50 protein-coding genes, 2 tRNA genes, 1 other RNA gene and 1 pseudogene (1 of these 54 running past the window's edge) are annotated in these 57,671 nt (G+C 56.5%); 14 read left to right on the top strand and 40 right to left on the bottom strand.

Annotated elements, in window-relative coordinates:
* The 5 genes from EII23_RS02910 to EII23_RS02890 form a co-directional block, all read right to left on the bottom strand.
* A protein-coding gene (locus tag EII23_RS02910) for a YraN family protein (protein ID WP_124791890.1) crosses the window boundary here: on the bottom strand, positions 1-335 show its 5' portion. It extends 88 nt beyond the left edge of the window; 335 of the gene's 423 nt are visible here — the first part of the coding sequence; it begins with the start codon at positions 333-335; its stop codon lies off the left edge, out of view.
* Entirely contained in the window at positions 332-1,006 is a 675-nt protein-coding gene (locus EII23_RS02905; RefSeq protein ID WP_124791889.1) for a ribonuclease HII, read from the bottom strand. Before EII23_RS02905 ends, EII23_RS02910 begins: the two co-directional genes overlap by 4 nt.
* A gap of 130 nt (positions 1,007-1,136) precedes the next feature.
* A complete protein-coding gene (rplS, locus tag EII23_RS02900; protein WP_124791888.1) occupies positions 1,137-1,484 on the bottom strand; it encodes a 50S ribosomal protein L19 in 348 nt (115 codons plus the stop codon).
* A 75-nt stretch (positions 1,485-1,559) separates the two neighbouring features.
* A complete protein-coding gene (gene trmD, locus EII23_RS02895) occupies positions 1,560-2,864 on the bottom strand; it encodes a tRNA (guanosine(37)-N1)-methyltransferase TrmD (protein WP_185702284.1) in 1,305 nt (434 codons plus the stop codon).
* A 107-nt stretch (positions 2,865-2,971) separates the two neighbouring features.
* Positions 2,972-5,035 carry an elongation factor G gene (locus EII23_RS02890; protein ID WP_124791887.1) on the bottom strand — a complete coding sequence of 688 codons (2,064 nt, stop codon included), beginning with the start codon at positions 5,033-5,035 and terminating at the stop codon, positions 2,972-2,974.
* Between the two features lie 254 nt (positions 5,036-5,289).
* Between EII23_RS02890 and EII23_RS02885 the strand changes: the two genes are divergently transcribed.
* Entirely contained in the window at positions 5,290-5,988 is a 699-nt protein-coding gene (locus tag EII23_RS02885) for a hypothetical protein (RefSeq protein WP_124791886.1), read from the top strand.
* A 3-nt stretch (positions 5,989-5,991) separates the two neighbouring features.
* On the opposite strand, the gene EII23_RS02880 is transcribed toward EII23_RS02885, so the two are convergent.
* Positions 5,992-6,411, bottom strand: coding sequence for a thioesterase family protein (locus EII23_RS02880; protein ID WP_124791885.1), 420 nt, complete (start codon positions 6,409-6,411; stop codon positions 5,992-5,994).
* 33 nt (positions 6,412-6,444) lie between these two features.
* On the opposite strand from EII23_RS02880, the gene EII23_RS02875 reads away from it, so the two are divergent.
* Positions 6,445-7,584, top strand: a complete 1,140-nt coding sequence (locus tag EII23_RS02875) for a murein transglycosylase A (protein WP_260424567.1) — start codon at positions 6,445-6,447, stop codon at positions 7,582-7,584.
* 51 nt (positions 7,585-7,635) lie between these two features.
* Here EII23_RS02875 and EII23_RS02870 read toward each other — a convergent pair whose 3' ends face one another.
* From EII23_RS02870 to EII23_RS02860, 3 genes are all read right to left on the bottom strand, one after another.
* Positions 7,636-7,884 (bottom strand): hypothetical protein, encoded by a 249-nt coding sequence (locus EII23_RS02870; RefSeq protein WP_260424566.1) that lies wholly within the window; start codon positions 7,882-7,884, stop codon positions 7,636-7,638.
* A gap of 36 nt (positions 7,885-7,920) precedes the next feature.
* A complete protein-coding gene (locus tag EII23_RS02865) occupies positions 7,921-10,593 on the bottom strand; it encodes a TIGR03960 family B12-binding radical SAM protein (RefSeq protein WP_124791882.1) in 2,673 nt (890 codons plus the stop codon).
* Positions 10,594-10,739: 146 nt separating this feature from the next.
* On the bottom strand, positions 10,740-11,078 hold the full coding sequence (locus tag EII23_RS02860) for a hypothetical protein (RefSeq protein ID WP_124791881.1): 339 nt from the start codon (positions 11,076-11,078) through the stop codon (positions 10,740-10,742).
* Positions 11,079-11,216: 138 nt separating this feature from the next.
* Here EII23_RS02860 and rnc point away from each other — a divergent pair, with 138 nt between their 5' ends.
* Positions 11,217-11,906, top strand: a complete 690-nt coding sequence (gene rnc / locus EII23_RS02855) for a ribonuclease III (protein ID WP_260424565.1) — start codon at positions 11,217-11,219, stop codon at positions 11,904-11,906.
* A gap of 112 nt (positions 11,907-12,018) precedes the next feature.
* Here rnc and EII23_RS02850 read toward each other — a convergent pair whose 3' ends face one another.
* From EII23_RS02850 to EII23_RS02780, 15 genes are all read right to left on the bottom strand, one after another.
* Positions 12,019-12,912 (bottom strand): flagellin, encoded by an 894-nt coding sequence (locus EII23_RS02850; protein WP_124791880.1) that lies wholly within the window; start codon positions 12,910-12,912, stop codon positions 12,019-12,021.
* A gap of 300 nt (positions 12,913-13,212) precedes the next feature.
* Complete coding sequence (locus EII23_RS02845) at positions 13,213-14,985, bottom strand: flagellar hook protein FlgE (RefSeq protein ID WP_124791879.1); 1,773 nt, start codon at positions 14,983-14,985, stop codon at positions 13,213-13,215.
* Positions 14,986-15,074: 89 nt separating this feature from the next.
* A complete protein-coding gene (locus EII23_RS02840; RefSeq protein WP_124791878.1) occupies positions 15,075-15,815 on the bottom strand; it encodes a flagellar hook assembly protein FlgD in 741 nt (246 codons plus the stop codon).
* 17 nt (positions 15,816-15,832) lie between these two features.
* On the bottom strand, positions 15,833-17,665 hold the full coding sequence (locus tag EII23_RS02835) for a flagellar hook-length control protein FliK (RefSeq protein ID WP_124791877.1): 1,833 nt from the start codon (positions 17,663-17,665) through the stop codon (positions 15,833-15,835).
* 101 nt (positions 17,666-17,766) lie between these two features.
* Positions 17,767-19,173: a glycosyltransferase family 9 protein gene (locus EII23_RS02830; protein WP_124791876.1), complete on the bottom strand. Its 1,407-nt coding sequence runs from the start codon at positions 19,171-19,173 to the stop codon at positions 17,767-17,769.
* A 103-nt stretch (positions 19,174-19,276) separates the two neighbouring features.
* The gene (locus EII23_RS02825; protein ID WP_260424564.1) at positions 19,277-21,028 is read right to left on the bottom strand and encodes a DUF3880 domain-containing protein; all 1,752 of its coding nucleotides are present in this window, start codon (positions 21,026-21,028) and stop codon (positions 19,277-19,279) included.
* Positions 21,025-22,161: a FapA family protein gene (locus EII23_RS02820; protein WP_124791875.1), complete on the bottom strand. Its 1,137-nt coding sequence runs from the start codon at positions 22,159-22,161 to the stop codon at positions 21,025-21,027. The genes EII23_RS02825 and EII23_RS02820 overlap by 4 nt, the downstream gene beginning before the upstream one ends.
* Before the next feature lie 33 nt (positions 22,162-22,194).
* The gene (locus EII23_RS02815; protein WP_124791874.1) at positions 22,195-22,548 is read right to left on the bottom strand and encodes an STAS domain-containing protein; all 354 of its coding nucleotides are present in this window, start codon (positions 22,546-22,548) and stop codon (positions 22,195-22,197) included.
* Positions 22,549-22,581: 33 nt separating this feature from the next.
* The gene (gene dtd, locus EII23_RS02810) at positions 22,582-23,061 is read right to left on the bottom strand and encodes a D-aminoacyl-tRNA deacylase (protein ID WP_124791873.1); all 480 of its coding nucleotides are present in this window, start codon (positions 23,059-23,061) and stop codon (positions 22,582-22,584) included.
* Positions 23,061-24,806, bottom strand: a complete 1,746-nt coding sequence (locus EII23_RS02805) for a long-chain fatty acid--CoA ligase (protein WP_124791872.1) — start codon at positions 24,804-24,806, stop codon at positions 23,061-23,063. Before EII23_RS02805 ends, dtd begins: the two co-directional genes overlap by 1 nt.
* 26 nt (positions 24,807-24,832) lie before the next feature.
* Complete coding sequence (gene ispD, locus EII23_RS02800; RefSeq protein ID WP_124791871.1) at positions 24,833-26,062, bottom strand: 2-C-methyl-D-erythritol 4-phosphate cytidylyltransferase; 1,230 nt, start codon at positions 26,060-26,062, stop codon at positions 24,833-24,835.
* A gap of 18 nt (positions 26,063-26,080) precedes the next feature.
* An RNA gene (rnpB, locus tag EII23_RS02795) (RNase P RNA component class A) lies at positions 26,081-26,435 on the bottom strand.
* 9 nt (positions 26,436-26,444) lie between these two features.
* Complete coding sequence (locus EII23_RS02790) at positions 26,445-27,227, bottom strand: zinc ribbon domain-containing protein (RefSeq protein ID WP_124791870.1); 783 nt, start codon at positions 27,225-27,227, stop codon at positions 26,445-26,447.
* 23 nt (positions 27,228-27,250) lie between these two features.
* Entirely contained in the window at positions 27,251-28,039 is a 789-nt protein-coding gene (locus tag EII23_RS02785; RefSeq protein WP_124791869.1) for a Nif3-like dinuclear metal center hexameric protein, read from the bottom strand.
* A gap of 202 nt (positions 28,040-28,241) precedes the next feature.
* Positions 28,242-29,051 (bottom strand): phosphoribosylformylglycinamidine synthase subunit PurQ, encoded by an 810-nt coding sequence (locus tag EII23_RS02780; protein WP_124791868.1) that lies wholly within the window; start codon positions 29,049-29,051, stop codon positions 28,242-28,244.
* A gap of 201 nt (positions 29,052-29,252) precedes the next feature.
* Here EII23_RS02780 and EII23_RS02775 point away from each other — a divergent pair, with 201 nt between their 5' ends.
* From EII23_RS02775 to EII23_RS02740, 8 genes are all read left to right on the top strand, one after another.
* The gene (locus EII23_RS02775; RefSeq protein ID WP_124791867.1) at positions 29,253-30,899 is read left to right on the top strand and encodes a CTP synthase; all 1,647 of its coding nucleotides are present in this window, start codon (positions 29,253-29,255) and stop codon (positions 30,897-30,899) included.
* 115 nt (positions 30,900-31,014) lie between these two features.
* Entirely contained in the window at positions 31,015-32,436 is a 1,422-nt protein-coding gene (rpoN, locus tag EII23_RS02770) for an RNA polymerase factor sigma-54 (protein WP_124791866.1), read from the top strand.
* Between the two features lie 37 nt (positions 32,437-32,473).
* Positions 32,474-33,013, top strand: a complete 540-nt coding sequence (gene hpf, locus EII23_RS02765) for a ribosome hibernation-promoting factor, HPF/YfiA family (RefSeq protein ID WP_124791865.1) — start codon at positions 32,474-32,476, stop codon at positions 33,011-33,013.
* Positions 33,014-33,096: 83 nt separating this feature from the next.
* Complete coding sequence (rapZ, locus tag EII23_RS02760) at positions 33,097-34,017, top strand: RNase adapter RapZ (protein ID WP_124791864.1); 921 nt, start codon at positions 33,097-33,099, stop codon at positions 34,015-34,017.
* 135 nt (positions 34,018-34,152) lie between these two features.
* A complete protein-coding gene (locus EII23_RS02755; RefSeq protein ID WP_124791863.1) occupies positions 34,153-34,599 on the top strand; it encodes a PTS sugar transporter subunit IIA in 447 nt (148 codons plus the stop codon).
* A 3-nt stretch (positions 34,600-34,602) separates the two neighbouring features.
* Positions 34,603-35,061: a PTS sugar transporter subunit IIB gene (locus EII23_RS02750; RefSeq protein WP_124791862.1), complete on the top strand. Its 459-nt coding sequence runs from the start codon at positions 34,603-34,605 to the stop codon at positions 35,059-35,061.
* 72 nt (positions 35,062-35,133) lie between these two features.
* A complete protein-coding gene (locus EII23_RS02745; protein WP_124791861.1) occupies positions 35,134-35,736 on the top strand; it encodes a hypothetical protein in 603 nt (200 codons plus the stop codon).
* A gap of 47 nt (positions 35,737-35,783) precedes the next feature.
* Positions 35,784-35,860 (top strand) — tRNA-Arg (locus tag EII23_RS02740).
* Between the two features lie 96 nt (positions 35,861-35,956).
* Here the strand turns inward: EII23_RS02740 and EII23_RS02735 are convergent.
* The 6 genes from EII23_RS02735 to EII23_RS02710 form a co-directional block, all read right to left on the bottom strand.
* On the bottom strand, positions 35,957-36,304 hold the full coding sequence (locus EII23_RS02735; protein WP_124791860.1) for an SMR family transporter: 348 nt from the start codon (positions 36,302-36,304) through the stop codon (positions 35,957-35,959).
* Complete coding sequence (locus EII23_RS02730; protein WP_124791859.1) at positions 36,298-36,642, bottom strand: multidrug efflux SMR transporter; 345 nt, start codon at positions 36,640-36,642, stop codon at positions 36,298-36,300. Before EII23_RS02730 ends, EII23_RS02735 begins: the two co-directional genes overlap by 7 nt.
* A gap of 13 nt (positions 36,643-36,655) precedes the next feature.
* Positions 36,656-37,588: a choline TMA-lyase-activating enzyme gene (gene cutD, locus EII23_RS02725; protein WP_124791858.1), complete on the bottom strand. Its 933-nt coding sequence runs from the start codon at positions 37,586-37,588 to the stop codon at positions 36,656-36,658.
* An 84-nt stretch (positions 37,589-37,672) separates the two neighbouring features.
* The gene (gene cutC / locus EII23_RS02720) at positions 37,673-40,105 is read right to left on the bottom strand and encodes a choline trimethylamine-lyase (protein WP_260424563.1); all 2,433 of its coding nucleotides are present in this window, start codon (positions 40,103-40,105) and stop codon (positions 37,673-37,675) included.
* An 89-nt stretch (positions 40,106-40,194) separates the two neighbouring features.
* Positions 40,195-40,587 (bottom strand): glycine cleavage system protein GcvH, encoded by a 393-nt coding sequence (gene gcvH, locus EII23_RS02715; RefSeq protein WP_124791856.1) that lies wholly within the window; start codon positions 40,585-40,587, stop codon positions 40,195-40,197.
* Between the two features lie 80 nt (positions 40,588-40,667).
* Positions 40,668-41,105 carry an OsmC family protein gene (locus EII23_RS02710; RefSeq protein ID WP_124791855.1) on the bottom strand — a complete coding sequence of 146 codons (438 nt, stop codon included), beginning with the start codon at positions 41,103-41,105 and terminating at the stop codon, positions 40,668-40,670.
* A gap of 256 nt (positions 41,106-41,361) precedes the next feature.
* Here EII23_RS02710 and EII23_RS02705 point away from each other — a divergent pair, with 256 nt between their 5' ends.
* On the top strand, positions 41,362-42,750 hold the full coding sequence (locus tag EII23_RS02705) for a sigma-54-dependent Fis family transcriptional regulator (RefSeq protein ID WP_260424562.1): 1,389 nt from the start codon (positions 41,362-41,364) through the stop codon (positions 42,748-42,750).
* Between the two features lie 166 nt (positions 42,751-42,916).
* Here EII23_RS02705 and EII23_RS02700 read toward each other — a convergent pair whose 3' ends face one another.
* On the bottom strand, positions 42,917-43,471 hold the full coding sequence (locus EII23_RS02700) for a hypothetical protein (RefSeq protein ID WP_124791853.1): 555 nt from the start codon (positions 43,469-43,471) through the stop codon (positions 42,917-42,919).
* A gap of 11 nt (positions 43,472-43,482) precedes the next feature.
* On the bottom strand, positions 43,483-45,372 hold the full coding sequence (locus EII23_RS02695; protein ID WP_124791852.1) for an alkaline phosphatase family protein: 1,890 nt from the start codon (positions 45,370-45,372) through the stop codon (positions 43,483-43,485).
* Between the two features lie 392 nt (positions 45,373-45,764).
* Here EII23_RS02695 and EII23_RS02690 point away from each other — a divergent pair, with 392 nt between their 5' ends.
* Entirely contained in the window at positions 45,765-47,411 is a 1,647-nt protein-coding gene (locus EII23_RS02690; protein WP_124791851.1) for a BCCT family transporter, read from the top strand.
* Between the two features lie 190 nt (positions 47,412-47,601).
* Here EII23_RS02690 and EII23_RS02685 read toward each other — a convergent pair whose 3' ends face one another.
* The 7 genes from EII23_RS02685 to EII23_RS02655 all read right to left on the bottom strand — a co-directional run bounded on the left by EII23_RS02685 (position 47,602) and on the right by EII23_RS02655 (position 56,900).
* Positions 47,602-50,574 carry a chemotaxis protein CheA gene (locus EII23_RS02685; protein WP_124791850.1) on the bottom strand — a complete coding sequence of 991 codons (2,973 nt, stop codon included), beginning with the start codon at positions 50,572-50,574 and terminating at the stop codon, positions 47,602-47,604.
* Between the two features lie 68 nt (positions 50,575-50,642).
* Positions 50,643-51,011: a response regulator gene (locus EII23_RS02680; protein WP_124791849.1), complete on the bottom strand. Its 369-nt coding sequence runs from the start codon at positions 51,009-51,011 to the stop codon at positions 50,643-50,645.
* Between the two features lie 57 nt (positions 51,012-51,068).
* A complete protein-coding gene (locus tag EII23_RS02675; RefSeq protein ID WP_260424561.1) occupies positions 51,069-51,662 on the bottom strand; it encodes a chemotaxis protein CheW in 594 nt (197 codons plus the stop codon).
* Between the two features lie 92 nt (positions 51,663-51,754).
* Complete coding sequence (locus EII23_RS02670; RefSeq protein ID WP_124791847.1) at positions 51,755-52,531, bottom strand: ParA family protein; 777 nt, start codon at positions 52,529-52,531, stop codon at positions 51,755-51,757.
* A 2-nt stretch (positions 52,532-52,533) separates the two neighbouring features.
* Positions 52,534-53,370, bottom strand: coding sequence for a protein-glutamate O-methyltransferase CheR (locus EII23_RS13340; RefSeq protein ID WP_260424572.1), 837 nt, complete (start codon positions 53,368-53,370; stop codon positions 52,534-52,536).
* A gap of 509 nt (positions 53,371-53,879) precedes the next feature.
* Entirely contained in the window at positions 53,880-55,808 is a 1,929-nt protein-coding gene (locus EII23_RS02660) for a HEAT repeat domain-containing protein (RefSeq protein ID WP_260424560.1), read from the bottom strand.
* Between the two features lie 27 nt (positions 55,809-55,835).
* Positions 55,836-56,900 (bottom strand): chemotaxis response regulator protein-glutamate methylesterase, encoded by a 1,065-nt coding sequence (locus tag EII23_RS02655; RefSeq protein ID WP_124791845.1) that lies wholly within the window; start codon positions 56,898-56,900, stop codon positions 55,836-55,838.
* Between the two features lie 124 nt (positions 56,901-57,024).
* Between EII23_RS02655 and EII23_RS02650 the strand changes: the two genes are divergently transcribed.
* Positions 57,025-57,102: transfer RNA gene (locus tag EII23_RS02650), tRNA-Pro, on the top strand.
* 316 nt (positions 57,103-57,418) lie between these two features.
* Here EII23_RS02650 and EII23_RS02645 read toward each other — a convergent pair.
* Positions 57,419-57,671, bottom strand: a pseudogene (locus EII23_RS02645) (transposase); the annotation flags it as partial.

The following is a 57,671-nucleotide window of genomic DNA, read 5'->3' as shown; positions in this document are numbered from 1 at the left end:
TGCCGCAGGGCGCAGATGACGTCAAAGCGGCACGGGCAACCCCAGTGCCCGTGTGCCGTGAGCCATGCGCAGGCCGCACGGCAAAGAGCGTTCTGCTTGGCGCGGGTGAGAGCGGCGGCAGGGCCGCCATATGTGTTCCGGCTGCGCGTTTTTACTTCCACAAAGACAATGGTGTCCCTTTCACGGCAGACAATGTCCAGTTCCAGCCTTCCCTGGCGCCAGTTTCGTGCAAGGAGCAGCAGTCCCGCCTGCCGGAGAAATTGTGCCGCAGCGTCTTCTCCCTGTGCTCCAAGGGCATGCGGCACATGCCGCGGACGGGAGGGGGAACCATTCACAGCAGTCTTCCTTGCTGCGGAGGCGGAACGAGCGCATACTTTTTGACAAATGTCCGCCGGTGGAGGGGGGAAAGCCCCAGCCGGTCAAGAGCGGCAAAATGGGCTGCGGTGCCGTATCCTTTGTGCGCTTCAAAGCCGTAGCCCGGCCACCGGCGGGAAAGGTGCGTCATGAGGTGGTCACGGAAGGTTTTTGCAAGAATGGACGCCGCAGAAATGGCTGGCTCTGTTTTGTCGCCGCCCACAATGGTGTGCTGTGCGGGCAGGGGCAGCACATGGGCCTTGCGCCAGCTTTGAGAAAGAACATCGCGGGGGATGGCCTTGTTGCCGTCCACAAGAAGCAGGGTGGGCGCAACACAAAGGCAGCGCACGGCCTTACTCATGGCCTCAAGGCTTGCCTGCAGAATATTGATGGCGTCAATGCGTCCGGGCCAGACAAGGCCCAAGCCCCATGCCAGAGAGCATTCCCGTATGCGCGGCGCAAGGGCATTGCGCGTTTTTGCGGTGCATGCCTTGGAGTCGGCCAGTCCCGGCAAAAAAAAGGTTTCGGGCAGAATAACGGCTGCAGCCACAACAGGCCCGGCCAAACAGCCTCGCCCGGCTTCGTCAATACCCGCCACGATCCGGACGGCGGGGCCGGTTTGCTCCGGCAGGGGGTAGTGTTCCACAGCCATCTGTTGGCAAGCGTTTTGTCGGCAATCACGCCGTATTTGGGGGTTGAAACAGATGCGAAAACGCATCACTGTATATGAATCCATATACAGTGATGCGTCAAAAAAATCAAGAAATATTGGGATGTTCGGCTCAGAAGTGACCACGGGGCTTGATACGCGCCGCCTTGCCCTTGAGGGCGCGCAGATAGTACAGGCGGCTGCGCCGCACCCGTCCCTGCGAAACTAGCTCGATATGGTCGATAAAGGGGGAATGGATGGGGAAAATGCGCTCCACGCCCACACCTTCAGACACTTTGCGCACCGTAAAGGTGGAATTGGTCGTCCCGCGCTTGATGCGGATGACATTTCCCTGAAAAACCTGGATGCGTTCTTTTTCGCCTTCCACAATGCGCAGGTGCACCTTCACCATGTCGCCCGACCGGAAAGGCGGAATATCCAGGCGCATGTTTTCCTGTTCGATTTTTTTGATGATGTTCATGTGAACTCCTTGCAAATCTGACGGCTTGCTACGGTGATGCAAGGCAACAGCCCCGGCATCCGGAGCGCGCTTGTATCAGTAAAAATCGCCCAAAATCCTGTCGGCAAGAATGGCGGCTGCGCTTCGCACCGAAAGGTGGTTGTACCCCAAAAAACGTACGGGCCGCAGGATGCCATCGCACTGCGCAAGCACCTGCGGAGCAAGGCCATGCGCTGTTCCGAGGCAGAGCATGACCGGGCCATGCTCACACCAGCTTCGCACCTGGGACGGCGTGAGCAGGGGCTGTTCTGTCCCGGAGGCCTTGCCCCCAAAAGGCCAGACTGCGGTGCTGGCCACCAGCCTGGGGCGCACGCCGTAGTGTTCTGTCATATGCTTCACGGCCTCGTCAAGAGATTCGGCCGGTTGCACACGTCCGAGAGCCTGCGCCCTGTCCGCATTGCCTGCGCCACCGCTGCCCTGTGTCCAGTGGTGGAGAACTTTTTCCAGAACTCGCAACTGATCCGGCAGGGGGGTGACAATATAGTACGTCCCCATCCCGTAGCTGCAGGAAATTCTGGATATATCGTGTATATCCAAATTTGTCAAAGAAGAAGTGCCGGTTTTTTTGCCTTCCAGAAAAACCGGGTAGTGCAGCAGGCAGAAAGACAGGTTTTTTCCGGGACGGAAACGGGGAATGTGCGCCAGTTCCTGGGCATCGCTCCGGCTCAGGGGGGCAGTGTCAAGCAGGGCGGGGCGCATTTTCAGGGTGGCGCGCAGAGACTCCCCCCTGCGCCACCGGGCGATGCGCCCGTGGTCGCCGCTCAGCAACACATCGGGCACTGGCAGCCCTTCCAGAACTTCGGGCCGGGTAAAGTGCGGGTATTCAAGCAGGCCGCAAGAAAAGCTTTCTTCTTCTCCGGAGGCATCCTTGCCCATGAATCCGGGTTGCAGGCGCGCCACCGCCTCAACAAGAGACAGGGCAGCACTTTCGCCGCCGTTGAGAACCACATCGCCGACGCTGATTTCCTCCAGGGGGAAAAGATGCCGCAGGCGGGCGTCGATGCCTTCATAGCGGCCGCAAACGATGGTCAGATGACTTTCCGCAGCCAGCGCGCGCGCTTTTTCCTGCGTCAGGGGGCGTCCGCCCGGACTCATGAGCAGCATGCGCCCCGGTTTTTTGATGGAGCGCAGGGCAGCGGCCAGGGGTTCTCCCTGCATGACCATGCCGGGGCCGCCGCCATAGGGGCGGTCATCCACATGGCGGTGCCTGTTGGTGCTGAAGCCGCGCGGATCATGAAAGCTGAAGCTGATGATCCCGCTTTCCTTCGCCTTGCCCAAGAGTGCTGTGGACAAGGGCGAAGTGAAAAAATCGGGAAACAGCGTGACCAGGTGAAAATGCAGCATGCGAAAAATCAGCCCCGAAACGAAAAAAAGCACTGTTGGGGGTGTATGCCGAAAAAAATGGCGGAAAAGGGCAAAACCCTTTTCCGCCAAAGCCATGCAGACGGCTATTCCGCCGCTTTTGCCTGCTGGTATTCGGCAATGACCTTTTCCGCCACCGGAGGCGGAGCTTCCTCGTAGTGGGCAAACTCCATGGTAAAGAAGCCTTGCCCGCCTGTCATGGAACGAAGATCCGGAGCGTATTTCAGAACCTCGCTCATGGGCACATGGGCCTTGATTTCCGTTGTGCCTGCCTGCGAGTCAGAGCCAAGAACCTTGCCGCGCCGCGAAGAAAGGTCGCCGATGACATCTCCCATGCTTTCGTCGGGAATGGAAACCGTCAGCAGAACAATGGGTTCCAGCAGTGTGGGCTTGAGGCTTTCCATGGCCTTTTTGAAGGCCAGAGATCCCGCCACCTTGAATGCCATTTCCGAAGAGTCGACGGTGTGGTAGCTGCCGTCATAGACCTTTACCTTGAAGTCCACCACCTGATATCCCGCAAGGAATCCCCGTGCGGCGGCCTCCTGAATGCCCTTGTCAATGGCCGGAATATACTGCCGGGGAATGACGCCTCCCACAATGGCGTCCTCGAAAACATAGCCGGAGCCGCGGGGCAGCCCTTCCATCTCTATCCAGCAGTCCCCAAACTGCCCGCGTCCGCCGGACTGCTTTTTGTGGCGTCCCTGCACCTGACACTTGCCGCGCACCGTCTCGCGGTAGGGAACCTTGGGGGTTTTGAGAACAATGTCGACCTTGAAGCGGCGCTTGGCCTTTTCTACAGCGAGTTCGATGTGCAACTGCCCCATGCCGGAGAGCAGAATGTCTCCGGTTTCTTCATCACGGCCAAGGCGCAGGGTAACGTCCTCGTCAAGCAGCTTCTGCATGGCGGCGTAAACTTTGTCTTCTTCGCCTTTTTCCTTGGGGGCCAGGGCATACGTGATGATCTGGGGAGAAAGTTTCGGCATGGGCAGGGCAAAGGGTGCCTTGTCGTCGCACAGGGTATCGCCGGTGCGCGTGTTTTTCAGCTTGGCAACGGCAACAAGGGCTCCCGGCCCGACGGGCTCTTTGCAGGGCGTCTGCGTTTTGCCCAGCATGTAGAGCAGGTTGCTCACACGCTCATTTTCCTCACTGCGCATGTTTTTCAGCACGCTGTCTCCGTCAAGCGTGCCCGAAAGAACGCGCAGCAGGGACAGTTGCCCGGTAAAGGGGTCGGCAAGAGTTTTGAACACCACGCAGGCAAGGGGGCCGTCAGGATCGCCGGAGCGTTCGGTGCCGTTGGCGTCCCTGACCGGGGGACGATCCTGCGGCGAGGGAAGAAGCGCCTGAACAGCATCCAGAATGCTTGCTCCGCCCTTGTTTTCCAGAGCCGAGCAGGTGAGAACGGGCGTCAGCTCCCCGCCGAGAACGCCTGCGCGCAGGCCAGAACGCAGGTCATCCAGAGACAGATTGCCTTCTTCCAGATATTTTTCCATCAATTCTTCGTTGCTTTCCGCAATGTTTTCCACGGTGACATCGCGGAGCAACTGGACATCTTCCGCGATCCCCCGCGGAATATCGGCTTCTGCGGTACTGCCGTCAGCGGAGAACATGTGGGCACGGCCGCCGAGAATACCGGCTGTCCCCACAAACGTGTCGCCCTGGCGTATGGGCAGTTGCAGCACAACGGGCTTGACCCCCAGTGTTGCCAAGCCGTCAAGGGCCATCTGAAAGTCAGCCCTGTCACGGTCAAGCTTGTTGACCACGATGAGCGAAGGCAGACCGGCCGCGCGCACAAGGTTCCAGATTTTCTTTGTCAGGGGCCGCACTCCGTCAACCGCATCAAGCACAAAAACAACGCCGTCCACGGCCTTCAGCAGATATTCCATGTCTCCCGTAAAGTTTCCGTCCCCAGGGATGTCCACCAGAAAGTGCCGGTTCTTTTTCCAGAGGTAGGTGGCGCAGGCAGGCTGTATGGAACCCCGGCGGCGGATTTCTTCCGGCTCATAGTCAAGGCAGGTGGTGCCGTCTTCAATGGCGCCCATGCGCGAAAGAGCGCCGGCATTGAACAGGAGCATCTCGGCTAGAGAGGTTTTGCCGCAACCGCCGGTGCCGACGATTGCATATGTGCGTTGCGTTTCCTGTGGGGTAGGCATGGTTTTCTCCCTATGGTGTACGGTGTGCGCAAAAGGGGCGCTGTACTTTTATGTCTGCCACGATACAGACTTGCCGTGCAAAAGGGAAGAGGCGGACATGCCGCCAGCGCTTCTTTTTGTGTGGGTTAAGGTCGGCGCGGCAAAGATTGGCTGCCCTGCGGGCACTTGACAGGGCCGCAGAGGACTGGGAAAGTCCTGCGGGACTGCGCTGTGCCGCCGTTTTTTGCGTGTCACGGCGTCAGCATGGGGAAAGCATGAGTATATGGGAATGGAGCGCGGCCGGTATTCTTTTTGCCGTTGTCGTGGTTGTTTGCGTGCGTTTGATGCGAAAGGGCCTGTCAACCCTGGAGGAAGAGCGCGCCCAGTGCATGGAGCAGATACGCCGCATGGAAGGTCAGGTTCGGGAAGACCAGAAGAACATGCCCTCCAGCGAGCATTTTTCCATCGCGCGGAGCGGTGTTGAAGACCTGCTGCGCCTTGCCGGGAATCCTCCGGACTCCCGCATTGAGGTTACTGATCCGGAAAAGAGCGGAAAAGAGCAGATCCTGCTTCTGCATCTTGCGGGCAAGAAGTGGCGCATCAGCCTGAACATGCGCGAGCAGACCCTGAGGAGCAGAAAAAAAATCGCATACGGCAACGGGCGCTGGCGGTTGACAGGTCCGGATTTTGACGAGGAGTACTGCGAGTTGGCGCTGTTGATGCGGGCGGTGCAGGCCTACGCCTTTCAGGGGATTGCGCCTGACCGGGGCAGGGCGGGGGCACCGGATGTCATGCCCAGGGAGTTGCCGCAGTTTGAGCGGCGGTTTTCCCGCAGGCCGCAAGAAAGGGCAAAGACCCTCTTGCCGGGGCGTATTTCCCTTGACAACAGGCTGCGGAAAAAAGCAGCACCCACGGCGGGCATTGCCGTGCCGTCCGATGCCAGGCGCAGGCAGCGCGGTGCGCCGCCGCAGTAAAGATCACGGAGCTACAACCAGCGCCCGCAGCCAGTCGGGTACAGGAACGGGGCGGCTTTCCCTGTCGGTCACAGCGTGCTGTGTCATGCCGGTAACCAGAAGTGTCGTCTTGTCCTCATTCCATATCTCATATACATAGCGCAGGGAGGCTCTGCCCCACTGGCTTATGGCCGCACGCACCAGAACAGTGTCGTCATAGCGGGCCGGGCTCCGGTAGCGGCACTGCGCCTCGCGCACGGGAAGAAAAATTCCTTTTTTTTCCACCTGGGCATAGCTCATGCCGCAGCGGCGGATGTATTCGCCCCGTGCCCGTTCAAAGAGATGAAAATATTCGGCGTAATACACAACGCCCATGGCGTCCGTTTCTCCATACGAAACACGGTGGGCCATCCAGATTTGAGGGGTAGGAAAATCGTCATGCATGGAATTTTTCCTGTTTTTCGTGGGAGGCAAAATATGCCGGGGGACATCCGGCGTCCGGGGTTTTTTGTTGTGCTGGCGCTCATGCTCCTGTTTGCGGGCGGGTGTGCCAAAGCACCTTCTTCTCCTTCCCGTCCGGAGCCGAAAGGCCCTCCTGTGGCCTTTGAAAGTCCGGATTTCTTCGTGCGCAACCTTGTGCCACAAAATCAGGATCTGAGCAGTTGGCGGGAGATGGCTCCCACGGTGCGCAAGTCTTTGCGCTATGTCAACAGCAAGCCGCAGGACGCTGTGGCGGTAGACAGGCCGGGTCTCAAGGTGACCTGGGGGGATTTGAGCCGCACGCTGCAACGCCTGCAGGATCTTTTGCCGCGTCTTGACAGGGAGCCGGAGCTCTTTCTGTCCAACTTTTCCTGGGTGGAAGTTCCGGGCGGGATCAACTATTCGGGGTATTATGAGCCGGCAGTGCGTGCCAGCCGTACACGGAAACCCGGATATACCCAGGCCATTTATGGCCTGCCTCCGGATCTGAAAAAAGTGGTGGCCCGGCGCGGAAAATATTATGACCGGAGAACCATTGAGGAAAAACAGGTTCTGGCGGGCAAGGGGCTGGAACTGGCTTGGGCCGCTGACCCTGTGGACGTGTTTTTTCTGGAAATACAGGGTTCGGGCCGTCTGATTTTTGATGACGGAACCCAGGCATACGTCAATTACGCTGGTCAGAACGGCCACAAATACAAAAGTTCGGGCCGTATCATGCGGGAAAAAGGCCTGCTGCAGCGCGGTGATATTTTTGAGCAGCGCGAATGGCTCAAAAACAACAGCCACCGGGTGCGCGAAATTCTTAACGAAAATCCGAGCTATGTGTTTTTTCGCTACGGCAGCCGTGGCCCCACCGGGGCCATGGGGCATACGGTGGATGACTGGCTTTCGCTGGCGACGGACAGAACATTCATTCCCCTTGGCTCTGTGGTGGCCTACGGGGTGAATATTCCTGACGAAACACGGGGAAAAATCCCCTTGCGCGGCATCGGCTTTGCCCAGGATGTGGGGGGAGCCATCAAGCGCAACCGCATTGATGTTTTTTGTGGCGGGGACGAGCGCGCCAACTATGTGGCCAGTCACCTTGATGCCAAGGGCCCGGCCTGGGTTCTGCTGGCGCGGAAAGAGGGGCTCTAGGGGCGCGCAAACCCGTACACGGAAAAAGCAGTGTATTGAGGGTGCGGGTTTTCAGGAGTTGGGGCAGCCCTTGGGGGGAGCGGCCGAAAGGCACTGCCTGGAAGAACGCAGACGCAGTTCGTCAATGATCGTCTGCTCATAGTCGGGCGCCAGAGAAATTTCTGCCTGGATTTCGGAACGCAGCAGGTTTTCGATCTGCTGCGTTTCTTCCCATATTTCCAGAAGATCCTGATTCTTCAGGTTTTTGACGCGCTCGGAAAACGGTTCTTCATCGGCAAAGGGAACACACGATCCCATCATGAACTCCTTGCGGCTACCGAAAAAACTCTGGTCTGCTTATGGGTATGTCTGGCCGTTGTCAAATATCTGCGCGGTTTTTGTCAGGCGTGCGCGGGGCAGGCTGTCCTGCGCTTGTGTATCGGCGAGAATGGCCTTGATGAGCAGAGACGGCGAAAGGTACAGCGTACTCCAGTCCGCAGTGAATGTCACGGCTTTCACGCCATCGGCTTCCCTTCCGTCTTCCCCCCAGGCTATCGGCAGGGCTGTCGGCAGGGTTGCCCACGAGCGCAGTACCGGACGGATGTTGACAGTGCGCGGCCCTTTTTTGGTGTCCCGCACAAACAGCTTTTCGTCTGCGGCCTCCAAACGGGCAAAGCATTGGGCTGCCGCAGCATTTTCCTGGGGGGAAGGAAAGCTCAGCCGAAAAACCTCGGCAACGGCCTGCCGCGTGTAGTCGCTTTTGGTGGTGGGGACCACGGCCAGAACCGAAATGCCGGGCGGCAGAAAAGGTTCGAGCCTGGAGGCCACTTCACGTGGCGCAAGAAAGTTGTGCAGTGTGAGTCCAAACCATTCCGCCTCGCTTTCCACGCCAACGGGCAGCGCGCGGCCGAAAGAAAGCAGGGGCAGGGGGTGGAAGCCTTGCGAGAAAGCCAGCGGCATGCCCGCCCGCCGCAGGGCGCGGTCAAGCACGGACAGCAGCTCAAGCTGGCTCAGGTATGCGCTGTTGTCGGTTTTTTTGTGCCAGACGCGGTACTGGACAGCCTTGTGCGTCAGGTGGGGGGCAATCCGGGGCGGGCGTTTTGTCTGCACGCGGCAGACCAGTTTTCCCTCGGCGTCCCGTCCCGGCAGGTGAGCGGCCTGATCCCGCTGCGCAAAGACCAGAATATTGCGGTGTTCCGCAGGTGCGGGCGATGCGTGGGGCAACCGGGAGGGCTTTTCGGGGCGGTCGCAGGCACCGCAGTCCTGGCATCTCCCGTAGCGACAATCGTCGGTGGTTTTGCCCGCAAGGGCTCTTTGGCGCTCGCGGAGCAAAAAAGCATCGGACACGCCCGCCTCAAGATGTCCCCAGGGCAGGGGAGCGTCGGTATGGCGGGGGCCTGTATATTGGCGCGGCTGGATGCCGCATTCGTGCAGGGCGTCCAGCCAGGGCGTCAGGTCAAAATGCTCTACCCAACTGCAAAATACCGCACCCTTGCGGTAGGCTTTTTCCACCACGTCGGCCATGCGGCGGTCCGCGCGGGAAAGAATACCTTCCAAATGGCTCATCTCCGGCTCGTGCCAGCGCACTTTCAGGAATTTTTGCCCCTTGAACTGGCTGCGTATCAGGTCAATGCGCCGCCGGATTTCCTCCAGGCCGATCTGTTCTTCCCACTGAAAGGGGGTAAAGGGCTTGGGCACAAAGGGGGAAAGCGCCGCAGTCACCTGCAGGCGCGGGCCTCCCGGGCCTGCGGCGTCACGAACCTTGCGGCAGGTTTCGACAATGGAAGAGAGATCTTCGTCTGTCTCCGTGGGCAGGCCGATCATGAAGTAGAGCTTGACCATGCGCCAGCCGTGCTCCAGCAGCTTTTGCGCGTGGAGCAGCAGTTCTTCCTCGCTGACCCCCTTGTTGATGACATCGCGCAGGCGCTGGCTGCCCGCTTCCGGGGCCAGCGTGCAGCCTGTGCGGCGCAGATCCGCCATGCGCTCGATGATTTCGTCGTCAATGGAGCCAACGCGCAGGGAGGGCAGCGAAAGACTGATCTGGTCGTGCGCGCACCTCTCAAGAACTCCGAGGCTGAGGGTTTTCAGGGCAGAAAAATCCCCGGTGCTCAACGACAAAAAGGAGATTTCGTCAAAGCCGGTTTCGCGCAGGCAGTGCGACAAAAGGCTGTTGATGTTTTCCAGCGAGCGTTCGCGTACCGGGCGGTACACCATGCCCGCATGGCAGAAGCGGCAGCCGCGCGTACAGCCGCGCGCGATTTCCAGAGAAAGGCGATTGTGCACAGCGCCGATGGGCACAACCTGTCTGGTGGGGTAGGCGGCAGAATCCATACGGGCCACAATGCGCCGGGCCGGGCGGCAATAGTCCGCAAACAGCGGCACGAGCGGCGCATCAGGCTCCGGCGATTCTGGCTGGAAAAGAGAAGGAACGTACACGCCCGGAATGTGGCGGGCTTCTTCGAGAAAACGTGTGCGCGTCCATGCGCGCTCGTGAGCTGTTTCCAGCAGGCTCAGGATGTCGGGGAGGCTTTCTTCTCCGTCGCCGAGCACCATCATGTCCATAAAGGGTGTCAAAGGTTCGGCGCTCAAAAGCGCGCCCCCTCCGGCAATGACCAGAGGGCAGGCCCGAAGGTCTTGCGGCCGCTCGCGGGAACGCAGGGGAATGCCCGCCAGATCCAGCATATACAGGACGTTTGTATAGCAGAGTTCGTGCGTGATGGAAAAAGAAAGACAATGCATGTGCGCGAGCGGCGTGTCCGACTCCAGGGTCGCCAGAGGAGCGGCATGGGCACGCAGAATCTCGGCCACCTCCAGTTCCGGAGCCATGACGCGCTCGGCCCACCAGCGCGGCTCACTGTTGACAATGCCGTACAGGATTTTTTGCCCCAGATACGACATGCCTACGTCATAGGTATCGGGAAAGGCCAAGGCCACCCGCAGTGAAACTTTTTGTGGATCCTTGCGGCATGCGTTGTCTTCAATTCCGGCATAGTGGCTAGGTTTGGGCAGCAGTGGCAACAGGGAACGCATGAAACTCCTTGGCGTGGGCGCAAAAGATTTTTTCGTAAAAGAGGGGCGGCACAGCTTGCCGCTCCGCCGCCCTCTCGTGTGTGGCTTTTTCGCACGGATCCGTGCCGCTGCCCCGCGTGCAGCGGCAGGAAGTCAGGGAATTGCAACTATTTGATCAGCCCGCTGCCGGATGCAAAAGGCTCGGAGCTGAATTGCAGCTTCCCCAGGCCTCCGGCAACAGTGAGGTTTGTGCAGGCTTCAATATATTTGTCCTGAAGTTCCTTGGGGGTGTCGGCATAGCGGTACAGAAAATTTTTTCCTTCAAGGCTGCCGGTAAAGTCAGGCTCAAAAGGGTAGCCGTAGGGCATCATCATCATCTGCACGCCCTGCTGGGTGGGGATGCTCTGAATGGCAGCCACCTCCGTCAGGCGATCCTGCTCGCTGTCGTATTTTCCCATCACCAGTTCGCCTGTCACCAGCTTCATCAAACGGATATCATACGCCATATGTCGACTCCTCAATGGTTGTTGGCATTACCTAGGCACTGGAATGAGGCATGTCAAGGGATTTCCTGTTGCCAACAGCCGCAGAATGGCTACAGTAGGCGCAAGAAAAAAGGCTGCGGCACATGGCCGGGAGGTTGCATGAGCATGCCGGAACATATCCTGGGGCATACCTTCATACGCAGGGAACTGCTGGATACCGCCCTGACCCACAGTTCGTGGGCCAACGAAAACGGAGCGGAACAGCACAACGAAAGGCTGGAATTTCTGGGAGACGCCGTGCTGGAGCTGTGTGTCTCACACGAACTGTTCCGGCGTTTCCCCACTGCCCGCGAAGGCAGCCTGACAAAAATGCGGTCTCGTCTGGTGAGCGCGCCGAGCCTGGCCGGACAGGCCAGAAAAATCGGCCTGGATACTCTGCTGAAGCTGGGGAAGGGAGAAGAAGGCCAGGGGGGGAGAAAGCGCGACACGGTTTTGAGCGATGCCCTGGAGGCGGTGCTTGCGGCCGTGTATGCGGACGGCGGCTTTGCCGCGGCACAGGCAGCCGTGCGCGAACTTTTTGCCGACATGTGGCCGGAAGCCGAAGCCGCGGAAAAAATTGCCAGCAAGGACTGCAAGACGCGCTTGCAGGAAATTGTGCAGCAACGCTTCGGGCAGACGCCCGTGTATGTGCGCCGGAACAGTCATGGCCCTGAGCATGCCAGAATTTTTGAGGTGGTGTTGCGCTTGCCTGACGGCAAGGAAATCGTGGCGGAGGGCAGCAGTTGCAAAAAAGCCGAGCAAAATGCCGCACAGCGCGCACTGGAGGACTTGCGTGCGCAGAAGGGCTGATTGCCCGTTGTTTTTCGTGTGAGTTTTCCGGTTCGGGGGCATACGCCCCCGAACCTCCCAATCTTTGGTCCGCTCACAGCTATGTAGTGATATTTTCCCGTTTCTTTGTTTTTTAACCGCCGATGAGCTGCATGGCCATCTTGGGCAGCGAGTTTGCCTGCGAAAGCATGGCGACCGCAGACTGGCTCAAAATCTGGTTGCGCACGAACTGCGTCATTTCTGTGGCCACATCCACATCGGAAATGCGCGACTCCGCTGCCTGCAAGTTTTCCGCCTGGGTATTCAAGTTGGTGATGGTATTTTCCAGGCGGTTCTGCATGGCGCCCAGGTGAGCGCGGATCTTGTCCTTGGACACAATGGCATCGGTGATGGCCGCCAAGGCGCTCTGGGCAGCCTGCTGGGTGGAAACAGTGTATCCGGGATCGTCCGCTTGCGACTGGTTGCCCACGCCCAGGGCGGAGGCCGTGCAGTCGCCAATGGTGATGTAGTAGTAGTCCTCGGCGGAATCGTTGCCCGTGCCAAAGTGCACCTTGAGCTTGCCGGTGGACGTCAGCCCGCTGCCATCGTGCGTATCCGAGGAGAGGTTGCCGTTGAGCAGGTGGATGCCGTTGAAGTCCGTGGCATTGGCGATACGGGTGATTTCCGACGCCATGGCCTGATATTCGGATTCGATCATCAGACGCTGGGTGGAATCGTAGGTGCCGGTGGCGGCCTGTTCGGCCAGCTCTTTCATGCGCGTCAGCTTTTCGTCAATAACGGCCAGCGCGCCGTCAGCGGTCTGGATCATGGATATGGCGTCGTTGGCGTTGCGCGCGCCCTGGCGCAGGGTGGCAATGTCCGCGCGCTGCAATTCGCGAATGGCCAGCCCGGCGGCATCGTCGGCCGCGGAGTTGACGCGCAGGCCCGTGGACAGCCTCTGGGTGGATCTGCTCAACCTGCCGTAGTGTGTGTTCAGGTTTCTGGCCGTATTGGCGGCCATCATATTGTTGTTAATGACCAAAGACATGGGACACCTCCTGGTGGTTACGTAGCTGTGCCCACAATACTGCAATCGGTGTGCCAATAAAATAAAAACAATAATTGCAATATGTTAAATAGATAAAATGGGAATGGGAAAAAATTTCCCGCAGACGCGGGAAATTTTTTGACGCCCGGGAGGAAGATTTTCCCCCTGCCGGTATCCGGCCTTCGGGTGTAGGAAAAGGGTGTAAAGAGCGTGCGCTGTTGCCGTGCGCATGCACGCTCCAAACCAAAACGCCGGTCGTGCGACCGGCGTTTCTCTGGGGAGGTATGTGGACTGTGCGGCTTACCGCTTCATGCCGATGACGGTTTCCAGCATGGTGTCCACAGTGGTGATGCCCTTGGAGTTGGCCTGGAACCCGCGTTGGGTGGAGATCATCTGCACGAATTCCCGTGCAAGGTCCACGTTGGACTGTTCGATGTTGTACGAACGCGTGGCGCCAAAGCCGCTGTGGTTGGGCACACCCTGACGCGGCCTGCCGGATTCGTTGGTTTCCGAATACAGGTTGTTGCCCTCGCGGTAGAGGCCCTGCAGATTGTCAAAGTCGTAAAGCGCGATCTGGTACAGAGCCAGGGTCTGGTTGTTGTCATAGGTTCCGTAGAGAACGCCGTCGGGATCAATCTTGTAGCCGTTGAGAATGCCCACGGGATAGCCGTCGGCATCGGAATCCCTGATGGTGGCCTTGCCGCTGGTAAGAATGCTGGCCGATTCATGGCGCTCCACACTTGCCATGGTGGGGACTGCGGTGGCATATTCAATAGTGCCGCCCCCTACCGTGAGTCCTGCAAGGGATGTGGCTGCGCCAGTCTTCCAGGGAGGATTGGCGGTATTTTTCAGGCCGAAGTCCAACTCAATGATATTTTTTTCGGCAATGCTGTAGGGAGTCCCTCCGTTTGCAGCCATCTCCGACACTGTATTGGTTAGGGGAGTTCCGGAAAAGTTGGCAACAAATACGGGTAGGCCGTTGCTGGAGGTTTTGGTTGGCTGCCAAGAGGTGAGCCGTGTGGGGTCCAGATTGCACGGTGTATCGGCAGCAAGGGTGGCTCCCGCGCCATAGGTAAAGGCCGTCTGGTTTACCAGTTGCCCGCTCTGGTTGAAGATGAGTTGACCGGTCATGAGTACACCGGCCTTTTTGGTGGTGCTGAATTTGGTGCCACCAGCCAGCAGGGGGTTGCCCTCACCATCGTAGCTGACTGTGCCGCCATAGGTGCGCATGTCTTCCGACGGCGGGATGGTAACCAAATATTCGTATACGGTGTAGCCCGCAGGCAGATCCTTGAGGACATACTGTCCTGTTTTTTCTGTTTCCACCTTGTCGTAATACACTGTGAGGGTATGCTTTGTGCCGCCTGCATCGTAGACATTGATGCTGGACTGGGCGGCATAGGCATTGTCGGCCAGAGGCGTTTCGGCCGTTCCGTCCCACTGCCCAAAAAGAGCACTCATGGGATTTGTGGTGTTGGTCGTTCTGTCTGTATTGCTGTCGTTGGACAACTGCATGGTAAAGGAAACACTGCGCGTCTGCTCCGGGGGAAGGTTCCAGCTTTCCAGAACAATGTCCCTGGGCGCGCCGCTGCCCACATAGGGCGAGGGATTGTCGGCCACGCTGCCGATACTGGTGGAGCCCCGGTTGAAGGTCAGGTCCTTTGTATTGTCCACCTTCCAGCCCTGCAGGAGCATTTTTTGCGGATTGATGAGCTGGCGATCCTTGTCAAAGTAAAAATCGCCGGCGCGGGTATAGTACATCATTTCGCTCTTGGGCTGGCGCACCCGGAAAAAACCGTTTCCGTCAATGGCAACGTCTGTTCCGGTGTTGGTGGATTCGAAAGAACCCTGGGAGAAATCTCCCAGGACGGCGTACACGCCCGCCCCCTGGCCGATCTGCGTGGGGCCGCTGACGCTGCCGCCGCTCACATACAGATAGTCGCAAAAATCCATGCGCTGGGCCTTGAAACCGAGAGTACTCACGTTGGCAATGTTGTTGCCGACAACATTCATTTTCTTTCCGTGAACCATGAGACCGGAAACGCTTGTCCACATGCTGGCTGAAAGGCCCATAACTTCCTCCGTATGCTATCTTGTCTGTAGTTGCGTTTTTTCAAATTGTGCTGTCCGGGCGTTTGCACGGCAATGCCCGAAAAAAATGCCTATGGTTGGGCGGAATTTCCGGAAGCCCCGGTACCTGCCGCTGCGGCAGTGTGCGGCAGGATGACCTGACGGACGCTGGCCAGAGGCATGGTTTGGCCACCCTCAAGGCCGAGCATCACCGTATTTTCATTGTTGACGACGCCGGTCACCGTGGCGTCCACTACCTGGTCGGCCATGACCGCCTCGCCCTTGGCGTTGAGCATGGCAATATTGACCGTGTATACGCCGTCCGGGGCGGGGGTGCCTGCATTGGTCAGCCCCTGCCAGAGGAAGGTGTAGGTGGAGCCTGCCGCCTTGGCGGGCAGTTCTTCACTGTAGACCACATTGTTGGCGGCATCGCGCACGGTCAGCGTGCCTCCGGCCACATTGTCCTGCGGAGCGTAGCGGAAGCGGGTGATGGTCGTCTGGCCGCTGTTGTCGGTCATCTTGCCTATGGCATTGCCCTCCACCGTGACCTGCTTGCCGATATAGGAAGTGGCGTTGATCATCTGCTGGCTGTTGGTGGCACTGGTCAGATTGCCCATGCCCGTATTGAGATTCATGAGCTGCTCAAGGCTGGAGAACTGCGCCAGTTGGGCGATGAATTGCTTGTCTTCCATGGGATTGAGCGGGTCCTGATACTTGAACTGGGTCACCAGAAGCAGCATGAACGAATGCTTGTCCAGATTGCTCCCGCTCTGCTTGCTCAAGGCGGCATTGAACTCGTTGTTGGCCTGGGTGACGGCTGAAACTGTGCTCATGGTTTTCTCCAAAAATTCTATGCGACCAGATGCAGGGAGCGGCTGGCATATTGTGCCGCATGGTCTGTGGATTGCACAGGCTGTTCCAACTCGTCATGATTGTCTTTTTGTGAACTATCACGACCTGTTGCAAGATTTCTGAGGCGGGCAAGTTCTTCCCGGCGGGCACTTTCTTCCTGCCAGGTATTGTGCTGTTCAAGGTTCTGCCAGGCCTGATCGTCCTGCCGACCTGTGTTCACATGCACTTCAACCTTGTCCACCTTCAGGCCCTGCTGTTCCAGATTGGTGCGGATCATGTCCAGTTGGCGGGCAACAATTTCCGCAGTTTCCGTCTTGTCGGAGCGGATGGCCGCGCTAACTTCGCCGTTGCGCACCGTCAGGGTGATGGCAAGCGTGCCGAGTTCCTGGGGATGCAACTGGAGATCCAGCCGCGATCCGCCCCCCTTCATGAGGGAGAAAATGCCCTGCTGCACCTGCTGTGCCGCCTGCCGCGGTATGGTGACTGACGCACGGATGTCGGCGGGCGCCTGCTGCTGCGCGGCGGCATGGATCATGCCGCTATCCGCATTGCCTGCCGCCGGGACGCGCGCTTCGACCTTGTGCAGCATTTCCCCCCAGGCAGAAAGGCTTTTGCCCTCCTGCCGCGTTTCATGACGGAAATTTTTTTGTTCCCTGTCTGCCAGGAGAATGTCGCCAGCCGCGGATTCCCTGTGGTTTTCAGTTCCGAATGCGGCTTCACTCCGTGCCGTCCCGGTCGCACCTCTGGGTGCCGCAGCAACTTGCCTGTGGTCTTCGGAGCTGGCGGACATGCTTCTGTCCCGACGGGCAGTGTTGTCGGCAACCGCGTTTTGGGCATGACTTTTTACGCTGTCTTGGCCGCTACGCCTTTCGGCCGCATCTCGAACCTGTACATCCCCTTTCTGGTTCACCGCTTCCTGCGCGGCCCCCAGGGTTTGCTCCAAGGTTTCCTTGGTGTTTTTCTGCACGGTTCTGGCAATCAGTATTTGGCTCAACTGGCTTTCGCGGTCGTGCAGGCTGTTGGCCTGATTTTCTTTTTCGGTTCTGGCGCGGGCCTTGGCAATCATGGGTTGCAGGGTTTCACGCAAGGCTGCGTCCAGCATTTTTTGGGTGGCCTTGCGTGAGGCAAAAAATTCCGTCAGCGGGGGCAGCACGGCAGAAAATTGCCCGTGGGGGCAGTGCAGAACATCGTGCGGCCCGAAACACGCAGCAAGGGCTTGCAGATGCGTTGCGCCCAAACCAAGCCCCTTGCCCAGAGCAAGGGCTTCAGATCGTGTTATTTCCAGACGATCTGCAGGGTCCAACTGGCCGAGAAAGTGGAGAATGGCTCCGAGGGCGTCCTGCCCCTTGCCCTGGGAAAGCAGGGATTGCACATGCTCTTCCAGCGTGCCTGTGGGATCAATTTTTTTCAGCAGGGACGATATTTCGGATTTTTCTTCTTCTGTCAGGAGGGGAGGGCTTGTGTCTTCCCGCAGGCTCTCCGTCACCTGGGCCAGGGTGGCTCCGTCAGGCTTTTCCGCAAGAGCGTCCAGGCGCTGCAGGGATTCTTCCGTGGCACCGGCCCTTGTCAGATCCTGACGCAACTGCTGCACTTCTTCCTTGGTAAAGCCCACTTCGTCCAGAGTATAGGTGATGCCGTTGTGCGTTGTGCGCGAATACGGCATCAGCTTTCGGGAAAAGGCAGCAGATTCCGGGAGAGGCATTTCGGCATCTGTGTCTTTGACGGTATTCAGGACATGGGAAAAAATGTCGCCGGGCGTATCTTCCGCCCTGGGCGCATTGATATTCAGAAAAGAGTCGAAGGCCTGTGTGAGGGTGGGCAGAATCTGCATGATATGCTCCTTGCGTCAGGGAATATACAAGGAGCATGCCAAAAAAAATATATATATTTCAGTGTGATAATTTGGGTGTGCGTGGCAGGATTTGCCGGGGCTCAGGCTTTGGGAAAAACAGCGGCGAGAGCGCCGAGGCTGCGCAGTGCGTCCTGCCAGCCTTGGGGAGAATATCCTGTATTTTGCAACGTCATGTGCATGTGCCCGGAAAACAGGCGCAGCAGGGGAGGCTGTGTGCGCCAGAAGTCGGCGGGCAAGGGGCTGCCGCGCCGGATGTGCCCGGCGCAGCTGGCGCACAGGCTGTGGAGGCCGGTTACGAGCTTGCGGGACAGCAGGGGAAATTCCCTGTGCAGTCGTTGGACGCGGGAGTGCAGAAGCGGCAGGTATGCCGCCTTGTGCAAAAACAGAAAAACAGCCTGCCACAGGTCTTCCAGAGCGGCGCGGCAGGTTGGGCTTTCTTCCGGAAGCCGGGGAACAAGAGCATGCAGGCCCATGCTGTCCCGCTCTGTGCGCAGGAGGCGCAAACCGGCAATGTGTGCGGCAGGCAGGGCATTCCCGGCGGGATTGTCCAGCAGGGCCAGCACGGCACGGGCCACGGCCGCAGGCCGGAAAGCGCGCTTGCAGAAAAGATGCTCGCGAGCGCACTGCCAGCAGCCGACACAACTCATGCCTGCACGGAGCACCCACTGTCCGGGAGCCGAGGGGCCTGTTTCGCGGGCATGAACCGGCCCCATGGACAGGTTGAGCACGGGCGTTCCCAGATGATCGGCCAGATGCATGGGGCCGGTGTCCGGGGTAATGCAGAGATCCAGGGTGCGCATCAGACTGCCCACTTCCCGGAGAGAGAGCTTGCCGCAAAAATTGGCTGCGTTGAGGCCGCTTTTGCGGCCAACTTCTTCTCCCAGTTCCCTTTCCGCTTCTCCGCCCAGAAAAAGCGGCTTCACACCGGCTTTTTGCAGATGGCGCGCAAGTCTGATCCAGAATTGGGCGTCCGGATGCTTGGCTTTTTCGCTGGCTCCGAGAACAAGGCCAACGCGTCGTGTGCCCGCCGGGCGCGGCAAAACTCTTTGCATGGCGGCAATATCTTCCGGGGGAAGCATGTCCAGAAGGTGCAGATCAGCCCAGTGAAAGGGGTTGTTTCTGTTGTTGTGGGTCAAGGCGGCCCGGTACAAATGCCAGTAGCCACGGATATGCCGGTTTTCGCCCGCAGCTATGGGGCCCCATTTTTGCTCCGCGCGCAGTTGCGCCATGCAGTCCGCCGCCTGCGGGCTGCTGCTCAGGTTGATGGCGGCGGCGTATTGCCCTTGGGCCAGAACATGGCAGTGCGAGGGCGGGAAAAAAACCACATCGGGCGCAAAGGGCATGAGGCCGGAAAAAAAATGCGGCTCCGCCACAACCCAGACGGGGTGGCTGCTCCACTTTTTCCGCAGCCAGCGCAACAGCGGAAAAGTGAGGAGGAGGTCACCCAGGCGGTGCAACTGCAAAACAAGAACAGGATGAGCTGCCATTGTTTTTTCTCCGTGCCGGTTCGCATGGATAATGCTTTCACACAATACCGGAGCGTACTTTCCTCGCGGTCTGGCTGGGAAAGGAAGCCCGAAACGGGTGCGGCTACGGGCGCGCAGCGGGCGTGCCGTAGACTTCGCGCATGCGGGACAGCAGGGTTTGCAGGCGATGCTGCCATGTGTGGCACGACAGCACACGCGCACGCGCAGCCTTGGTTATGGCATGGCGTGCCGCGGGGCGGGCAAGAAAATGGCGGACAAGCCCGGGGGCTTCATCCGGCTCATGATAGCACGCCATTTCGTGCGGCTCGAACAAACCTTCCATCTGTTCCCGCCAGTCTGTCAGCACAAAGGCCCCTGCGGCGGGGATATCGAAAACTCTCTGGTTCACCGCACCCTTCATCTGTTTGCTGGTCGCATTGAAATTGACCTCGGAATTGCCGTAAAAGGCGGGAAGATCTGTATAATAGTTCAATGCCGAAAGATAGCGCGGCTGCACGGGCTCGCGGCGAAATTCCCTTTTCCAGCCATCGTCCCCCACAATGAGCGGATGCAAGGGCAGGAGGCGGCGAACGCAGCCGTTGCGGTACAGCCGGGTGGCCTGCCAGGTGACGGCAGTTTCGTAGGCCAGTCTGGCCTCATTGTCCGGCAGGGCACTGTAGTGGTCATGCACTTGGGGAAAATCTTGCCGGAGAAAATCCGCAACAGAGCGTTGCTCGCTTTCCATGAAACATTGCGACACGGAGCGGAAAGCCAGGAGGAGCGGACGCGGAAAGCGGCCGTGCTTCAGCCTGCCGCCTACCTTGTGGAGCATGGAGTTTCCCACAAAAGAAAGCTCTGCTTTCCAGGAGGAAGGCGCTTCGGCCGCCCGTTCGGGGCGAAAGCGTTCGGGGTCTGTGCCCAGGGGCAGGTAGAAAACATGCGCAAAACCCGCTTCGCGCAGGCTGGGGATATTGTCGGCATCCCAGGTGAAAAGCGCAGTCCAGGGGCTTACGCAGCGCGTATAGAGGTGGATGATAAGATGGGGATTGTCCACAAACCACGAGGCCAGGGGCAGTTGCAGGCGGGCAAGCAGATCCATGAGCGCGCCTTCCACGTCAACGCCCATATGGTTGAGCGTGATGCAGCAGTCCGGCTTGAAGGTGACAACGGCTTCCAGCAACTGCTGGACAAAATCCGTGCATGCAATGGAATCGTCCCTGATGATGAGCAGCTTGTGCTCCAGCCCCAGCGTGCGGCAGGCATTTTCCAGTTCGCCCATGAGAAAATATTTGCTGGTCAGCAGCAGAACGCGGGGACTGGCGCTCGCAAATCGCGGCCCGGCGGCGCGCGCCCAGAAATCATAGCGGGTACTGGCGGCCAGCTCTTTTTGCAACGCGCCGTAGTAGCCGGGGGCAAGGCGGGTATAAAAGGGGAGCGCCAGAGGAAGGAGGCGGCGACCCTGATGCTGCATCTGCCACCGGGTCAGACCCTGCAAGACCGTGGCGGCATCAGGGTCTGTCAGCAGGAGAACGCGTTGTCTGTCCTGTGGAGAAAGGGCGTCAAGGACTCCCGTGATGCCCTGAAGATCTGTTTCTTTTTCAACCACGGCCACCGGCCCGGCATGCTGGCGGAGCAGGGCGTTCAGGGCGTGCCCCAAACCGCAGCCAAGCAGAACCGGCAGACAGGCCTGCAACAGGGCAGGCCCATGCTCGTCAAGGACGGCTGTTTCGCGCTCGGCCCCTCCGGGCGCAAGCATGCAGAAAGTCCGCGTGCCGACACGGGCTTCAACATCGTCCGGAATTTTTTGTGCGGTGTGGGAAGGGGATGCGCCGTGCCGGGAAAAAACCGCCTTGAAATGAGGAGCGGCTTTGTTCACTTCATGAGCCCCGAGCAGCACTGTCCGCCAATGGGTTCCATGACGACCTCATCATCCCCAAGGCGAAAAGCCACCTGTTCATAACAGGCATCCACAGTATGGAAGGCCCGCCCTATGGCGATTTCAACGCCGGGATAAACCAGTCCGGGGCAGAGCAGACGGCATTCGCGCATGTAGTTTTCGTCCAGATACAGTCTGTTCCACAACTGGTCCCGGCGCTTGATGAGCAGGGCGCGCTGCGTGCGCATTTCCTGAAGCTTTTGCGCGTTCTGGTTCGCGTCCGGCGGCAGATGCCCTGCAATGGCCGCAAGATGGGTGATGGCCTGGGACTGGCGTGTGATGATCTGGTCAATTTTTTCAAGCTGGCGAAGGCTCATGGGGTCATACCCCAGATAGACCCTCGTGGGGACGCTCGCCTTGTTGCCCAGTTGCGTGCCCACATATACACAGCCGTAAGCATTGATGACGCCGCCGTAGGTCTTGTCGCGCACAATCATGTTGCCGCCCGCATAGACAGTGCTGTACAGGCAGCTTTTTTCAACCACCATGGTGCCCCTGGAGCGGGCCTCAACCTTTTCAAGAAACTGGGCCAGAAGATTGCCGCCCGCATCCAGCTTGCTGTGCTGACCGGCCCCGCCCCGCGCTCCGCCGTCAACCATCAGGTTGCCGCTCGCCCGGGCAATGCCGCCCTCAAGCATGCCCATGATGCGGACATTGTTGCCCTGAACGGAAAATCCGGCGCGGACGCTGCCGTGCACCGCCATATCGCCCACAAAAAAGATGTTTCCTGTCTGAAAACTCACGTCCTGCCGCACATTGAGCAGGTTTTTGACCGTAATTTTACCTTCGTGGTAAAACACATAGCCGTTGACACTTGCGAGCAGATAGTTGGGGTGTTTCGGGTCGATGCGGGTATTTGCCCCCACGGGCAGCACGGGATGGTCAAACAGGAAGCGCGGGTCATGCCCGGGCGAAGGAGCCTCAATGACCATGATTTCCGCCAGAACCTGCCCCTCGATGACGTTCTGCACATAGCCAAGGCTGTATACATCGGCAGCGCCGTCAACATTGCCCGGTTTGAGGCTGCGGTAGTCAAAGTCCGGGTCGAAATAATGCTTCAGGTAGTACTGCACTCTGCAATCCGTCAGAAGAAGGTCATCGCAAGGTTACTCCGCGACATCGGGAATGTATCCCTTCAACTCTTCATCGCTGTCAAACGTGGGAAAAAAGCCTTCAATTTTTGTGGAGCGCAAAAGTTCGGCAATATGGGGGGCGGGCATCAGCAGAACAAGCCGCCGCCCGTGCGCGCGCGCTCTGGTGCTGGCGCTGATCAGTACTCCGAGGCCGGAATTGTCCATCTTTCCGGTGTTGCTCAGGTCAAGAACGACCTGGCGGATGTGCGGGGCCAGAAGAAAGCCCTCCAGGCTCGTGCTGAACTGCCCCACATCGGGCAACAGAACATCACCTGTGAGGCGCAGTACGGTGGCGTTTTTGTGTGGTTCCGCTTGCAGGGTGAACATGGCCCCGACCTTTGGGGATTGGGACGATCCCCGTCAACTGTACAGGATTTCCGAATCCAGAAGAAGGGTAACCGGCCCCCAGTTGCACAGATGCACATCCATATCTGCTCCGAAGATGCCAGACGATACGCTGACGGAACTCAATCCGTCAACTGTCCTGACAAAATGGAGAAACAGATTTTCAGCCCACTGTGGAGAACCGGCAGCGGAAAAAGAAGGACGCCGCCCCCGGCGGCAATCCGCATACAGGGTGAACTGTGGGACAAGGAGCAGGCTGCCCCCGTATTCTTCAAGGGATATCTGAAATGTGGACGATGCGGCATCCGGGGCCGGAAAAATACGCAGATCAAGCAGCTTGCGCGCCAAGGCAGAAAAAGCTCCCGTCTGATGAAAATCCGGACCGTCCTGCTGCCCGAACCCCACCAGCGCCATGATTCCCGGCCCTATGGCGGCAACCGTTTCTTCACGGATGCTGACCGAAGCCTGTTTGACACGCTGCGCCACAATGCGCATCAGGCAGTCTCTCCGCTGTTTGTGCCGTTGTCCGCGCATGCCTGACGGCGTCTTTTTTTTCTGGCCAGCTTCTGTTCTTCCTCCTCGCGCAGGGCACGCCGCAACACTTTGCCCACAATGGTCTTGGGCAGTTCTGTCCGGAATTCCACCAGGCGCGGAATTTTGTAGCCCGCGAGCTTCTGCCGACACCAGGCGATGATATCCGCCTTGCCCAGCCGCGCATCAGCCCGCGGGACAACATAGGCCTTGAGAACCTCTCCCCGCATGTCGTCCCGTATGCCCACGGTCACGGCTTCCTGAATGTCGGGATGCTCCAGAAGCACTTCATCCACCTCGCGCGGATACACATTGTATCCGCTGACAATGACCATGTCTTTTTTGCGGTCGACGATATAAAAATATCCGTCTTCATCCATGGTCGCGAGGTCGCCGGTGTACAGCCAGCCGTTGCGCAGGGCGCTGGCGGTTTCGTCGGTTTTTTTCCAGTAGCCCTGCATGACCTGCGGCCCCCGCACGACCAGTTCGCCCAGCTTCTCTGGGGGGAGAGTGAGGGAGCCTCCTTCCATGTCAACAATGCGCGCATCGGTTCCGGGAATGGGCATGCCGATGGAATTGGCTTTTTGCCCCTGCTTGCCCAAGGGATTGCAGTGGGTGATGGGGGAGGCTTCGGTCAGTCCGTATCCTTCCAGTATGGCTGCGCCGGTCACATCATGGAACTGCCGAAAAATTTCGCGGGGCAGGGGGGCTGAGCCCGACACGCAGATCTGTATGCTGCGCAGGTCGTAATTGGCCAGATTTTTCTGCTGGAGCAGGGAAATATAGACAGAAGGCGTGCCGGGAAAAATGGTCGGCTTGTGCTTGGCAATCAGGCGCAGAACATCCTGGGGAACGTAGCGCGGCAGGGGCAGGCTTGTGGCCGCCAGAACAACAGGGAGCAAAAGCCCCAGGGTGAGCCCGTAAACATGGAAAAACGGAAGCAGCGACACAAAAACATGGCGTTCTTCCGCAGTTACCCTGATGATGCTGAGCACCTGCATGCAGTTGGTGCCCAGGTTGGCGTGCGTCAGCACAACGCCCTTGGGCAGCCCCGTGGTGCCCCCGGTGTACTGGAACATGACGGGATCATGGAGCGGGTTTGCAACAGGGGCGCTGTACGGCTCGGCATTTTTGCAGAACGTCTTCCAGCGGAAAACATGTTTGTCGTCAAAGGGGATGTTCAGGTCGGAGTTGCGCTTGCTTTTCAGCCGGTACAGCCAGTTGAGGGGAAAGGAAAGCGCGTCTTCCACGCCCGTGCAGATGAAGTTGCGCAAGGGAAGGCGGTCACGCAGGGCCGCAATCCGGGGCCAGAGAATGTCCAGCAGCACCATGTGTTCCGCCCCGGAATCCTGCATATTGGCAACGATTTCCGTTTCCATGTACAGGGGGTTGGTCATGACCACAATGGCACCGGCCTTGATGATCCCCCAGAAGGCGATCACGGTCTGGGGCAGGTTGGGCATCATCAGGGCAACGCGCTGGCCCGGCCTGACGCCGATGCGCCTGAGCGCCCCGGCAAAGCGTTCCGCCTTTTCGTGCAACTCCCTGTATGTGATGCGCGTATTCTGAAAAATGACGGCATGACGGCGGGGATACAGCCGTGCGGCATCGTCCAGCAGAGAATGGAGGGGCTTGTCCCACAGATCAACTGTGCGGGGAACAAAGGTGTCATAATGGGCAAACCAGGGGCGGTAGATTTCGCTGTCCATAGTGTCCTTGTGTTCGGTTGCTCGGGTCAGAAGGAGTATGGCCGTACCGCCCTGACGGCACTGGCCACGGCATAGGCCTTGATTCCTTCGGCGCGCCCCGTATAGCCAAGGCCTTCTTCGGTCGTGGCTTTCACGTTGACGTCAGATACCGGCAGGCCCAGCAGCCTTGCGATATTTTTTCTGATTTCTTCCCGGTGGGGCGCGATTTTGGGCGTCTGGGTCACGATGGTCAGGTCAGCGTGGCAGAGGGAAATTCCGGCGTCTCTTGCCATCTCCAGGGCGTGATCCAGCAGAACAGCGGAGGATATGCCGCAAAAGCGGGAATCAGTGTCGGGAAAATGTTGCCCGATGTCCCCCAGGCATGCGCAGCCCAAAACCGCGTCAGTCAGAGCGTGCAGAAGCACATCTCCGTCGGAGTGGGCAACGACTTGTGGCGCTCCCGGAATGGTGATGCCGCCAAGCTTCATGGGTTTTCCCGAACCGAAGCGGTGCACGTCGTACCCCATGCCGGAGCAAAATTGCGGTTGCCGGGGTTCGTCCAGCAGGAGGGAAATGTCTTCCGGGTAGGTGATTTTTGCGTTTTGTGCATCGCCGGGTACCGTACACACGGTTTGCCCCAGGTGTTCAAGCAGGCAGGCATCGTCGGTGGCCGCAAGATTTTCCGCCCGTGCCCGGGCGTGGGCCTCGCGTAGTGGTGCGCATGCAAAGCCTTGCGGGGTCTGCGCCGTTGCCAGAATGTCCCGGGGGAGGGTGGCTGCAACCCGGCCCTGCTCAACCCGCTTGACCGTATCCGTAATGGGCAGAACAGGAATGACCCCCGCAGCCCCTTCCGCAAGTTTTGCGCAGACGCGCCGAACCAGCGCGGGGGAAAGAAAGGGGCGAGCGGCATCGTGGACCAACACCCACAGGGTGTGCGGCGGCAAGGCGGCAAGGCCGCAGGCCACGGAATCCTGCCGGGACGCGCCGCCGTCAACGGCAACCCAGGGCAGCCCCAGATCGTCCCCGGTGTACAGGGCCCGCAAGCGATCTTCTTCCTCATGCCTTTGCAGGGCAGGAAAAACAAAGACCAGCCCCCCGACACAGCAACTGCGGCTCATGGCCCTGGCACTGTGCCAGTACAGGGGTGCGCCGCGCCAGAAAAGGAATTGTTTGGCCGTGCCGCAAGCCGCAGGAGCGAAGCGGCTGCCCTGACCTGCGGCAAGAATCACGGCCCACGGCTTTTCATTCGCCCGGAACAAACCGGAAGAGTCTGGCATGGCGCACCATTTTTGCTGAACGGGAGTCGAACGATAAGCCGGGTTCTGTCATATGGTTTCCCATATGTGACCGTCATTCCTCTAGGAGTGCGGTTGCCCGCACCCTCAAGCAACCTACCCGGAAGGCTGTGGCCGGGCCAGCCGCCTTCCCTATTTGGTCTTGCTCCGAACGGGGTATGCCTAGCATGCCGCGTCACCGCGGCATCTGGTGGGCTCTTACTCCACCGTTTCACCCTTACCCCCACTGGGGCGGTTTGCTTTCTGTGGCGCTGTCCGAGGGTCGCCCCCCCTGGGTGTTACCCAGCGTTCCGCCCTGCGGAGCCCGGACTTTCCTCCCCAGGCGCATGCCTGCGGCGACGGCCTGTCCGACTCCCGTTATGGTTCATTCGGCCTGCGTATCGGCCGTTGCGGTTTGCTGCGGCGCTGTGTCCGCAGGGTCGCTGAAGTGCTCGCACCAGAAGATGAGCCGCTGACAGTTGGGGCAGCTCAAAATTTGCTGACCGCGCTGCAACTCGATGAAGGATTGCGGCGGAATGGCAATATGGCATCCGGAGCAGATGCCTTCTTTCACCGCCACAATGACCGGATGCTCCAGGCGGTGGCGGATAAACTCATACCGCATGAATACCGGCTGCGGAATGGTTTTGCTGGCATCTGTGCGCGTTATGTTCAGACCGGCCAGGGTATCCCGCGATTTTTGCAGTTTTTCCTCAAGCCCGTCGCGCTTTGCTTCAATTTCTGCCTTGACGGCGGTATACTCGGTGTCAATGGTTGCAAGTTCGTCATTTTGGCGTTGCAACTCTTCAAAGATGGTCATTTTTTCTTCTTCGCGCGACCGGCTGACATTTTCCATGCTGTCCATCTCGCGCATCATCGCATGATATTCGCGCGCGTTTTCTACCTGCATCAGCTTGTTTTTGCTTTTTTTCATGCGTGCGGAATCATCTTCGATTTCCAGGGAAAGCCGTTTCTGCTGGTCTTGCAGGTGGGAAATTTTTTCCAGAATATAGTTGCGCCGACTTTCCAGCCCTGCAAACCGCTGTTCCAGCGCTTTGAGTTCGTTGGGCGCGTGTTCCAGTTCCTGTTTGGCGATATGGATATCGTCGTCAATTTTTTGCAGTTCGACGAGTTGCTTGATCTGGTCAAAATATACGGCACTGCTCATAACGAGAAACCCTCCTCAGGAAGTCACGGTAGCACAACAGGGCGAAACGGTGAAACGGAAGGAACAAAAAACACATCAATGCCCGCAAGCTCTTCTTGCAGCAGCAGGCTCATGCGGCGCATCATCTCTTCTTCCAGACTGTGGTGCCCCACATCGCACAGGCAGATGTCTGTTGCCAGGGCCGTATGGTATTTGACATCTCCCGTGATGAAAAGCTGCGCTCCCGCCCGCTGCGCGGCTTCAAGCAGAGACGAGCCCGAACCCGCGCAATAGGCCACGCGGCTGATAGCTTCGGGAGTTTTGCCGCTGACGGTGAGCGCGGAGAAGGGCGCATGCCTGCCAAGGGTGGAGAGTATCTGCGCAAGGGTTTGCGGCTGCGGGAGGTTGCCTGCCAGCCCGTAGCCGAGGTGCGCAAAAGCACTGCCTTCTCCCACGGGCTCCAGAACCGAAACCTCGTTCAGGCCCAATTCTCTGCCTGGCCAGCCAGCCGGGCCTTGCGGATTGACATCCAGCGACGTATGGGCCGCGTAGAGGGGCACATCGGCCTGAAAAAGGAGACGCAATGCCTCGTGATACGCATCAAGCCTGTTGGGGAGTGTTGGCTTCAGGCAGAGCGGATGGTGGCTCAGGATGCACTGGGCGCCCTGGTCGAGCGCGGCACGAATACTGTCGGGAGTCGGGTCAAGGCATACGGCCAGCGCACGGACGCTGGTGCGCACCGACGCCACCTGCAGGCCGCTCAAATCCCACGGCGCTGCGGCCTTCAAGGGGGCAATGCCTTCTATGGCGTTGATGATCCGGGCTAATGTCATGAATTTTTCTGCATCAGGTCTGTCAGGATGAGATTTTTGTCAGGCCCGGCGTGTTCCGGCAGCCATGCCAACGGCCGGATGCGAAATGGCGGCCAAACACGTTTTGATAGTTTGAAAAATGGGGAGTGTCAAGAGTATCTGTGCCCTGAACGAAAACGGGCGCATGTGTTTTTGGGCAAAAAACGTTTTGGCACCCACAGATTCACTTCCCCCGCAAAAAGCGCACGGCATTCACGAACAGCAAGGTTCCCGGAGGTGATACTTCGCCCCGCGTCCAGGCGGGGTGGTTGGTGACATGGTGGAACGCTTCGGGGTGAGGCATCAGCCCCAGCACCTTCCCGGAAGGATCCGTGAGGCCCGCGATGGCCAGGGGAGAACCATTGGGATTTTGGGGATAGTCCTGCGTGGGAAGGCCGGTTTCCGGCATGGCGTATTGCAGGGCGATGAGATTTTCTGCTTCGAGGCGTTGCAGGCATGCGGTGTCGGCGGCCACAAGCTTGCCTTCGCCGTGGCGCACGGGCATGGCAAGCAGGGGAAGCCCTTTGGTAAAAACACAGGGGCTGTTTTTGTTGGGCAACAGATGCACCCACCTGTCTTCAAAGCGGGCGGAATCATTGAGGCCCAGCGAAAGGCTGCGCTCAAAGAGTTTGCCGTCAAAGCCGGGCAGAATGCCCAGCTTGACGAGAAGCTGAAAGCCGTTGCAGATGCCAAGTATCAGCTTGCCATCATCCAGAAAATCGCACAGACTTTGCCGCAGGGGAATGCCTGCGGCATCTTTGAGGTGCCGCCAGCGCATGGCCGCCGCGTGCGCAGCTCCAAGATCATCGCCGTCCAGAAAGCCGCCGGGAAAAACAAGCAGGTGGTAGTCGGCAAGGCGTGTCTTTGTGGCGACAATATCTGAAAAATGCACGATATCCACCCTGTCGGCCCCGGCAAGCCGGGCCGTGTGCGCGGTTTCCAGGTGGGAATTGGTGCCATAGCCGGTGATGACCAGTACATTGACTGTGCCCATGCAAAAAGCCTCCTGGGCGGGCGTTCGTGCGTGCCTGACGGCATCCCTGCCGACAGGACGTCTGCCTGCGCTTGCGGCAAGGTATCAGAAAAAGAAAAATAATTTTACGGGTATTGGCGTGTCCAGTCAATGCTGGTCAATCGCGCGCCTTCAGGCTATGCTAGTCAGGTTGTACACACATTTCTGGTGCGGGAGAGGGGAATGAAGACAAAGTTTATTTTTGTGACGGGTGGTGTGCTGTCCTCATTGGGCAAGGGGCTGGCTGCGGCTTCTCTGGGCGCGCTTTTGCAGGCGCGGGGGCTTTCGGTGACCATCCAGAAGCTTGACCCCTATATGAATGTGGACCCCGGCACCATGAACCCCTTTCAGCACGGTGAAGTTTTCGTCACGGATGACGGGGCGGAAACAGATCTGGATCTCGGGCATTACGAACGGTATCTCAATGTTCCCATGACGCGGAAAAACAATACCACTTCAGGGGCCATCTACAACCACGTTATTGCGAAGGAGCGGCGTGGCGACTACCTGGGGGCTACCGTACAGGTTATCCCGCATATCACGGATGAAATAAAGCGGGTCGTCCTCTCGCTGGCCGAGGGGGACAATGCGGCGGATGTGGCGATCATTGAAATCGGAGGAACCGTCGGCGACATTGAGGGACTGCCTTTTCTTGAGGCCATCCGGCAGTTGCGCTCCGAACTCGGGCGCGACAACTGCCTGAGCATTCACCTCACGCTGGTTCCCTATCTGCGGTCTGCCGGTGAGCACAAAACCAAGCCTACCCAGCACAGCGTCAAGGAGCTTCTCTCCATCGGCATTCAGCCGGATATCATCCTGTGCCGGTGTGAGCAGAGCATTTCTGAAGAGTTGCGGCGCAAAATCGCCCTTTTCTGCAATGTGGATCATGACGCTGTTTTCTCCTCCGTGGATGTCAGCAATATTTATGAAGTCCCCCTGAAGCTGTACGCAGAGGGCTTTGACCAGAAAGTCGCCATCATGCTTCGCCTGCCGGCGCGCAACGCCCTTTTGGAAAACTGGGAAAAGCTGGTCCACACCTGCGCGACGCCGGAAAAAAAGATCACCATCGCCATCGTGGGCAAGTACGTCAATCTCAAGGAAGCTTACAAAAGCCTGCACGAGGCCCTTGTGCACGGAGGCATCGCCAACCGTGTGGAGGTTGACCTGCGCTACGTCAATTCGGAAATGATCGACGAAAGCAATGCCGCAGAAAATTTTTGCGGTTGTCACGGCATTCTTGTGCCCGGCGGCTTCGGATACCGCGGAGTGGAAGGCAAGATTACCGCCATCCGCTATGCCCGCGAAAACCATGTGCCTTTTTTTGGCATCTGCCTGGGGATGCAGTGTGCTGTCATTGAGTTTGCGCGCCACATGGCGAACTTTGCGGACAGCAATTCGGAAGAGTTCGATCCCGCGTCGCAGCACAAGGTCATTTACCTGATGAAAGAGTGGTTTGACCTGCGCACCAATCACCTTGAGAAGCGTGACGGAGGCAGCAACAAGGGGGGGACAATGCGCCTGGGAGCGTATCCTTGCAAGATTCTTCCGGAAACAAGGGCTTTTGCCGCGTATGGTGAAAGCCTTGTGGAGGAGCGCCACCGCCACCGTTATGAGTTCAACAACGCGTTCAAGGAAGCTCTTGCGGAAAAAGGCATGGTTTTCAGCGGAGTATCGCCGGACGATGCCCTTGTGGAAATTGTCGAGATACCGGAGCATCCGTGGTTTCTCGGCTGTCAGTTCCACCCGGAATTCAAGTCGCGCCCCATGAAGGCCCATCCGCTTTTTCGTGAATTTATCGCGGCCGCCAGGCGGCATGCGGAAAACCCGTAGCTCTTGGCAAAAACGGATTGCCCGGCGGGCTATTGCAAAAAATCATGGCTATGGCACAATACTTGAAGTAGCCTGAAACAGGTTGAAGTACAGATTTTTTGGGCGACAGAAAAATATGGCTCTGGAACTACGACAACAACTGAAACTCGCGCAGCAACTGGTGATGACGCCGCAGCTGCAGCAGGCCATCAAGCTGCTTCAGTTGTCCCGTCTGGAGCTGATTGATACCGTGCAGCAGGAACTGCTGGACAATCCTTTTCTGGAAGAGGCTTCCGGCGAGGAATCTGCCCCGGACATGGCAGAGGAGCGCCACGAAGGAAACTCCGAAGATGTGTATGACAAGGAGGCCTCCGCCAACGCCGACTGGGAAGACTATCTGGGGGACTTTGCCAGCACGCCGCGCCTTGCGCAGTCGCGTGAAGTGGAATCGCTGGAAGACATCCTGCCGCTGGAGGCCCGCCATGCGGCCAAGCCCACGCTGGAAGGGCACCTGCTGTGGCAACTGCACCTTTCGCGCCTTACGGAAAAGCAGAAAGGTATCGGGGAAATCATCATCGGCAATTTGTCTTCCCCCGGCTATCTGCATGCCAGCCTTGAAGAACTTGCCGAAATGGCCCACGCCACGGTTGACGAAACAAAAAACGTTCTGGAAAGCATCCAGCTTTTTGACCCGGTGGGGGTAGCCGCCCGGGACGCGCGTGAGTGTTTGCTTATTCAGATCAAACAGTTGCGCTATGACCGGGATCCCATCTTGCTGGAGCTTGTGACCTCCCATCTGGAAGATCTTGAGGCAAAGCGGTACAAGCCCCTGTTGCGCAAATTTCGTCTGGATCTGGCGGAACTCAAGGAGTATCTGGACATTATCCAGAGCCTTGACCCTTTTCCGGGGGCCAGTTTTGGAGGGGGAGAGCCCACCTATGTCAGCCCGGATGTGTTTGTTTACAAGGTGGGCAAGGAGTTTGTCATCGTTCTCAACGAGGACGGCTTGCCCAGGTTGCAGTTGTCCGAGCTTGCCCAGATGGAGCTTGGAGGCTCGGAGAAGGAAAAAGAATACTGTGCGGAAAAAAATCGCGCCGCCCAATGGTTTCTCAAAAGCTTGTATCAGCGCCAGCGCACGCTCTACAAGGTGATGGAAAGTATTGTCCGCCACCAGCAGGCTTTTTTTGAAAACGGCGTCACACAGCTTGCACCCCTGATATTGAAAGATATTGCCGACGACATCAGTATGCACGAATCCACGGTGAGCCGCATTACCAGCAACAAGTATGTGGCCACACCCTACGGCGTATTTGATTTGAAGTTTTTCTTCAACAGTGCGCTGGAGCTTGACGACGGCACCCAGGTCGGCTCCGAGAGCGTCAAGGCTCTGCTCAAAAAATTCATTGCCGAGGAAGACCCCAAAAATCCCTTGAGCGACGAACGCATTGGTGAAATGCTCAAGGATCACTTGAAGGTAAATATTGCCAGGCGTACTGTGGCCAAATACCGCACCGCACTTGACATTCCCGCCTCATCCAAGCGCCGGGAGCTGTTGTAGGCTCCCCGGCAGGAGCCTGTGACTTCAGGAGGAAGCCATGAACATTTCTTTTTCTTTCAAAAATTTTGAAGCGTCCGATCACCTGAAAAAATATGCTCGTCGGCGTATGGAAAAGCTGGGGCGCTTTTTCGGGAAGTCAGCCGGGCTTGATGTGGATGTTGTGCTTGCTGTGGACAAATTCCGGCATCGGTGTGAAGTGACTGTCAGCGGAGAGGGGCTGCACCTGAATGCCTCGGAGCAGACGTCGGACATGTATGCGGCCATTGACCTTGTGACAGACAAGGTTGAAGCCCAGATCAAGCGGCAGGTTTCCCGTCTCAAGTCACACCGCAAGCAGGCGCGCAACGCCGATGTGGATATTTATACCTATCATCTTGAGGCGGAGGCGGAAGCTCCCTACACTCTGGAAGGAACGGACAGGTTGGCCACAAAGCCCTTGTTTCTTGATGAGGCCCTCATGCAGCTGGACTCCATCGGCGGTGAGTTTTTTGTTTTCTTCAATGCAGAAAACAACCGCATCAATGTTGTGTACCGCACACGCAAGGGGGGATATGCATTGATCGACCCCGTTCTGTGATGCTGTCCCCATTGCGTCCTGAAGGGGCATGACGGTTTTTCGAGCCTTCTTGCAACACCATGCAGGACTCTGCGAGGAGTGACATGACCACAAGCGATCTTCCCCAAAGCCCGCAGCCCCCTGAAAACGCAGGAGAGCTTCAGGTATGTATTGTCACCGGTCTGTCAGGAGCGGGAAAAAGCACGGCGCTGAAAGTTTTTGAAGACATGGGGCATTTTGTGGTGGACGGGTTGCCCGCCAGCCTGGCTGCGGACATGGTGGGCATCATGTCGCGCCCGTCCATGGGCCATTTCAAGGGCATTGCTTTGGGGATGGACTTGCGCCAGAGCAGTTTTCTGGATGAAATCAATGCCGCGTTGAACAGTCTGGCCGCACAGCGCATACGCCCCATGCTGCTTTTTCTTGAAGCGGAGAAGCAGGAACTTTTTCGGCGTTATGCGACAACGCGCAGGCCGCACCCGCTGGAAAGGGAAGGTATGGGCCTGGACGCCGCTCTGTTGGCGGAGCGGAGCAGGCTGCGCCCGCTGCGCGAAATGGCAGATCTGGTCATAGATACCTCGCGCTTCTCCATCCATGACCTGCGCCGCGCCATACAAAAGCGATGGACTGGCGGCAAAGGTCATCTGCGCGCCATGCGTGTGCATGTCATTTCTTTCGGCTTCAAATACGGTGTCCCCCGGGAAGCCGATATGGTTTTTGACCTCCGGTTTCTGAAAAATCCCTATTTTGTCGAATCGCTGCGGCCTTTGAGCGGCAAAGACAAGCCTGTGGCCGAATATGTGCTTTCTTCTGCCGGGGCCGGGGAGTTTCGCAACAGGCTCATTGATCTTCTGCTCTTTCTCTTGCCGCTCATGGAGGCTGAGGGGCGGTACCGGATCACCATTGCTCTGGGATGCACCGGAGGGAGGCACAGGTCTGTGGCTGTGGCCGAGGAGCTTTTGCAGGCCCTGCGGCAGGCCGACTATCCCACAGCTCTTGAGCACCGCCATCTGGAGCTTGGGTGACGACGGCACAGAAGGCAGCCAAGGGATTTTCCAAAGAAAGCTTTCTGGATTTCGGCAGAGAGACGAAAAGAAACAAAAACGGCGGGTTGACGACTGTGTAGCCCATGCCTGCTGCGACAGCCCCAGAGGAGCATTATGACAGACGGAAATGCGGATATGTCGCGCGTTGGCGTAATTGTTGTTTCCCATGCGGACTATGGCTCTGCCATGCTGCGGACTGCGGAATTCATTCTTGGGCCGCAGAGTGATTGCAGTTCCGTCAGTGTTGATGTGGCCCATGAAGTTTCGGAAACCGTGCGGCGGCTTACCGATGCGGCGCAACGCCTCGACAAGGGGGGGGGGGTTCTGATCCTTACGGACATGTTTGGCGGAACTCCTACCAATTTGGCTTTGGCGCTGCTGGCGACCCACAAGGTGGAAGTGGTTACGGGGGTCAATCTGCCCATGCTTCTCAAGGTGTTCACCTCGCGCGACAAGGAAATAGGCGAACTGGCGCAGTTGGCAGGAGAGGCCGGAGCCAAGGGGATTGTGGTTGCGAGCAGCATGCTGCACAACAAAACTCGTGACAAAAGCGGCGGATAGCGTATGTGGTTTCGCGTGGACAACCGTCTGATCCACGGACAGATTATCGAAGCCTGGCTGCCGTATACCGGGGCCAGACATCTGATAGTGGCCAATGACGCTCTGGCCAGGGACAGCCTGCGGCAGAGGATTGTTGAACTGGCTGTTCCCCAGAGAGTGGTGACCCATTTTATTGTTGTCAGCGATCTTCCGGCTACATTGAACGCCTGTGGGGACGAGAGTTTTGTTCTCTTTGCCAACTGTCAGGATGCGCGGCGCGCCTGCTGTGCAGGAATTGGCATGGAAGTGCTGAACATGGGAAACCTTCACTATTCTCCGGAAAAAATCCGCTTGTCGCCGCACATTGCCCTTTCTCCCCAGGACAGGGAAGACCTGTTGTTCATACAGAGCAATTTTGTGCAACTGGATTTTCGTAGCATACCGACAGAAAAGGTGCGTTCCTGCCATGAACACCTGCTATGAAATATTGCTGACGGGGGGAGTCGGCGCTTTTTTTTTGTCCTCTCCGGCATGGTGCGCTTTTGCAGCATAGGAGTGCTGGATCGCCCCCTGTGTCTTGCCCTGATTGCGGGCTACGCCACATCCGACTGGTTTTTGGCACTCTCGCTTGGCCTTGTGTTTGAACTTTTTTGGCTGGATGGCGTGGAGTTGGGAAGCGTTGTCCCTCCGCACGGCAGCTTGGGCTTTCTGCTGGCTTTTCCGCTGTGCCGCCTGTTTGCCCTGGAGCATGCGGAACAGGTCTTGATCCCGCTCTTTTTGTCGCTGGCGGCCACATATGCCGCAGCATATCATGAAAAGCGTCGTCGCTTCCGGTTGGATCAACTGGACGTGCGGCTTGCGGCATGGTGCGCAAACCCGGCGCACGGCTCTTCTCCGGGCCGTCTTGTTGGGGTGGCCCTGGGGCGTATGGCGGCCTGCCATGCCATTTTGTATCTGCTGTGCTTTTTTGTGATCTGCGGCGTGCTCCAGGTTTTGGGGACGCGGTGGGATTTTTCCGGCATGCCGCACATATCGTGGTGGATGATTTTTCTTGCAGCTTTTCCAGGAACTTTTTTGTCGCTGCGTACCCGGCGGGCCTATTACATGCTTGTCGGTGTGGTGGGGGCAGGTTTCCTCTGGGCAGCAAAAATTTTCTGATCATGATGCTTTACTTTGGAAATAACAAAACATAGGGTGATGCCACTGCGCTCGTAGCTCAGTTGGATAGAGCGACAGCCTCCTAAGCTGTAGGCCACAGGTTCGATTCCTGTCGGGCGCACCAGAAATTCAAAAGCTTGTGATATGCTCACAAGCTTTTCGTTTTTCGGAAATCCATGCTGGAGAGTGTCGGCACGCGGCGACATCGGCAGAGCGTGCATCAGGCAAGCGACATGCAGACAATTCCCAGAGTCAGCAGGGCGATACCAAACTGTTTCTGGCGGGAGATCTTTTGCTGAAACAGAAAGTATCCGATGCCAATCGTGCCGAAAATGCCGAATACGCACCACAGCGCGTAGGCAACACCCAGCGGAATGACAAGAACCACATGGCGCATGCCCATGAAAGACAAAAAAATCATGGTCAGCGAAAGCAGAGCCCACGCTGGATTGCGGAAGCCCTGTGAACGCACCAGAGCATAAATCGCCACCAGATCCGTAGCAACCGCCCAAAACAGCCATGCGAAGGCGATATAGTGTGCGGGGGTAATGCCCAGATCTTTTAGCATGGCCGGCCTTCTTTGTCCGACTTGTCGAGGTTGATGGCAACCATGCCCGCGATGATCAGTAGCAGGCCGACGATTTTCAGCGGCGGCATGGCCTCTGCAAAAAGAAGCGCGCTCAAAAGCGAGATGCCCCCCGTTCCCACGCCGGACCAGACAGCATACGCAATACCCATAGGAATTTTTTCCACTCCGCGGGACACATAGAAATACGAGATAACGATACCCACCGTGGCGGAGGTTTGACTGAGCATGGGGTGGCTGTGCACCAGAGCGCGCATGCCCGTGGTGCCGATAATTTCGGAAAAAATACCGATGAAGATAAACATCCAGTATTTGATCATGGCGTTGCGTGTATCAATGGCGGGAAAGGGAAACGTTGAATCCTTCGGACAGAAAAAGCGCGCGTGCGCGATCAAGCTGAACGTCGGAAATACGCGGATTGCCGGAGATTCCGTATTCCATTCCGAGGTGAGCGTATTTTTGCACTCCCATTGCATGGTAGGGCAGAATATCCACCCCCAGAAGATGGCGCGCTGCTCTGTAGGGCGCCAGAAAGTCTGCAACTGCGGCCAGGGAGTTTTCGTCGGCATTGCAGCCGTTGATCAGCGGCAGGCGGACACGCACCTGCGCTCCGCTGTCCAGCAGGTACGTCAGATTTCGAAGAATTTTCTCATTGCCAATACCTGTCAATTTTTGATGGGCTTTACTATCTATTTGTTTGATATCGTAGAGAAAAATATTGACAAAAGGAGCAATGCCAACCAAAATTTCAAGTTCTGCAAATCCCGAAGTCTCCAGAACAGTATGTACATCCTGCTCACGACAGGCGCGGAGCAGATTCTGCACAGCCTGCCATTGCATCAGGGGTTCTCCTCCGCCTGCGGTGACGCCGCCGCCAGACGTCAGATAAAATTCATGATCCTGCATGACTACATCCATTATCTGCTCAATGCTCATATCGTGTCCGCATAGGGCAAGGGCCCGCTGGGGGCATGCATCAACGCAAGCACCGCACCCGGAGCAACCCGCATGCCTGACATCGTGCATGGCCGGATTCCCCCGCAGCGTGTGCAGGCGTTCAGGGCAGACCGGAACACACATGCCGCAGTTCACGCACAGATTGCGATGAAACAGAATTATGGGCTCTGTCGTCTGCCCTTCAGGATTGGAGCACCACAGACATCGCAGGGGGCATCCCTGAAAAAAAACAAGCGTGCGAATGCCCGGGCCATCGTAAATGCTGTATTTTTGAATATTGAATATTCGCGCGCTTTGTGTGGAGGGCATGTTTTTCTCTTTATACAGGAGAGGGGGGTGTCTCCCCCTCGGGGGAAAACAAGGAGGGACAATAAGAAAAGCGTCACCCGTGCTCTACAAATATTTCAACATGGTGCGGCTGATAATTTCGTTTTGCACGTCTTCGCACAGTTCCACAAAAAAAGCAGAGTACCCAGCCACGCGAACCACAAGATCGCGGTATTCCTGCGGGTGTTTTTGTGCTTCTGTCAGCATCTCGTTGGTCAGATAATTGAACTGCATTTCTCCGTTTCCGAGGATGCTGGCAGTATGGATGAGGGAAATGAGCCCGTTTTTGCCTTCGGGCGTTTCCAGCAGGCCGGACATGAGTTTGAAGTTATGCACCTGCCCGATATTCATGTTTTCGCAGGTGAGTTTGGACACACTCTTGATGATGGCGGTGGGTCCTTTGAAATCCGCTCCCTGCGTTGGGCTGATGCCATCAGACAAAGGTTTCCATGCCATGCGCCCGTTGGCTGAGGCCCCGGTGATCATGCCGAAGGGGGTATTGTTGGAGATGGACAGTGTGCCGTGGCTCAAGGTGGAGTAGAGCGTGCGGATTTTCCTGTGCTCTCTCTCGGTAAAAGCAATGACGTCCGCCGCTATGGAGTCGGCGTAATCCTCGTCATTGCCATACTTGGGCGCATTGAGGCAGTCATTGCGGATAGCCTCATAGCCTTCAAAGTTGGCTTTGAGGGCTTCGTTGAGTTCGGTCAGAGTGTATTTTTTGTCATCATATACCAGTTTTTTTATTGCCGCCATGGAATCGGCATAGGTAGCAAGACCGCTCCAAACCACGCCAGGGCCAAAATTGTACATGGCGCCGCCTGCGGCAACGTCGCATCCGTTTTCCATGCAGCCTTCATACATGATGGACATGAGTGGCTTGGGCGCAAGCTCTTTGTGCACCCTCTGGGAAATAACCGTGGCTATCCCCGAAAGGCGGGTGATGTATTTGATCTGCTCTTTGACGGCATGTTCAAATTTTTCGTATGTATCGAATTGCTGAAGATTTCCCCCGTCGGGGCAGACTTTTTTGCCGTACCACAGGGGTATGCCGTGGTTGAGCGTCAGTTCGATGGCAATCGGCCATTGGGTATAGGCGGTGGAAGTCCACTGATACAGACGTCCGGATTTTTGTGGTTCGACACACCCCATAAGGCAGTAATCGCGGGCGTCTTCAAGGCTGACACCTTTGGCGAGCATCATCTTGATGTGGGCATCGTCAAAATGCACGGCCGGAAATCCCATTCCCGCCCGCACAACGTCCACGATTTTTTCCAAAAAGGGGTGTGGAGATTTGTTATGTACGCGTGTGGCCAGAGACGGCTGGTAGATTTTCACATGGCGCACGGCGTCCATGAGCAGATAGGTCAGTTCGTTGGTGGCATCCTGCCCGTCGCGGCCTACGCCGCCCACGCACATATTGACGAAAGGCTGATACCCGGCGAAAAATTTCGAGCTGCCTTCGGAGGTGAGCCACATCATCTCGCTCATCTTGATAAGCATGCAGCCCGCAAGGTCAAAAGCCTCATACGGAGTAAGGCGGCCTGCCTCCACATCTGCCCTGAAGAAAGGATACATGTATTGGTCCACGCGGCCAATGGACATGCCGGTCTGATTTTCTTCCACCACCAGCAGAGATTCAATGGTCCATACCGCCTGAATGGCTTCCCAGAAGGTTGTGGGCGCGTGGGCGGGCACACGGGCATTGACTTCAGCTATTTTTTCAAGTTCGGCCTTGCGGATGGGGTCTTTTTCTCCGGCGGCCAGGCTGGCGGCATATTCTGATAGGCGGCGCGCGTAAATCATCACTCCTTCGGTCGTGTCAATGACGGACTTGTAGAAGTAAATTTTTTCAATGTGTTCCGGGACAGCATAGTCCAAAGCGGCAAGCCGGTGGCGTGCTTCTTCCTGAATATCCAGCATGCCCTTGCGCATCAGGATCACATCATAGCCGGGATTGGAGTCACCGCCGCCGTTGAGCGCATGGTAGGAACAATCCGACACAAAAGATTCACCCGAAAGTTCCCACACGCCAGCTTCGCGATACTGCGCCTCGCAATGTTCATCAACAGATTTGCCTTGCCAGTAAGGGAAAATTTCTTCGCGCAGAATTTTTTTGTCTTCATCAGAGATGAAAAACGGGTCTTGCGGACGGGTGCCGATGGTTTCCAGTTCGTCCCGCAGCCAGCGCCAGGAAATATCCGGAGAAAAAGCCCCGGCGCGCGGAGCGCCGTTGGGGGCGCCCACGATGAGTTCGTGGTCTTGGATAACCAGTGGCGCTGTTTCGCAGCAGCGGCGAAAAGCCTTGGCGCGCAGTTGGATGCGGGGCAGACCGGGGTTTTCCCTGTCAATGGCGGTGATGGCACGTGCCCGGTGAATGGTAATGGTGGGCTTTTGGCACAAATAGTTCATTTTGAGCAATTTGTGACGCGGCGTCGGACCATCGGGAATCTCCGTGGGACAATGGGTGTATTGTACACTCTCCAGCGGTAACTGTGCCATGCGCATGACCTCCGTTTGAAGGAGCAGGGAGTATGTCGTCCTGCCGCCTGCAAAAGGTTGTGTGCGGGTCGGCAGGAAAAATTTTGCCTTTACAGCTGAACCTTGTATGCCTCGGCGGTGAGCAGGGCATCGACGTCAGCCTTGTTGTCAGGCACGATGCGTACAATCCATCCTTCAGCATAGCATGAGGCGTTGATTAATGTAGGGGTGTTTTCCAGTGCGGTATTGACCTCGGCAATGGTTCCGCTGACGGGCATGAACAATCCGTTGACGGACTTGACAGATTCCACCGAGCCGAATTCCTCACCGGCGGCGAAACGGGATCCCGCTTGCGGCATGTCCACAAAGGATACTTCGCCGAGTTGATCTTGGGCATAGTCACTGATACCCGCAAGCAAGGTTTCGCCGTCATTCTTGAGCCATACATGATCCGGGGTGTATTTGATGTCGGCGGGCAGATTGAGCTGTTCTGAAGTTTTCATGTTGACTCCCTGAAAGTTGGTGTGGGCTTGTAGGTGGATCTTGCCCGCCGCTCATCACACGGAAAGGTTTTTCTGGCACTTCAGTCGTCCGGGCATTCGAGCTGCAGGTTATAGGTTACGGGAAAGGCTGGTTCCAGTGATGCTGAAACAAGGCAGCCATTGCGCATGACCTTGCGAACCCGTTCAAAAATATCTTCATAGGCAGCGTCCATGCGCACGATCACATCCAGAGTAATGCCCAAAATGCGTCCGCGCCCCTTGTCGTCTGAACCGGCGGAAACGCTGGCCTTTCCGGAAATTGTATCATATTTGGCTCCACGCGCATCCAGTGCCTTGTCCAGAGCCGCAATGTAGCAGTACAGCACGGAAGCGCCCAAAAGTTTTTTGGCGGAACCGGCGCGTTCGTTTTCCGGCAGGGCATCGTTGTCAATATGTACTGAACCGAGGGCCGGGCTTTGCATATCAAGACCAATGTGAGGGCCGCTACGTTGCAGTTCAACAGTGACTTCTTGTGCCATGATAACGCTCCTTATGGCAGGAAGGGTATGCCTTGAAGATATTTTTATATAAGCATGATGCATGCCAATTTTCGCGTGGTCTGCTTTTTTATATTTTTTTATGCATTTTAGTATGTTAAAGCAATGTCAGATGATATTATGGACTTGGGGGTGGACAAGAGAAAAGTGATGTGTGACACTTTTGTCATTCCTGGTGACAAAAATGGCATCGCCGCTCCTGACCGCAACCCGCGTATGTACGCGAAGGAACAGCCCGTTGGATGCATTGCAAGCTCACAAGGACAATGAACGCGTTACGGCACGCTTGGAAAAGCTGCTCAATCGTTTGCCCGGCCTGGTCTATCGATGCAAAATCCATGAAGATTTCAGCATGGTTCTGGAATATGCCAGCAAAGGCAGTGAAAATTTGCTGGGCATTCCTGCGGAGGAAATGCTTGCCCAGCGTTGGAACACGATTGAGCGCATGATTGTGCCTTCGGAACTGGAGAAAGTGCGCAAGGCCGTATACGACAAAGTTGTCGCGCATGAGCCGTACCAGATAATGTACCGCTTGGTATTGCCCGGTGGGCACATCAAATGGGCTTGGGATCAGGGAGAGGCCATTTACGACAAAAATGGTAAACCTCTCTATCTGGAAGGCCTGATGCTGGACGTCAGCGAGCAGAAATTTCAGGAACTGGCCTTGCAGGACGAAAACCGCCAACTCCGGTTGAATATGGAACACAGCAACGGTTTGGGCAACATCGTGGGCAAAAGCGAGGCCATGCGCACAGTGTACAGCCGTATCCTCAAGGCTGCCGAGAGCGACGCAAATGTCGTCATTTACGGTGAAACCGGATGCGGCAAGGATATTGTGGCGCGAACCGTCCACAATCTTAGCGGATGCAAGGGAGAGTATGTGCCCGTCAACTGCGGAGCCATTCCTGAAACTCTGCTGGAAAGCGAATTTTTTGGTTATGCGCGCGGGGCTTTTACCGGCGCCACTGCCGCTAGGGAAGGCTTTATGGCGGCAGCACACAACGGCACACTTTTTCTGGATGAAATTGGTGAACTGCCCGCCAGTCTGCAGGTGAAATTTTTGCGCGTTCTGGAAACCAAATATTACAGACCACTGGGCACGACAGAACAAAAGAGATCGTCATTTCGCCTGATTGCAGCGACAAACCGTGACCTCGCCGCCTTGGTGGAAGAAAAAAAAATCCGCGCGGATTTTTACTATCGCATCAATGTGCTGGTCATCACCATTCCTCCGTTGCGGGAGCGGAAAGAAGATTTGCCGCTGCTGGTCGAGGCATGGAATAAGCGCAATGGCCTTGAGCTTGCGTTGCCGCATCAGGTGCGTCTGGCCATGAATCGTTATCACTGGCCGGGCAATGTGCGTGAATTGCACAATTTTTTGGATAGATATGCCGCCTTCGGCCAGAGCGCCGCTGATGCGCTGGGAGGTGTTGAAAATTCCATGCCCCCCATTTCTGAAGGACAAAGCCTGAATGATGCCACTCGTCAGCTTGAAAGAAATATTATTATGAAAACATTGGAAAAATTTTGCTGGCATCGCGGACATACAGCCCAAGCTCTGGGACTCAACCTGCGCACGCTCCAGCGCAAAATGAAGAGCCTCGGCATACGGAGCATGCTTGCGTAGCAAGGTTTTGTTGGGCAGGAACCTTCTGTAGCAGAAGGGGGGAGACGGATCCGTCACCGCCTGTTGCGAGGCGCTGTACTTCTGCATCGGCCATCCGTAATTACGAGATGGCCGATGCAGAATTGTTGACAGGGGCGATGGCCGCCCTGTGTCGGAAAAATAATGTTCAGGCGCAGTCGTGCTTGTCCCATGGCTCGCGGTTATTGCGTTCGATCACGGATTCCATGCGCGCAAGAGCCTCTCGCAGTTTGATGATTTCGTTGAGTTTCATGTTCGGATCCTTGAGTACCTGGTAGACAATGGCGGCAGTGCAGTTTTCGGTAATGGGCAAATCCACCAGAGTGGCAATGGTCAGAACAATATCCCCGGCAGTGGCGGGGCGCACCACCTTGCCGGCTTTGCCATTGATCCCCATGCCGTAAAAGGCGATACCGTCTTTGGCGGCGACCACTACTACAGTGCGGCGATTGGCGGCATCCAGAGCCGCGGCGACAGCATCTTCTCCTCCGGAGGTCACGGCAAAGGCTGTGTTCTCCAGAGTTTGGGCCAGAGCGGCGGCATCAACTTTCACAGCGCCCAACGCTACGGCCTTGTCAACAATTCCAGTAGGATCGCCCTTGACGAGAACAGCGGCTTTTTTGTTCAGCTTGTCTGTCGCCTCACCGGAGGCGGCGAGGTTCATGCCAGCGGCGTCAACAAGTATGGCTTTTTTTTCGGCCATCAGATTTTCTCCTATTTCACAAGGTTGGGGTCTTCCATAATCTGATAGATGGGCGCGCCTTCCGTGTCAGCAGGCACAGGCTGGCCCGCCATGTAGCACAGCGTGGGTACAATATCGGCAAGCCAGCGCGGACGGGGATAGACATAGCCTTTCTTGACGTTGGGACCGCGGAACATGAGCAGATTTTTCAAGCTGCCGCAGCCGGATTCTCCGGTGGGCAGGCCATAGCCATGCTCAGCCATATATTCGGGTTTGAGTACATAAACCACGTCACCGGCCTGCGCGCCACCCATACCGAAAACATGTGCGTCTTCACGGCGCACAGCGATGAGCACGGGGCGTTCGCCGGTGTCGGGGTGGCGGTAGTCAAGCAGGGCATCAATGATTTCAGAACGCACTTTTTCGTAGTCCTCAGGCGCTACAATCCCGCCGGGATATTTTCCCTTCAGATTCACATACACAAACATGTAGCGCTGGGGCACAGCCTTGGACTGGCTTACATCCAACTGATAGTTGAAACCCTCGGTTTCTTCATAAATATCCCAGAAATTTTCGGATTTCTTTGGTTCGTAAGAACACAGGCCGGCTTGCTTCAGCGCATGGGCAGTATTCAGAATCGGCCCCAAGGGGGTGGCTCCGTGGTCAGAGCAGCAGCAGATCAGGGTTTCGTCTCCCATGATTTCCATAAGTTTGCCCAGCAGGCGGTCTTCCACAGTATAGATATGGCGTTCCATCTTTTCCGCGGCGGTGCGTACCGCATCATCCTTGCTGTCCAGTTCGCTCATCCAGCCGTGATAAAACCAGTCGATGGGGTGGGAGTGCATATAGAACAAATCCCAGTCGGGATTGGTCTTGAGCAGGGCTTCGATAGTGTTCCAGAGCCATGCGCTATGAAATTCCACCAGTTCGCACACTGTCTCGGTGTCGATGATTCCGTGTAAAAAAGCTACCAATCCAATGTCGTTTGCTGTAATTTGCTTGGAAAAATCAATCTGTTCAGCAGCACTGGCAGGGGCAATAAACTGGGTGCGACCGGATATGCCCGAAATATACAGCTTGAAATCTTCTGCGTCATCAGACAATTGCATCAATTTGCAGCGAAAAACGCCCTTTTCGATGCGTCCATCGGAAATGACCTTGAAATCATGCTGCACCGGTTCGCTCCATTGACGAGGTGAGATGGTAAAAAAGGCTTTGCCGAAATCTTTTTCAGGGGCGATCGTGATACGGTCATAGCCGTCATCGCCGCTTTGCCATGCCAGCACGTGCCATTCCTGGTCTTCGATGGGATCAATACCTTCCTTGAAACGGATCCTGACCGTCATATCAAGAGGTTCATCCATATCGTCAGGCAGGTTTTTCCAGCCCTTGGCGCTATCAAAAGTTCCCTGCACGCCCATGGGATAGAATTCCGTGGAGATGACGCCTTCCGAGGCGAGAAATTCCTTGTGTTCGTTGCCGTGCAACGGCCAGCGTGTTTCGGCGGGAGAAAGGCCCTGCCCCATGACCATGATCCCATTTTTCATGTGTGAGGGCCAAGCCATGGGATAATTGACGACAATACACTTTTTCCCGGCTTTATCCCAACAGTCCCAAATGGTTTCAGCTGTCATGATATCGGACCCAAAAGCCTGCGAAGTAAACTTGTAGTCCAGCGACTGGCCCTCATGGTAGTAATAGTAGTCTTCAACGCCATGAGTACGAGGATAGGCGCCCGTGCAGATGGTGGCCCAGGAAGGTGGAGTTACCGTGGGCAAATTGTAGCCATCGGGAATGAAGCTTCCTTCATTCAGAAAGCGGCGAAAGTTGTCCAATCCGCCTTCGTCCAGCATTTTCATCAAACGCTTGGGAATCAAGCAATCAAAACCGATAACTGCGACACGCTTTGCTTTTACGGTCATAACAATTCTCCTTGGCCGGCTATCGCCGGGTTATGGCGTATTGCCGAGCCCATCCAAAAAATATGCCAAGCTTCGGCTGAGGGGGCCGAAAAAGCGGCATGTACGCTACCCGGAAGTGTATAGTGGGATTTTGCGCACAAACTGCACAGGCAAAAAAGACAAAATTGTCGCGTGATATCAAAAAAGTCCTTAACTATTAAAAAACCAATGCAAAAAATAAGATAACAACAAATGTCACTAATTGTGACAAAAATGTCGTGAATAACAAAAATTTTTTTCAAAAGGACGCAGAAAGGGCATTATTGTTGCTCGTGAGTGTTGGCACAATGTTTGTATCCGGGGGAGTGCATGGCAGAGAACAATTTTCACAACTTTGTCCTGGAGAAAGTCATATGAGCAGTGATCAGACGCCAACAGTACAAGGGAATGTGGATCTGCGGCCGGATTGGGGCATACTTGCTCCGAGCATTATTGTCATTTTGCTCATCAGTGTTCCAGCACTCATCATTCCCAAACGCACGGAAGATTTTTTTACGGCTGTCTACAACCCGCTGGCAGCCAATTTTGGCACATTGTATTTGTGGATTACCGTAGGCCTTATAGCCATGTGCTTCTATTTTGCCCTGAGCCGCTGGGGCAACATAAAATTCGGCGAACGCCATGAAAAGCCGGAGTTCGGCATTATAAGCTGGTCAGCCATGATTTTCTGTTCCGCTGTGGGCGGAGCCATTATGTTCTGGGCCATCACCGAACCCTTGTGGGACATTCTGAGCCCTCCGCAGTATGCCGAATCAATGAGTGTGGATGCGTATGATTGGGCTTTGGCGTATTTGCTGATGCACTGGGGACCGAATGCCTGGTGCACCTATCTCATCACCTCTCTGCCTATCGCATACATGTTGTATATACGCAAAGCCCCTTTTTTGCGCATCAGCACAGCCACAGCACCCATTATCGGCGAGCGGCAAGCGCGGGGCCTGATCGGGCGCTGCCTGGACGTTTTTTTTATTCTGGGCTTGATGTTCTGCACAGCGGTGACCATGTGCATTTCTCTTCCCACCGTGGCTTTTGCTCTGCGGGGTGTGTTCGGCATTGATCCGTCACTGGGCACGCAGGTGACTATCCTTGTGTTCAGTGGTCTTGTTGCCGGGTATACAGTATACAAGGGCCTAGATCGCGGGATCAAGTGGTTGAGCAACTTCAATATATTTCTGGCTCTGGTTCTGGTGCTGTACTGCTTTTTTTGTGGACCGACAGTGCAGTTGTTCAATATTTTCACAAACGCCTTTGGCAAATGGCTCGGCAACTATCCCAATATGGTATTTTGGACGGATCCGTGGACAGGTGGATCCTTCCCTCGTGATTGGACCATTTTCTACGCCTTATTTTGGGCCGGGTTCGGACCTTTCATGGGGCTGTTCATCGCACGCATCTCGCGCGGACGCACCGTGCGTGAAATCATTCTCTGGGGCACGGCCAGCACTGTGGCCGGAGCCTGCCTCATTCACGGCGTTTTCGGTTCTTACTCTCTGTATGTACAGCGTGAAGGTATTCTGGACGCTGTGGCTATCCTCAAGGATCAAGGCGGCGCGGCAGCCATGATCGCCGTTTTGGGAACCTTGCCTTTCAAGGGGGCGGTGCTCGTGGCGTACGCCCTGCTTTCGACGATTTTTCTTGCCACAACCGTGAACGCCGGTTCTTATGTGTGCGCCAGCACAGCTACCGTACGCCTTGGGCCCGCCTCGGAACCGGACAAATGGCACCGTACCATATGGTGCCTGGCGCTGTGCCTGTTGGCGCTTGGCCTCATTTCCATGGGAGGGCTGGGAGTTGCCAAAATGTTCGGCAACTTCTCCGGTGCTCTGATGGTTTTGCCTGTGCTTCTGGTAACTGCCTGCTGGTTGCGTATATTGAAGGAAGAGGGTGGCTTTGCTCTCAGATACTGCAGCAAACCCACGCCAGAAGAGGAGATGGCAGGCGCTCCTGTTCCCCCGCACTTTTCCAGAATGGTGCACCACGATTCGGGCATGCCTCGGTAGTGTCCAGAAATTTTCGCACTTTTCGTAGCACAAAGCCAAAACAACATGAAAAAACAAGCTTACGCAGCCCTGCAGGCCGCGTAAGCTTGTTTTTTTGCGCATTTCTCCGGGGCAGAAAGTAAAGAATCAACGTCGTTACGCTGGTACGGCGTTGCCTGTCTCAGGAGAAAGGAGGTTACCCTCTGTCTCGTCAGACAGGCTTGCTTTTTCCCGACTCGCCTGCAGGAGCCATGGCGGCTTTGGAGGTCGACATGAGATAAATCTCATGGGGATCCAGAATCAGGATTACAGAGCCGTCTCCCATGATAGTGGCACCGGAAATGCCTTTCAGATCACCGAGATACGCACCAAGCGGCTTGATAACGATTTCCTGCCGCTCCAGAAGCCGATCCACAACAAGCCCCAGGCGCCGGTCATTGTCATGGATAACCACCACAGAAAGCACATCGGGCAGGGGGGTGGTGCGCGGCAGAGACAGCATTTCGGCAAGCTCCACAATGCCAAGCACTTCGCCGCGCAGGGTAACGGCTTTGCGCCCCTTGACGTCCGTAAGGCGTTCGGCTTCGATTTTTGTCGTTTCCGAAACCGCATCCAGGGGGATGGCGTACATTTGCCCGGACACATTGACCATAAGGGCGTCAATGATGGCAAGTGTGAGCGGGAGGCTCAGCGTGAAGCGCGTGCCCTTGCCCAGTTCGGAATTGGTGCTGACGCTGCCCTTGAGGTTCTTGATATTGGTGCGCACCACGTCCATGCCGACGCCCCGGCCGGAAATGTCCGTAATTGTTTCGGCCGAGGAAAAGCCGGGGGCAAAAATCAGTTCAACGGCTTCCCTGTCGTCAAGCTGGGCAGCTTCTTCGGCAGATATGATGCCCTTGCGAACAGCGACTTCGCGCATTTTTGCCGGGTCAATGCCCTTGCCGTCATCTTCAATTTCAATGGCGACAGAATTGCCCTTGTGGAACGCGCGGAGGGTAACCTTGCCTTTGGGGGGCTTGCCCGCCGCGATGCGCACGTCTTCAGGCTCTATGCCGTGGTCGACAGAGTTGCGGATCAGATGTACCAGCGGGTCGCCAATGACCTCAACAACGCTCTTGTCGAGTTCTGTTTCTTCGCCTTCCATGACCAGATCCACCTCTTTGCCGCTTTTGCGTGAAAGATCACGCACAAGACGGGGGAAGCGGGAAAAAACCGACGATACCGGCATCATGCGCACCTTCATGATGGTGTCTTGCAGGTCGTCGGAAATGCGGGCCATGGCATAGGTCGTTTCTGAAAGGTCCTGGGCAACGTGGGCAACATCAATGTTGCGCCCGTCACCCTCAAGGGAGCGTGCGATCAGGGTATACCGGTTGCGGTTGATGATCAGTTCGCCAATGAGGTTCATGAGATGGTCAAGGCGCTCGTGATCCACGCGAATGGTGGAGGAACTCTTGTGTCCTTCCGCAGCCGGAGCGGCCTTACCTGCCGCAGGAGCCGACCCCTTGGGAGGCGCTGCCGGGGGAGCGGCGGGAGCCTTGGGAGCAGGAGGGGACGCAGGCGCTGAAGGTGCTGAAGCAGCAGGCACTGCGGGTGCGGCCTTGGGGGGCGGCGCTGCCTGTTGGGCAGGTGCGGCGGCCGGCTTTTCCGGCGCAGGAGAAGCTTGTGCCTCCGGTTGCGGGCTTTTTTTCTCTTCTGTGGCAGGGGGCGCAACGGGGGCGGCAGGGGCAGGAGTGTCGGAAGCGGCAGCAGCCACCTTTCCTTCGTCCAGAGCCTGCTGCACCATGTCTTCAATAATGGAAACTTCCTGATCCAGAAGATCAATCATCAGCGAAAAGTCAATGCCGCTGCTTCTTCCCTGATCCACGATGCCGGAGGTACGCTCGGCATAGACCTTGATTTCGTCAAGCCCCACAAAGGCGCAGGCGTTCTTGACCGCGACCAGGCAGCGGTAGATGGCATCGATGGACTCCTTGTGGCTGCCGTCCTTCTTGAGGGTTTCCAGCGCCGCACGGATAATTTCAAACTGCTGGCGCACGGTCACGCGAAATGCTTCGGCATCATCATTTTCAGTGCCCACAGGAATGATCGTCGGGGGCACCACTTCAACGGCAGATTCCTGTTCCGCAGGGGCAGCAGCTTGCGGCGCACCGTGCGAGGCGCGCAGGGCGGAGGGCAGTTCGATGGGCCCACCGGCCAAGGCGGCCTGAAGCTGTTTGACCACAAGCTCTGTCTGGAAAGGAGAGGCATTGCCGCTGGTCACTTCAATTTTCTGCACCAAAGCTTCCATGACGTCGACCACAAGAAGGAGCAGGTCAATCAGCTCATGGGTCGGCGTGATCTTGCCCTGCCGAATGTTGTTGAGCAGGGTTTCCGCTTCGTGGGTCAGGGCATTGAGCTCATGGTAGCCGATAATGCCGCTGTTGCCCTTCATGTTGTGAAAATAGCGGAAAAGATCGTTGACCAGGTCTTCTTTTCCGGTCGGATTTTCTTCCAGATCCAGCAGGCCGTTGGTCAGATTTTCAATAATTTCATTGGATTCATCAATAAAATCTTTCAAATGCCCTTCGCCAAAAGCCGTGAGGGCATATTGCGGCAGAGCAGGCAGTGACAAAACCCATTCCTTGCCGCTCATGGGGCTGCCCGTGGCTTTGTCCGGATCGGGAGGTGCGGCAGCGGGGGGGGCAGAAGCGACCGTTTCTTCAGGTGCGGGGGATGTGCTTTCCTCCACGCCAGAAGGGGCAGACACGGCTTCCTGCTCTTCCTGTCCCGCAGAGGGGGCAGGGCTTTCTCCGGCCATGATGGCGTCTATCTGCGCCATGATATGTTCTGTAGGGACATCACCTTCCGCATTGCTCGTTTCCAGATTGTCGATCATCTGGCGCAGAGCATCGGTGGAGGCCAGGATGACATCCATAATTTCCGAGGTGACAACCATGCTCCCTTTGCGCAACTCATCCAGAATATTCTCGGACTTGTGCGCCAGATGGTTGATTCGGTTCAGCCCCAGAAAGCCGGATGCCCCCTTGAGAGAGTGCATGGGACGAAAGATATCGTTGAGCAGGGCGAGATTATCCGGAGCCTTTTCCAGTTCCAAGAGGTTGGGCTCAATGGTTTCGAGATGCTCTTTCGCTTCCGCAATGAAGTCGGAAAAAAGTTCCGGATCACAAAATTCTTGGCTCATACCGCATACCTTACCTTAACAAGAAAACGTATGGCATCCAGGTGGACGCATCCTGATTTTCTTATCGGTTATCCCAGCAGCATCTTTATATTGCGAACCATTTTTTCCGGTTGAGCCGGTTTGACCATGTACAGGTTGGCCCCCAGGCTCATACCGAGCTGGATGTCTTTTTCCTGCCCTTCGGTGGAAAGCACAATAATGGGAGTGTCCTTGTACGCCTCCTGTGCCCTGATGTGTTTGATGAAGCTGAAACCGTCCATGCGGGGCATGTTGACATCGGAAACGATAAGGTCAACCGCTTCAAGGTTATACAATTTTTCGATGGCGTCCTGACCGTCTTCGGCGGTGCTGACTTTGAAGCCCTCTCCTTTCAGGACAAAGGCGACCAGATTCCGGATGGTTTTCGAGTCATCAACGATGAGGATATGCTTTTTCATTTTTTCCGTCCATGCTGGTTGGAGTTATGCGCAACAGGCTGCGAAGTGGAGATGCCTTTATCCCGTCAGCAGTTTTTCCAGAATAATATCTGGATTGACAATCCCGTACAGCTTTCCTTCAATATCAGCAATTCCACATAAAAATTCTGCTCCAGATCCGAGGTGTATCTCTGCATTCCATGAAAATTGTTCCTGTTTGAGTGTGTACAAGGTATGCACATTGTCGATGATAAACCCGAGATGCATTTCTTTTATGGAGCATACGATGATAAAGCTTTTTTGTGTATAGCGGTAATTTTTTTCCAGAGTCAGCAGGGCATCCAGATACAGCAGCGGAGTAACCTTGCCGCGCAGATTGACAACACCGGCAACAAACGAAGGGGCCCTGGGGAGGCGTGTCAGAGGCATATGGCGCAACACCTCCACGATCACCGATACAGGCAGTAAAAAAATCTGCTCCCGCACATAGAACGAAACCATCTGAACGCTGCTCTCTGACAAAAGGCGCGTGCGCAGGTCAGCATGGGGCTTTTCTTTCTGATCTTGTACTGTTTTTTCCTGTGTGGCGGAAAATACTGCGGAGGGCATGAGCGCCTCTGGCTGCACCTCAGGGAGATGGGCAAGCAGGTCACTGCCCAGATATTTTTGCACAAAAGATTCTTCCGCCGCATTCAGGGAAAAATGGCTCCCTGTTGTTTGGGGCATGTCAAAGTTCAGTGCGGCAAAATATTCTTCAGGTGTTTTTACCATAGAGACATCACTTCTTTTGCAAGGCATTCGTAGCAAAGAGCACCCCTGGATCTGGCATCAAGGTCGTAGATCGTGCATCCTTGGGCGCTGGCTTCACGAAAGCGTGTGTCTATTCCTATAATTGTCGAGAACAGGGAAGATCCCATTTTTTCTTGCAACAGAGCCAAAACCCGGTTGCAGGCCTTTGTTCTTTTGTCAAACATGGTGGGCACTGCCCGGTAAAATACCGGCTTTCCCAATGCCTTGTTGAGAATGCCCAACGTGTCAAAAAGTAACTTCAGTCCGTGCAACGCCAAAAAATCTGTCTGAATGGGGATAATGAGCACATCTGCGGCAACAAGCGCATTGACCAGCAGGATTCCGACATGCGGGGGACAATCCAGAACAATATAGTCGTACTGGGGAAGAACATGCCGCATTCCCCGAAGAAGAATGGCACCCTTGCCCTTGCGTTCGCGCAAATCCAGCTCAAGCTCCGCCAGGCGGATGCTGCCCGGCGCTATATCAATGTGCGCCAGGGCGTTTGCACGGATGATTTTGTTCCACAACTCCGGCCATTGGCTTTCTTCTGCCAGAAAAAGATCGTGCAGACTGTGCCCGATGTCTTGCGCATAGATTCTGGCATGCAAGGTCGCACAGGCATGGGGATCCAGGTCGAGCAAAAGAACTTTTTTCCCCGCCCGCGCCAGCGCACTGCCCAAAGTGACGGCTGTTGTGGTTTTGCCGACCCCTCCTTTCTGATTGGCGATAGCCAGCACCTTTGCGGCCATGCTTACCCCAATTTGCGATAAATGATCGTGCCCTTGTGGTGCTCCATGTGGAAAGCGCGGCTGATGTTGTGCAGAGACTCTGAGTGCCCGATAAGCAAAGCTCCATTGATCTCAAGATTGTCGTAAAAGGCGCTGATGACCTTGCGCTTCATTTCATCGTCAAAATAGATGATAACATTGCGGCAAAACACAATCTGCGACTTTTCCACCCGCTGAAGCTGGGCCTTGTCGTTGAGGTTGATCTGCCCGAATGCCACGAGTCTTTTGACTTCGGGAAGGATTTTATATTGCTGGCCGTCTTTGAGAAAATAGCTTTCAACAAGGTTTTTGGGGGTCGTGCGCAATGTATATTCGTTGTAGACGCCCCGCTGGGCCGCGGCCAAGACTGCCGCAGAAAGGTCATTGGCGGTGATTTTTATATCCCATCCGGCAATTTCTCCTTTCAGGAGTTCATGCAAGATAATGGCCAAGGTGTATGGTTCTTCACCGGTGGAGCAGCCTGCAGACCATATCCGCAATTTTTTGCGTCCCGCAGAGCGGCATTTGTCAAGAATGCCGGGCATCACGTTTTTTTGAAAAATTTCAAGTTGCGGAGGATTGCGGAAAAAACTTGTTTCGTTGGTCGTGACAACTTCAAAAAGTTTGTTCAATTCCGTACCACGGCTGGCATCATAACGCAGATAATTGTAATATTCGTGGTAACTTTTGAGGTTGAGGGCTTTGATGCGGTTGGAAAGTCTGTTTTCCACCAAATATTTGCGATTTTCAGCAATAAATATTCCGCACTGTTTGTAAATGAAATCTCTCAGTTGGAGGAATTCTTCATCTGAAACTTGCAGTTCCTTGCGAAACGGGGAGGTCGCCTGCGGCGCTGTCCCGGCTGTCTGCGAGCGAAAAGCCGTGGAGGGGGTCAGGGGGGTGCGCAGGGGAGACGGCGCAGTTTGCTGCGGACGGGAAAAGGGTGATTGCGGCAGGTTGGGCTTGGCAAAGGGACGGGCGGGCGTTTTTTCCCCCAACAGGCCGGGCGATGCCGGTCGGGCAGAAGAAAAGCGGCTGGACTGGGCCGGAGTGTCCGCCCCTGTGGTGGCGCGCACAGGGAAGCTTTGACCGGGCTGTGGCGCGGGCGCAGACGAAAGAGGAGAACGCAAGCCGCTTGCCGGGGGAGCGGCGGGCGCAGATGGAGATTCCGTTCTGGGGAAAGCGGAAAAGCGGCCCTGGAGGGGGGATGAAGGTGCGGCTTGCAGCGGCGTTTTGGATGTTGCAGAAGAACCGTCAGCGGCACTTCTCTGGTTGCCAGAGGGCGTGCTGTTCAGCGTTTTCGACAGAAAAGTGGGAGGTTGGGACATAGCTACTCCTGCTCGGACTGGATCGCCGCCACTGCGTCAGCCGCGGCATGCTGGATTTCAGGATCTTCATGGTTCATGATGCCCAGCAATACACCAAAGGCAATATTCCCGCCGATTTTCCCCAAGGTTTCAATGCTTTTCAGGGCAACGATGGGGCTGCCGTTTTCCAGTATCTGCGCAAGCATGGGAACGCACTCTGCTATTTTTTGCGCCCCCAGGGCCTCCATCGCCCTGATTTTGACCCAGTCGTTTTCATCGCGAAGCGCGTTCATGACGTGGGGTATGGCCTCCGCGCCGATGTGCCCCAAAATATCCACCAGTGCGAGGCGCACATCCTTGTCGGGGTCTTCAAGAAGGGGCACAAGAAGGGAAAGATATTCTCCAGCCTGGCTCCCGATGTTCTGAAAAGCCTCAACAGCCACTTGGCGGACTCGCGGCGATTCGTCCGAAAGTGCGCTTGCGATTTCATGAAAGTTTTCGATCAGGTTGTACCGCCCCAGAGCGTACACTGCCATCATGCGCTGCTGCGCGTCATCACTCCAGGCCCGCTCTTTGAACCGGGCGTTGAGCGCCGGGCTGGCCAAGTTGATGCAGGCTTCCAGGGCCATTTCTTTTACGTCAACATATCGGTGGTCAATCTGGCTGAAGACCAGTTCGTCCACTTCGGGGCACGAGGGCTGGTTGCCCAGAAATATCAGCACATTTTTCAGCGCTTCTGCATCGTTCGATTCTTCCATGACGGACATGAAAAACGACATGTCCGTGCAGTCGGCAAGCTGTGCGACAATGGCGATGGCAGCCCTAGAAATGTCTGTATTGGCTCTCCAGTAGATTTTTTTGAGTTCGTCGATTGTCCGGTGATCGTTCATCAGGCGGCAAACATCCATCATGACCAGAATGCGCTGTTCGTCATCGCTGCGCAGTGCATCTCGCACGGTATCGTTATACCCGATGGAGGCAATGGCCTGGATTGCCGCTTCATACAGTTCCGGCTCTCTTTCCGCATCAAGAGAGAGCGCCCGGCTGATAACAGCTTCGGTGCAGTCGTCGTTGCCAATGGCGGCCAGCCCTTCCAGGGCCGCCAGCAAAATGTCATCGTCTGTTTCCGTCAGGGCATCCACAAGGTAGGTGCGCAGGCGTTCTTTCGATTTTCCGGTCAGCAGGGCCAGCGAGCGCCCTGTCAGGATTTGCACGATGGCCTTGACGATTTTGTGCCGCAGGGCGGCAGTGACGTTTTCCAGCGAGTTGAAGAGCAGTGGTATGGACTTCACATCGCCGAGATCGCCCAAGGCATCAATGATGGCAGAACTTACCAAGGGCGTTGCCTGCGGCAAAAGTTTTACCAGCCCGCTGGCTGCGGAATGATCCCTGATTTTTGCCAGGGCTTCAACTGCGGCAAACTGAACCCATTCCTCATCATGAACCGCCTGGCAAAGGGCATCGACGGATTCCGGAGATGCCAGATTGCCCAGACTCACCGCAGCCTGATAGCGGACGTTGACCTCCGGATCCTTGAGCAGGGCTCGATTGAGCAGGGCAATGGCTTGCGGGGTGCGGCAATAGCCCAAAATATCCGTGATGAAGATGCGCAGGTCCACATCGTCATCATGCAGATATGTTTGCAGGCTTTCCATGCCGTCAGAACCGATTTCGCGCAGAATATCCATGCTCACGTTGCGGACGGGCGCGTCCTCGCTGTTCAGCAGGGGCAGAAGGGCCGCGACAACCTGTGGCCCGCGAATTTTGCGCAGGGCAAATTCCGCCGCCTCCTGCACCCCGATGCTGTCGCTTTTGATGTGCTGGCACAGCAGGGGAGTGGCCTCTTGAAGCTGCATGTCTCCTGCGGCAAAGGCGGCACTGCGGATAACCTCATGATCGCCTGACTGCAGGGCTTCCATAACCTGCGAAGGGTTTTGTTGCGTATTTGGCACGTTCGCTCCTTTTCTCTTCGCTGTGCGTCAGCCCTTGACGCCCGTGATGATGGCATTGGCAATATCGTCCGCGTCAAGAATCTGATTGGCGAGCTTGGCGTCCACAACAGCCTTGGGCATGCCATAGACAACGCACGAAGCCTCGCTTTGGGCAATAAGGCAACCGCCTGTTTCTCTGAGAACTTTCGCTCCTTCGCACCCATCAGCCCCCATGCCGGTGAGCATGACGCCAAGCGTCCGACGCCCCATGGCCTTGCCCGCAGTCTCCATAAGCAGGTTGACTGTGGGCTTGTAGAGGGCATCGCGCGGTTCCTCCGTGACGGAGATTTCCGGCAGGGCGCCCCGCATACGGATGCCGATATGCTTTCCGCCCGGGCACACATAGGCATGCCCGAGCTTGAACTTGTCTCCGTCAACGGCTTCGGTCACGGTGATTTTGCACACGCCGTCAAGGCGTTTGGCAAAGGGGCCGGTAAAAGCCGCAGGCATGTGCTGGGCAATGAGTATGCAGGCGGGCAGATCCGCCGGCAGTGCGGAAAGAATTTTTTGCACAACAGGCGGGCCGCCTGTGGATACGCCGATGACCACAAGGTCGCGTGGCCCGCGGCAGGGCGACTGGGCATAACTGGCTGCGCCCACCTGTGGGGCTTTGGGAATTGCTGCCGGGGGAGTGGAGATGCGTCTGTATTTGAGCTTGATGATGCTTTTGCGGCGGGCAAGAGCGGTTACTTTGCGCCGCAGTTCTTCGCCAAAAACTTCCTTGTCGTTGCTCATTGTCTTGGGAATAAAATCCAGCGCACCGAACTCCATGGCTTTCAGGGTGCTTTCGGCGCCGCTCTCTGTCAGCGAACTGATCATCAACACAGGGAGGGGAGTGCTTTTCATGAGGGCCTGCAGCGTGCCCAGTCCGTCCAGCCGGGGCATCTCCACATCCAGCGTCATGACATCCGCATCAATGTCCGCTGCTTTTTTGAGGGCATCCTGCCCGTCATGAGCGGTTCCAACGACCTTGATGTTCGGGTCTTTTTCCAGAAGAGAAACAATGGCGTTACGCATGAAGGCGGAGTCATCCACAACAAGAACCCGAATCATCCCCACGCTCCGTTTTTGGTTATGCATTCCCTCAAGTTCATTCAATCCCTTACGTCAGAACAGGCAGTTTTACAACAAAAAATGACTTGCCAATTTGTGGCTGCTCGCATATCTTCCGCAACCACGGGATGTGGCTCAGCTTGGCTAGAGCGCAGCGTTCGGGACGCTGAGGCCGCGCGTTCAAATCGCGCCATCCCGACCAGAAAAATCAAACGGCGGCGCGCAAATGCTGTCCGCGTTCAACGACAAAGTCCCCTGCTCTTGAGGCGGGGGACTTTGTCGTTGATGAGAGTCGGCTTGGCCATACCGGGTCTACAGGGTCTACACCCAAAAGAGGGGCGGAAGCCCAGAGAACCCTTTCCGGCCGAATTCATATTTCCTGCCCGCAAAGTACGCGTACGCGCAACCTGTAGAAGTCATCTCATAATCAATCTGAGCAAAATCATGATGCAGCCCAGTTGCGCCATTGCCAGAAAGTTTTCTGCATGAAACTGGTATGTTACGACAAGGCGTTTGTCGCTGTCGTAGGCTTTATCGCCGAACAAACGGCCTGGAAGCTCATTGGTGAACGTGCGGTCCAAGGTGTCTTCCACCAAGATCACTTCATGAGGCGACGCGCTTGCCACGTGAAGGGCGAGAGGAAAACCAGCAGCGTCTGCCACTGCCATGATCTTGGTGCCCTTGCCGCGTTTGGTTTTACCAACGGCACGGCCCCCTTTTTTGCCGGGGCGAATGTCCCGTCAATGAAGGCTTCCCGCAAATCAAGCTTGC

The sequence above is a fragment of the Desulfovibrio sp. OH1186_COT-070 genome (assembly GCF_003860215.1).
Taxonomy (GTDB): Bacteria; Desulfobacterota; Desulfovibrionia; order Desulfovibrionales; family Desulfovibrionaceae; genus Desulfovibrio.
This window is presented reverse-complemented; position numbering and strand designations above follow the sequence as displayed.

Coding starts and splice junctions, on each gene's coding strand:
- EII23_RS02905 (WP_124791889.1), bottom strand. CDS start 1,006: ATGGCTGTGGAACACTACCCCCTGCCGGAGCAAACCGGCCCCGCCGTC.
- rplS (WP_124791888.1), bottom strand. CDS start 1,484: ATGAACATCATCAAAAAAATCGAACAGGAAAACATGCGCCTGGATATT.
- EII23_RS02890 (WP_124791887.1), bottom strand. CDS start 5,035: ATGCCTACCCCACAGGAAACGCAACGCACATATGCAATCGTCGGCACC.
- EII23_RS02885 (WP_124791886.1), top strand. CDS start 5,290: ATGAGTATATGGGAATGGAGCGCGGCCGGTATTCTTTTTGCCGTTGTC.
- EII23_RS02880 (WP_124791885.1), bottom strand. CDS start 6,411: ATGCATGACGATTTTCCTACCCCTCAAATCTGGATGGCCCACCGTGTT.
- EII23_RS02875 (WP_260424567.1), top strand. CDS start 6,445: ATGCCGGGGGACATCCGGCGTCCGGGGTTTTTTGTTGTGCTGGCGCTC.
- EII23_RS02870 (WP_260424566.1), bottom strand. CDS start 7,884: ATGATGGGATCGTGTGTTCCCTTTGCCGATGAAGAACCGTTTTCCGAG.
- EII23_RS02865 (WP_124791882.1), bottom strand. CDS start 10,593: ATGCGTTCCCTGTTGCCACTGCTGCCCAAACCTAGCCACTATGCCGGA.
- EII23_RS02860 (WP_124791881.1), bottom strand. CDS start 11,078: ATGGCGTATGATATCCGTTTGATGAAGCTGGTGACAGGCGAACTGGTG.
- rnc (WP_260424565.1), top strand. CDS start 11,217: ATGAGCATGCCGGAACATATCCTGGGGCATACCTTCATACGCAGGGAA.
- EII23_RS02850 (WP_124791880.1), bottom strand. CDS start 12,912: ATGTCTTTGGTCATTAACAACAATATGATGGCCGCCAATACGGCCAGA.
- EII23_RS02845 (WP_124791879.1), bottom strand. CDS start 14,985: ATGGGCCTTTCAGCCAGCATGTGGACAAGCGTTTCCGGTCTCATGGTT.
- EII23_RS02840 (WP_124791878.1), bottom strand. CDS start 15,815: ATGAGCACAGTTTCAGCCGTCACCCAGGCCAACAACGAGTTCAATGCC.
- EII23_RS02835 (WP_124791877.1), bottom strand. CDS start 17,665: ATGCAGATTCTGCCCACCCTCACACAGGCCTTCGACTCTTTTCTGAAT.
- EII23_RS02830 (WP_124791876.1), bottom strand. CDS start 19,173: ATGGCAGCTCATCCTGTTCTTGTTTTGCAGTTGCACCGCCTGGGTGAC.
- EII23_RS02815 (WP_124791874.1), bottom strand. CDS start 22,548: ATGTTCACCCTGCAAGCGGAACCACACAAAAACGCCACCGTACTGCGC.
- dtd (WP_124791873.1), bottom strand. CDS start 23,061: ATGCGCATTGTGGCGCAGCGTGTCAAACAGGCTTCGGTCAGCATCCGT.
- EII23_RS02805 (WP_124791872.1), bottom strand. CDS start 24,806: ATGGACAGCGAAATCTACCGCCCCTGGTTTGCCCATTATGACACCTTT.
- ispD (WP_124791871.1), bottom strand. CDS start 26,062: ATGCCAGACTCTTCCGGTTTGTTCCGGGCGAATGAAAAGCCGTGGGCC.
- EII23_RS02790 (WP_124791870.1), bottom strand. CDS start 27,227: ATGAGCAGTGCCGTATATTTTGACCAGATCAAGCAACTCGTCGAACTG.
- EII23_RS02785 (WP_124791869.1), bottom strand. CDS start 28,039: ATGACATTAGCCCGGATCATCAACGCCATAGAAGGCATTGCCCCCTTG.
- EII23_RS02780 (WP_124791868.1), bottom strand. CDS start 29,051: ATGGGCACAGTCAATGTACTGGTCATCACCGGCTATGGCACCAATTCC.
- EII23_RS02775 (WP_124791867.1), top strand. CDS start 29,253: ATGAAGACAAAGTTTATTTTTGTGACGGGTGGTGTGCTGTCCTCATTG.
- rpoN (WP_124791866.1), top strand. CDS start 31,015: ATGGCTCTGGAACTACGACAACAACTGAAACTCGCGCAGCAACTGGTG.
- hpf (WP_124791865.1), top strand. CDS start 32,474: ATGAACATTTCTTTTTCTTTCAAAAATTTTGAAGCGTCCGATCACCTG.
- rapZ (WP_124791864.1), top strand. CDS start 33,097: ATGACCACAAGCGATCTTCCCCAAAGCCCGCAGCCCCCTGAAAACGCA.
- EII23_RS02755 (WP_124791863.1), top strand. CDS start 34,153: ATGACAGACGGAAATGCGGATATGTCGCGCGTTGGCGTAATTGTTGTT.
- EII23_RS02750 (WP_124791862.1), top strand. CDS start 34,603: ATGTGGTTTCGCGTGGACAACCGTCTGATCCACGGACAGATTATCGAA.
- EII23_RS02735 (WP_124791860.1), bottom strand. CDS start 36,304: ATGCTAAAAGATCTGGGCATTACCCCCGCACACTATATCGCCTTCGCA.
- EII23_RS02730 (WP_124791859.1), bottom strand. CDS start 36,642: ATGATCAAATACTGGATGTTTATCTTCATCGGTATTTTTTCCGAAATT.
- cutD (WP_124791858.1), bottom strand. CDS start 37,588: ATGCCCTCCACACAAAGCGCGCGAATATTCAATATTCAAAAATACAGC.
- cutC (WP_260424563.1), bottom strand. CDS start 40,105: ATGGCACAGTTACCGCTGGAGAGTGTACAATACACCCATTGTCCCACG.
- gcvH (WP_124791856.1), bottom strand. CDS start 40,587: ATGAAAACTTCAGAACAGCTCAATCTGCCCGCCGACATCAAATACACC.
- EII23_RS02710 (WP_124791855.1), bottom strand. CDS start 41,105: ATGGCACAAGAAGTCACTGTTGAACTGCAACGTAGCGGCCCTCACATT.
- EII23_RS02700 (WP_124791853.1), bottom strand. CDS start 43,471: ATGGCCGAAAAAAAAGCCATACTTGTTGACGCCGCTGGCATGAACCTC.
- EII23_RS02695 (WP_124791852.1), bottom strand. CDS start 45,372: ATGACCGTAAAAGCAAAGCGTGTCGCAGTTATCGGTTTTGATTGCTTG.
- EII23_RS02690 (WP_124791851.1), top strand. CDS start 45,765: ATGAGCAGTGATCAGACGCCAACAGTACAAGGGAATGTGGATCTGCGG.
- EII23_RS02685 (WP_124791850.1), bottom strand. CDS start 50,574: ATGAGCCAAGAATTTTGTGATCCGGAACTTTTTTCCGACTTCATTGCG.
- EII23_RS02680 (WP_124791849.1), bottom strand. CDS start 51,011: ATGAAAAAGCATATCCTCATCGTTGATGACTCGAAAACCATCCGGAAT.
- EII23_RS02670 (WP_124791847.1), bottom strand. CDS start 52,531: ATGGCCGCAAAGGTGCTGGCTATCGCCAATCAGAAAGGAGGGGTCGGC.
- EII23_RS02655 (WP_124791845.1), bottom strand. CDS start 56,900: ATGATTCGGGTTCTTGTTGTGGATGACTCCGCCTTCATGCGTAACGCC.